The 57,671-nt window shown below is 65.6% G+C and carries 49 protein-coding genes and 4 pseudogenes (2 of these 53 cut by a window edge); 32 read left to right on the top strand and 21 right to left on the bottom strand.

Annotation, left to right across the window (positions count from 1 at the left end; genetic code table 11):
• The 6 genes in view from MMSP_RS18185 to tkt are tightly spaced (at most 49 nt apart) and all read right to left on the bottom strand, a layout consistent with a single transcriptional unit that may run on beyond the window.
• Positions 1 to 330: the 5' portion of a hypothetical protein gene (locus MMSP_RS18185; protein ID WP_011739930.1), read on the bottom strand. The gene continues 69 nt to the left of window position 1, outside the view; the window shows 330 of its 399 coding nt (coding positions 1-330); its start codon is at positions 328 to 330; the stop codon falls past the left edge of the window.
• A gap of 49 nt (positions 331 to 379) precedes the next feature.
• Complete coding sequence (gene pgl, locus MMSP_RS18180) at positions 380 to 1,123, bottom strand: 6-phosphogluconolactonase (protein WP_011739931.1); 744 nt, start codon at positions 1,121 to 1,123, stop codon at positions 380 to 382.
• Entirely contained in the window at positions 1,120 to 2,031 is a 912-nt protein-coding gene (opcA, locus tag MMSP_RS18175) for a glucose-6-phosphate dehydrogenase assembly protein OpcA (RefSeq protein WP_012394007.1), read from the bottom strand. Before opcA ends, pgl begins: the two co-directional genes overlap by 4 nt.
• A 49-nt stretch (positions 2,032 to 2,080) precedes the next feature.
• Complete coding sequence (zwf, locus tag MMSP_RS18170) at positions 2,081 to 3,634, bottom strand: glucose-6-phosphate dehydrogenase (protein WP_036426699.1); 1,554 nt, start codon at positions 3,632 to 3,634, stop codon at positions 2,081 to 2,083.
• Positions 3,631 to 4,752, bottom strand: a complete 1,122-nt coding sequence (gene tal, locus MMSP_RS18165) for a transaldolase (RefSeq protein ID WP_036426697.1) — start codon at positions 4,750 to 4,752, stop codon at positions 3,631 to 3,633. The genes zwf and tal overlap by 4 nt, the downstream gene beginning before the upstream one ends.
• Positions 4,753 to 4,767: 15 nt before the next feature.
• Positions 4,768 to 6,870, bottom strand: a complete 2,103-nt coding sequence (gene tkt, locus MMSP_RS18160) for a transketolase (RefSeq protein WP_020787811.1) — start codon at positions 6,868 to 6,870, stop codon at positions 4,768 to 4,770.
• 287 nt (positions 6,871 to 7,157) lie between these two features.
• Between tkt and MMSP_RS18155 the strand changes: the two genes are divergently transcribed.
• The gene (locus tag MMSP_RS18155; RefSeq protein WP_084472605.1) at positions 7,158 to 8,132 is read left to right on the top strand and encodes a heme o synthase; all 975 of its coding nucleotides are present in this window, start codon (positions 7,158 to 7,160) and stop codon (positions 8,130 to 8,132) included.
• A gap of 79 nt (positions 8,133 to 8,211) precedes the next feature.
• Here the strand turns inward: MMSP_RS18155 and MMSP_RS18150 are convergent, their stop codons facing one another.
• A complete protein-coding gene (locus tag MMSP_RS18150) occupies positions 8,212 to 8,439 on the bottom strand; it encodes a hypothetical protein (RefSeq protein ID WP_036426695.1) in 228 nt (75 codons plus the stop codon).
• A gap of 492 nt (positions 8,440 to 8,931) precedes the next feature.
• On the opposite strand from MMSP_RS18150, the gene otsB reads away from it, so the two are divergent.
• Together otsB and MMSP_RS18140 are read left to right on the top strand one after the other, a co-directional pair.
• A complete protein-coding gene (gene otsB, locus MMSP_RS18145) occupies positions 8,932 to 12,588 on the top strand; it encodes a trehalose-phosphatase (RefSeq protein ID WP_020787808.1) in 3,657 nt (1,218 codons plus the stop codon).
• A 127-nt stretch (positions 12,589 to 12,715) separates the two neighbouring features.
• Entirely contained in the window at positions 12,716 to 13,999 is a 1,284-nt protein-coding gene (locus MMSP_RS18140) for a CdaR family transcriptional regulator (RefSeq protein ID WP_020787807.1), read from the top strand.
• A gap of 53 nt (positions 14,000 to 14,052) precedes the next feature.
• Here MMSP_RS18140 and MMSP_RS18135 read toward each other — a convergent pair whose 3' ends face one another.
• On the bottom strand, positions 14,053 to 15,042 hold the full coding sequence (locus MMSP_RS18135; RefSeq protein WP_020787806.1) for a quinone oxidoreductase: 990 nt from the start codon (positions 15,040 to 15,042) through the stop codon (positions 14,053 to 14,055).
• 19 nt (positions 15,043 to 15,061) lie between these two features.
• On the opposite strand from MMSP_RS18135, the gene MMSP_RS18130 reads away from it, so the two are divergent.
• The gene (locus tag MMSP_RS18130) at positions 15,062 to 15,916 is read left to right on the top strand and encodes a hypothetical protein (RefSeq protein WP_015356094.1); all 855 of its coding nucleotides are present in this window, start codon (positions 15,062 to 15,064) and stop codon (positions 15,914 to 15,916) included.
• Here MMSP_RS18130 and MMSP_RS18125 read toward each other — a convergent pair.
• The 4 genes from MMSP_RS18125 to mptB all read right to left on the bottom strand — a co-directional run bounded on the left by MMSP_RS18125 (position 15,866) and on the right by mptB (position 20,424).
• Positions 15,866 to 16,795: a heme A synthase gene (locus MMSP_RS18125; protein ID WP_011739943.1), complete on the bottom strand. Its 930-nt coding sequence runs from the start codon at positions 16,793 to 16,795 to the stop codon at positions 15,866 to 15,868. The two genes, MMSP_RS18130 and MMSP_RS18125, sit on opposite strands and share 51 nt — an antisense overlap.
• 70 nt (positions 16,796 to 16,865) lie before the next feature.
• Complete coding sequence (locus MMSP_RS18120) at positions 16,866 to 17,654, bottom strand: ABC transporter permease (RefSeq protein WP_012394018.1); 789 nt, start codon at positions 17,652 to 17,654, stop codon at positions 16,866 to 16,868.
• Positions 17,651 to 18,610, bottom strand: coding sequence for an ABC transporter ATP-binding protein (locus MMSP_RS18115; protein WP_020787803.1), 960 nt, complete (start codon positions 18,608 to 18,610; stop codon positions 17,651 to 17,653). The genes MMSP_RS18120 and MMSP_RS18115 overlap by 4 nt, the downstream gene beginning before the upstream one ends.
• The gene (gene mptB / locus MMSP_RS18110; protein ID WP_036426693.1) at positions 18,607 to 20,424 is read right to left on the bottom strand and encodes a polyprenol phosphomannose-dependent alpha 1,6 mannosyltransferase MptB; all 1,818 of its coding nucleotides are present in this window, start codon (positions 20,422 to 20,424) and stop codon (positions 18,607 to 18,609) included. The genes MMSP_RS18115 and mptB overlap by 4 nt, the downstream gene beginning before the upstream one ends.
• Before the next feature lie 80 nt (positions 20,425 to 20,504).
• Between mptB and MMSP_RS18105 the strand changes: the two genes are divergently transcribed.
• The 8 genes from MMSP_RS18105 to MMSP_RS29605 all read left to right on the top strand — a co-directional run bounded on the left by MMSP_RS18105 (position 20,505) and on the right by MMSP_RS29605 (position 27,943).
• The gene (locus MMSP_RS18105; protein WP_086085739.1) at positions 20,505 to 21,290 is read left to right on the top strand and encodes a metalloregulator ArsR/SmtB family transcription factor; all 786 of its coding nucleotides are present in this window, start codon (positions 20,505 to 20,507) and stop codon (positions 21,288 to 21,290) included.
• Entirely contained in the window at positions 21,287 to 22,732 is a 1,446-nt protein-coding gene (gene sufB / locus MMSP_RS18100; RefSeq protein ID WP_012394022.1) for a Fe-S cluster assembly protein SufB, read from the top strand. The genes MMSP_RS18105 and sufB overlap by 4 nt, the downstream gene beginning before the upstream one ends.
• Entirely contained in the window at positions 22,729 to 23,928 is a 1,200-nt protein-coding gene (gene sufD / locus MMSP_RS18095; protein ID WP_020787800.1) for a Fe-S cluster assembly protein SufD, read from the top strand. Before sufB ends, sufD begins: the two co-directional genes overlap by 4 nt.
• Positions 23,925 to 24,707 (top strand): Fe-S cluster assembly ATPase SufC, encoded by a 783-nt coding sequence (gene sufC / locus MMSP_RS18090; protein ID WP_020787799.1) that lies wholly within the window; start codon positions 23,925 to 23,927, stop codon positions 24,705 to 24,707. Before sufD ends, sufC begins: the two co-directional genes overlap by 4 nt.
• 2 nt (positions 24,708 to 24,709) lie before the next feature.
• Entirely contained in the window at positions 24,710 to 25,963 is a 1,254-nt protein-coding gene (locus MMSP_RS18085) for a cysteine desulfurase (RefSeq protein WP_036426691.1), read from the top strand.
• The gene (gene sufU / locus MMSP_RS18080) at positions 25,960 to 26,457 is read left to right on the top strand and encodes a Fe-S cluster assembly sulfur transfer protein SufU (RefSeq protein ID WP_085979812.1); all 498 of its coding nucleotides are present in this window, start codon (positions 25,960 to 25,962) and stop codon (positions 26,455 to 26,457) included. Before MMSP_RS18085 ends, sufU begins: the two co-directional genes overlap by 4 nt.
• The gene (locus MMSP_RS18075) at positions 26,450 to 26,797 is read left to right on the top strand and encodes a metal-sulfur cluster assembly factor (RefSeq protein WP_011739953.1); all 348 of its coding nucleotides are present in this window, start codon (positions 26,450 to 26,452) and stop codon (positions 26,795 to 26,797) included. Before sufU ends, MMSP_RS18075 begins: the two co-directional genes overlap by 8 nt.
• A 183-nt stretch (positions 26,798 to 26,980) precedes the next feature.
• On the top strand, positions 26,981 to 27,943 hold the full coding sequence (locus MMSP_RS29605) for a PE domain-containing protein (RefSeq protein WP_304412617.1): 963 nt from the start codon (positions 26,981 to 26,983) through the stop codon (positions 27,941 to 27,943).
• Here the strand turns inward: MMSP_RS29605 and MMSP_RS18065 are convergent.
• Entirely contained in the window at positions 27,915 to 29,744 is a 1,830-nt protein-coding gene (locus MMSP_RS18065; protein ID WP_011739954.1) for an acyl-CoA dehydrogenase, read from the bottom strand. The two genes, MMSP_RS29605 and MMSP_RS18065, sit on opposite strands and share 29 nt — an antisense overlap.
• A gap of 105 nt (positions 29,745 to 29,849) precedes the next feature.
• Complete coding sequence (locus tag MMSP_RS18060; RefSeq protein ID WP_020787796.1) at positions 29,850 to 30,947, bottom strand: PE family protein; 1,098 nt, start codon at positions 30,945 to 30,947, stop codon at positions 29,850 to 29,852.
• A gap of 347 nt (positions 30,948 to 31,294) precedes the next feature.
• On the opposite strand from MMSP_RS18060, the gene MMSP_RS18055 reads away from it, so the two are divergent.
• From MMSP_RS18055 to MMSP_RS18030, 6 genes and pseudogenes are all read left to right on the top strand, one after another.
• Positions 31,295 to 33,274: a heavy metal translocating P-type ATPase gene (locus MMSP_RS18055; protein ID WP_020787795.1), complete on the top strand. Its 1,980-nt coding sequence runs from the start codon at positions 31,295 to 31,297 to the stop codon at positions 33,272 to 33,274.
• A 94-nt stretch (positions 33,275 to 33,368) separates the two neighbouring features.
• Positions 33,369 to 33,710: a co-chaperone YbbN gene (locus tag MMSP_RS18050; RefSeq protein WP_020787794.1), complete on the top strand. Its 342-nt coding sequence runs from the start codon at positions 33,369 to 33,371 to the stop codon at positions 33,708 to 33,710.
• A gap of 81 nt (positions 33,711 to 33,791) precedes the next feature.
• Entirely contained in the window at positions 33,792 to 34,121 is a 330-nt protein-coding gene (gene trxA, locus MMSP_RS18045) for a thioredoxin (RefSeq protein ID WP_036427390.1), read from the top strand.
• Between the two features lie 71 nt (positions 34,122 to 34,192).
• Positions 34,193 to 35,014 (top strand): annotated as a pseudogene (locus tag MMSP_RS18040) (enoyl-CoA hydratase); the annotation flags it as partial.
• A gap of 24 nt (positions 35,015 to 35,038) precedes the next feature.
• Positions 35,039 to 36,667, top strand: a complete 1,629-nt coding sequence (locus MMSP_RS18035) for an ABC-F family ATP-binding cassette domain-containing protein (protein WP_012394033.1) — start codon at positions 35,039 to 35,041, stop codon at positions 36,665 to 36,667.
• Between the two features lie 84 nt (positions 36,668 to 36,751).
• On the top strand, positions 36,752 to 36,943 hold the full coding sequence (locus tag MMSP_RS18030; RefSeq protein WP_020787792.1) for a helix-turn-helix domain-containing protein: 192 nt from the start codon (positions 36,752 to 36,754) through the stop codon (positions 36,941 to 36,943).
• A 1-nt stretch (position 36,944) separates the two neighbouring features.
• Here MMSP_RS18030 and MMSP_RS18025 read toward each other — a convergent pair whose 3' ends face one another.
• Both MMSP_RS18025 and MMSP_RS18020 read right to left on the bottom strand, forming a co-directional pair.
• Positions 36,945 to 37,508, bottom strand: a complete 564-nt coding sequence (locus MMSP_RS18025) for a TetR/AcrR family transcriptional regulator (RefSeq protein WP_011739625.1) — start codon at positions 37,506 to 37,508, stop codon at positions 36,945 to 36,947.
• Between the two features lie 9 nt (positions 37,509 to 37,517).
• On the bottom strand, positions 37,518 to 40,337 hold the full coding sequence (locus MMSP_RS18020) for an aconitate hydratase (RefSeq protein ID WP_152522459.1): 2,820 nt from the start codon (positions 40,335 to 40,337) through the stop codon (positions 37,518 to 37,520).
• 302 nt (positions 40,338 to 40,639) lie between these two features.
• Between MMSP_RS18020 and MMSP_RS18015 the strand changes: the two genes are divergently transcribed.
• The 9 genes from MMSP_RS18015 to MMSP_RS17975 all read left to right on the top strand — a co-directional run bounded on the left by MMSP_RS18015 (position 40,640) and on the right by MMSP_RS17975 (position 49,703).
• Complete coding sequence (locus MMSP_RS18015; RefSeq protein WP_020787790.1) at positions 40,640 to 41,191, top strand: DUF6676 family protein; 552 nt, start codon at positions 40,640 to 40,642, stop codon at positions 41,189 to 41,191.
• A gap of 231 nt (positions 41,192 to 41,422) precedes the next feature.
• Entirely contained in the window at positions 41,423 to 42,832 is a 1,410-nt protein-coding gene (ripA, locus tag MMSP_RS18010) for an NlpC/P60 family peptidoglycan endopeptidase RipA (protein WP_036426688.1), read from the top strand.
• A gap of 25 nt (positions 42,833 to 42,857) precedes the next feature.
• Positions 42,858 to 43,577, top strand: a complete 720-nt coding sequence (gene ripB / locus MMSP_RS18005) for an NlpC/P60 family peptidoglycan endopeptidase RipB (protein ID WP_020787788.1) — start codon at positions 42,858 to 42,860, stop codon at positions 43,575 to 43,577.
• A gap of 198 nt (positions 43,578 to 43,775) precedes the next feature.
• A complete protein-coding gene (locus MMSP_RS18000; protein WP_011739630.1) occupies positions 43,776 to 44,891 on the top strand; it encodes a MoxR family ATPase in 1,116 nt (371 codons plus the stop codon).
• Positions 44,892 to 44,950: 59 nt separating this feature from the next.
• Positions 44,951 to 45,862: a DUF58 domain-containing protein gene (locus MMSP_RS17995; RefSeq protein ID WP_051153799.1), complete on the top strand. Its 912-nt coding sequence runs from the start codon at positions 44,951 to 44,953 to the stop codon at positions 45,860 to 45,862.
• Positions 45,863 to 45,896: 34 nt separating this feature from the next.
• Positions 45,897 to 46,904 (top strand): VWA domain-containing protein, encoded by a 1,008-nt coding sequence (locus tag MMSP_RS17990; RefSeq protein WP_020787786.1) that lies wholly within the window; start codon positions 45,897 to 45,899, stop codon positions 46,902 to 46,904.
• A 114-nt stretch (positions 46,905 to 47,018) separates the two neighbouring features.
• Positions 47,019 to 47,786, top strand: coding sequence for a 3-oxoacyl-ACP reductase FabG1 (gene fabG1, locus MMSP_RS17985; RefSeq protein WP_011739633.1), 768 nt, complete (start codon positions 47,019 to 47,021; stop codon positions 47,784 to 47,786).
• Positions 47,787 to 47,864: 78 nt separating this feature from the next.
• Positions 47,865 to 48,674 carry an NADH-dependent enoyl-ACP reductase InhA gene (gene inhA, locus MMSP_RS17980; protein ID WP_015356077.1) on the top strand — a complete coding sequence of 270 codons (810 nt, stop codon included), beginning with the start codon at positions 47,865 to 47,867 and terminating at the stop codon, positions 48,672 to 48,674.
• 6 nt (positions 48,675 to 48,680) lie between these two features.
• Entirely contained in the window at positions 48,681 to 49,703 is a 1,023-nt protein-coding gene (locus tag MMSP_RS17975; protein WP_020724996.1) for a ferrochelatase, read from the top strand.
• A gap of 6 nt (positions 49,704 to 49,709) precedes the next feature.
• Here the strand turns inward: MMSP_RS17975 and MMSP_RS17970 are convergent, their stop codons facing one another.
• Positions 49,710 to 50,660, bottom strand: coding sequence for a hypothetical protein (locus MMSP_RS17970; protein WP_020787785.1), 951 nt, complete (start codon positions 50,658 to 50,660; stop codon positions 49,710 to 49,712).
• A 57-nt stretch (positions 50,661 to 50,717) separates the two neighbouring features.
• Here MMSP_RS17970 and MMSP_RS17965 point away from each other — a divergent pair, with 57 nt between their 5' ends.
• The 3 genes and pseudogenes from MMSP_RS17965 to MMSP_RS17955 all read left to right on the top strand — a co-directional run bounded on the left by MMSP_RS17965 (position 50,718) and on the right by MMSP_RS17955 (position 52,403).
• Positions 50,718 to 51,152, top strand: a complete 435-nt coding sequence (locus tag MMSP_RS17965; protein WP_036427387.1) for an NfeD family protein — start codon at positions 50,718 to 50,720, stop codon at positions 51,150 to 51,152.
• A 21-nt stretch (positions 51,153 to 51,173) separates the two neighbouring features.
• Positions 51,174 to 52,050: pseudogene (locus tag MMSP_RS17960) on the top strand (SPFH domain-containing protein).
• On the top strand, positions 52,047 to 52,403 hold the full coding sequence (locus tag MMSP_RS17955) for a DoxX family protein (protein WP_020787784.1): 357 nt from the start codon (positions 52,047 to 52,049) through the stop codon (positions 52,401 to 52,403). Before MMSP_RS17960 ends, MMSP_RS17955 begins: the two are co-directional and overlap by 4 nt.
• On the opposite strand, the gene MMSP_RS17950 is transcribed toward MMSP_RS17955, so the two are convergent.
• Complete coding sequence (locus MMSP_RS17950; protein WP_020787783.1) at positions 52,400 to 52,867, bottom strand: nitroreductase family deazaflavin-dependent oxidoreductase; 468 nt, start codon at positions 52,865 to 52,867, stop codon at positions 52,400 to 52,402. The two genes, MMSP_RS17955 and MMSP_RS17950, sit on opposite strands and share 4 nt — an antisense overlap.
• A gap of 32 nt (positions 52,868 to 52,899) precedes the next feature.
• Positions 52,900 to 53,503 (bottom strand): annotated as a pseudogene (locus MMSP_RS17945) (TetR/AcrR family transcriptional regulator).
• 861 nt (positions 53,504 to 54,364) lie between these two features.
• On the opposite strand from MMSP_RS17945, the gene MMSP_RS17935 reads away from it, so the two are divergent.
• Together MMSP_RS17935 and MMSP_RS17930 are read left to right on the top strand one after the other, a co-directional pair.
• Positions 54,365 to 55,108, top strand: coding sequence for a response regulator transcription factor (locus MMSP_RS17935; RefSeq protein ID WP_050674517.1), 744 nt, complete (start codon positions 54,365 to 54,367; stop codon positions 55,106 to 55,108).
• Positions 55,108 to 56,616 (top strand): HAMP domain-containing sensor histidine kinase, encoded by a 1,509-nt coding sequence (locus MMSP_RS17930; protein WP_174524125.1) that lies wholly within the window; start codon positions 55,108 to 55,110, stop codon positions 56,614 to 56,616. Before MMSP_RS17935 ends, MMSP_RS17930 begins: the two co-directional genes overlap by 1 nt.
• Before the next feature lie 4 nt (positions 56,617 to 56,620).
• On the opposite strand, the pseudogene MMSP_RS17925 reads toward MMSP_RS17930, so the two are convergent.
• Together MMSP_RS17925 and MMSP_RS17920 are read right to left on the bottom strand one after the other, a co-directional pair.
• Positions 56,621 to 57,596: pseudogene (locus MMSP_RS17925) on the bottom strand (S1 family peptidase).
• A gap of 64 nt (positions 57,597 to 57,660) precedes the next feature.
• On the bottom strand, positions 57,661 to 57,671 hold the end of the coding sequence (locus MMSP_RS17920; protein ID WP_012394052.1) for a TVP38/TMEM64 family protein. It continues 763 nt past the right edge of the window; only the last 11 of its 774 coding nucleotides appear in the window; its start codon lies beyond the right edge, outside the window; its stop codon occupies positions 57,661 to 57,663.

The following is a 57,671-nucleotide window of genomic DNA, read 5'->3' as shown; positions in this document are numbered from 1 at the left end:
GGACATCACCGTTTCCCCCAGGCTGACGATGTAGTCGATCCGATCGACGATGGCCTCCACCGGTTCCACCAGCACGATGAGGCGCTTGGCCAGCTCGTCCAGGCTGGACAGCGTGCCCTCCAGGTGATCCAGGCCGCCCTCCAGGCGTTCGACCGTGGCGTTGAGGGCCGACAACGAGCTGTTCAGCTCGTTCATGGTCTTACCCAATCCGTCGAGTACGTCTTCGACCTGTTCCACCGTCTTGTCGGCGTTCAACGCCGCCTGGGTCAGGGTCTTCATCCGCTGTCGAGCTGGCGTCGGGCGGCCGCCTCTATCTGCCATAACGGTCATTATCACCCCTTGACAAGGGATAACTCACCGTGCGGCGACAGCCCTGATGTCAGCCAGGCAGCCTGGCCGCGGCATCGCGGTCCAGCAGCCAGCGCGTGCTTTCGCGCCCGATGGCACCCGCCGCCGGCAACAACACCGGGTCCGCACCGCCGATGGCAGCGGCCACCGCCTCCGCTTTGGTCCCACCGGAAACCATCAACCAGACTTCGCGTGAACGCTGAATTGCCGGAAGCGTCAGGGTGATTCGTTGTGGCGGTGGTTTGGGGGAGTCGCCGACCGGGACCACCAGACGGGTGGTCTCACGCACGGCCTGAGTGCCCGGGAAAAGCGAATTGATATGGCCCTCTGGCCCCATGCCCAAAAGGTGCACATCGAAGTCCGGCGCCCGGTTTCCGGGGACTGCACTGGCCGCCAGTACCTGTTCGTAGGCCAGGGCCGCGGCGTCCAGGTCGGCGCCGAACTCGCCGTCGCTGGCGGCCATCGGGTGCACCTGGCTCGCCGGTATGTCAACGTGATCGAGCAATGCCTCGCGCGCCTGCTTGTCGTTGCGCTCGTCGTCATCCTCGGGAACGTAGCGGTCGTCGCCCCAGAACAGATGAACCTTGGACCAGTCGATCTGCGGGCCTTGACTGCCCAGATACCGCAGCAGCCCAATACCGTTGCCGCCGCCGGTCAGCACGATCAGGGCTTGTCCACGCTCGGCCACCGCGCTGCCGATGGTCTGGATCAGGCGTTGTCCAGCGGCTCCGATCAGCATGTCGCTGTCAGGGAAGATCTCGACGTCCAGGCTCACACGTATTGCACTTTCTTGATGCCCTCCAGGGCGGCGAAGTAGATCTCGTCGGCGTCGAGCCGGCGCAGATCTTCGGCCAGACACTCCCCGACGACCCTGCGCGCCAACGGAACCAGGGCATCGGGCTTGGCGGTGCGGCTCAGGGTTGCGGTGATCCCTTCTTGCGGCCGGCTGAGCACGATGTTTTCGCTGGGGCGCTCCAACTCCACTCGGAGCTCGCCCACCGCGCGGCGCACCGGACCGTCGATCCGGCTGGCCAGCCAGCCGGCCAGGATGTCGAGCGCCGGCTCGGTCCGCAATCCGGAAACCAGCGCGGACACGATCGGCTCGTGCGGCGGCTGATCGACGGCCGAGGTCAACAGCGCCCGCCAATAGGTGATCCGACTCCAGGCCAGATCGGTGTCGCCCGCGGTGTATCCGGGCAACCGGCTCTTGATCGCCGACAGTGGGTCGATCCCGTTGGTCGCATCGGTGATGCGCCGAATCGCCAACTTGCCCAGTGGATCTTGCGCAGGCACGGCCGGGGCGATGTCAGGCCACCAGGCAACCACCGGGATGTCGGGCAGCAGGAACGGGGTGACGACGCTTTCGGCATGGCCGGCCAGCGGCCCGGATAGCCGCAGCACCACGACCTCGCCGGACCCGGCGTCCCCACCCGCGCGCAATTGTGCGTCCAGACGCGGTTCGTCGGCGTATGGGTCGCCCCTCATCGTCACGATGATGCGACTGGGATGTTCATGGCTGGCATCGTTGGCCGCGTCGATGGACTCTTCGACCATGGTCTCGCTGTCCGGCACGATGATCAGCGTCAAGACCCGCCCCATCGTGACGGCACCGATCTTTTCGCGAAGCTCATCGAGCTTCTTGTTGACCGCGGTGGTGGTGGTGTCGGGCAGGTCGACGATCATCTGCGCCGCTCCTTCTCATCGCTTCGCTCTGCATCGTCGCTGGCGGGGATCACGGCCGTCGCCATTCCCGGCCGGTGCGTCGCAGCATCTCGAATGCCGATTCCGGGCCCCAGGTGCCGGCTTCGTAGGGGTCGGGCTTGCCGCTGGACGCCCAATTATCCAGCGCCGGATCCAGGATCTCCCAAGCCAATTCGACTTCCGCGTTGACCGGGAAAAGGGACGGTTCGCCGAGCAGCACATCAAGGATCAACCGTTCATAGGCCTCCGGCGAGTCCTCGGCGAACGCTGAGCCATACGAGAAGTCCATGTTGACGTCGCGGACTTCCATCGCGCTGCCCGGCACCTTCGAACCGAACCGCAGCGTCATTCCCTCATCCGGCTGAACGCGGATCACCAGCGCGTTGGTGCCCAACTCATCGGTCATGGTGGCATCGAACGGAAGGTGCGGAGCCCGCTTGAACACCAGTGCGATCTCGGTTACCCTGCGGCCCAGCCGTTTTCCGGTGCGAAGATAGAACGGAACGCCGGCCCAGCGGCGACTGTTCACCTCGAGCGTGATGGCCGCGAAGGTCTCGGTGGTCGAGGTCTTGGAAAACCCCTCCTCGTCGAGCAAACCGACCACTTTCTCGCCGCCCTGCCAACCGGCCGTGTACTGGCCGCGGCTGGTGGTCTCGTCGAGCGGCTCGGCAAGTTGAGTGGCGGAGAGCACCTTGATTTTCTCGGTCTGCAGGGCGGTCGGATTGAAGCTGACCGGTTCTTCCATTGCGGTCAGCGCCAACAACTGCATCAGGTGGTTCTGAATGACATCGCGGGCCGCGCCGATGCCGTCGTAATAACCGGCGCGTCCGCCCAGTCCGATGTCCTCGGCCATGGTGATTTGCACGTGGTCGACGTAGTGCGCGTTCCAGATCGGATCAAACAGCTGGTTGGCGAACCGCAGCGCCAAGATGTTCTGAACCGTCTCCTTGCCCAGGTAGTGGTCGATGCGGAAGACCGATTCCTCCGGGAACACCGCATTGACCGCCCTGTTCAGGTCGCGCGCGCTTTGCAGATCGTGGCCGAACGGCTTTTCGATGACGACCCGGCTCCACCTGTCGCCCTGCGGGCGCGCCAGCCCGGATTTGTGCAGTTGGCCGCAGACCACGGGAAAGGACTTGGGCGGAATCGCGAGGTAAAAGGCATGATTGCCGCCGGTGCCGCGCTCGGTGTCGAGCTTCTCCAATGTCTCGGCCAACCGGCCGAACGCTTCGTCGTCGTCGAAAGATCCTGAGAAGAAACGGAATCCCTCGGCCAGCCGGTCCCAGTTCGCCTGCCGGAACGGGGTTCGGCAGTGCTCCTTGACCGCTTGGTAGACCACCTGGCCGAAATCTTCGGTATCCCAGTCCCGGCGGGCGAAGCCGACCAGTGCAAACGTAGGTGGTAGCAGCCCGCGGTTGGCCAGATCGTAGATGGCCGGCATCACCTTCTTGCGGGCCAGGTCGCCGGTAACACCGAAAATCACCATGCCGCAAGAACCGGCGATGCGAGGCAGACGCTTATCCAGCTTGTCGCGCAATGGGTTCTGCCACTGCGCGACCCCGGACTCAGAGTGAGGCGAGCTCATTTGGCGAGCGCGTCGAGCTGCGCCTGCGTTGCATCAAGCAGCTCTTTCCACGACGCCTCGAACTTCTCCACGCCTTCGCTCTCCAGCACGTCAAACACGTCGGACAGATCGATGCCGATCGCCTCGAGCTTGTCGAATACCTGTTGGGCATCGCCGGAAGTGCCAGTGATCGAGTCTCCCTTGACCACACCGTGATCGGCGACAGCGTCGAGGGTCTTCTCCGGCATCGTGTTGACCGTGTGCGGTGCAACCAACTCGGTGACGTAGAGGGTGTCGGAGTAGTCGGGGTTCTTCACGCCCGTGGACGCCCACAGGGGGCGCTGCACCCGGGCACCACGTTCCTTGAGCGCTTGGTAGCGCGCATCGCCTTCGAACACCTCTTGATAGGCCGCGTAGGCGAGTCGGGCGTTGGCGACACCGGCCTGACCGCGCAACGCGAGAGCCTCCGCGGAGCCGATCTGTTCCAGTCGGTTATCGATTTCGGTATCCACGCGGGAGACGAAAAACGATGCCACCGAATGAATCTTGGATAGATCGTGTCCGGCTTGGGCGGCCTTCTCCATACCGGTCAAGTAGGCATCCATCACCCCGCGGTGGCGGTCGACGGAGAAGATGAGCGTGACGTTGACCGAGATACCTTCGGCCAGAACGGCGGCAATAGCCGGCAAGCCGGCCTTGGTCGCCGGGATCTTGATGAGCAAGTTGGGCCGGTCGACAATCTTCCACAGCTCGACAGCCTGCTGGATTGTCTTGTCGGTCTCGTGCGCCAGCCGCGGGTCGACCTCGATCGACACCCGCCCGTCGACCCCCCCGGAGGCCTCCCACCGGGGGGCCAGCACATCGCAGGCGTTGCGCACGTCGTCGGTGGTGACGGTGCGGATGGTGGCGTCGACATGGGCGCCGCGTTCGGCGAGGTCGGCAACCTGGGCGTCGTAGTCGTGGCCTTCCGACAACGCCTTCTGGAAGATGGACGGGTTGGTGGTCACGCCGACGACACTCTTGGTGTCGATCAGCTCTTGCAGGTTGCCTGAGCGCAACCGGTCGCGGGACAAGTCATCGAGCCACACTGATACGCCCGCGGCACTGAGTGCGGCGAGGTTTGGGTTCTGACTGGCCATCTGAACCACCCTTTCTCAATTTTCCAATGCTCGTTCCGCGGCAGCGGCAACAGCTTCGGCGGTAAAGCCGTACTCGCGGAACAATGTCTTGTAGTCGGCGGACTCTCCGTAGTGCTCGATCGAAACGATCTTGCCGGTGTCACCGACCAGCTTGTGCCAGCACTGTGCGATGCCGGCCTCGACGGCCACCCGGGCCGAAACCGACGGCGGCAACACGCTGTCGCGGTATTCCTCAGGCTGGGACTCAAACCACTCCACGCACGGCATCGATACCACTCGCGCGATGATGTCGTTATCCGCCAACAACTTCCGTGCTTCGACCGCAAGCTGCACCTCGGAACCGGTGGCGATCAAAACGACGTCGGGGTCTTCGGACGAGTCACCATCGGCGCCATCGCTGAGCACGTAGCCACCGCGGGCAACGCCCTCGGCGTTGGTGCCCGCTAGCACCGGCACACCCTGCCGGGTCAGGATCAGCCCGACCGGACCGCTGGTGGCGCCCCGGGCCAGGATCGTGCTCCAGGCGTACGCCGTCTCATTGGCGTCGGCCGGGCGCACCACCGCGAGCCGGGGGATCGCGCGCAACGCCGAAAGGTGCTCGATCGGCTGGTGGGTCGGGCCGTCTTCACCCAGTCCGATCGAATCGTGGGTCCAGACGTAAATGGGGTCGATGTCCATCAGTGCCGCCAGCCGCACTGCCGGGCGCATGTAATCGGAGAACTGCAGGAACGTGCCACCGTAGGCGCGGGTGGGTCCGTGCAGCGCGATCCCGGAGAGGATGGCGCCCACCGCGTGCTCGCGAACACCGAAGTGCAGCGTGCGGCCGTACCAGTGCGCGGTGTAGTCATCGGTAGAGATCGCTGGCGGGCCGAATGAGTCCGCGCCCTTGATGGTGGTGTTGTTGCTGCCGGCAAGGTCAGCCGAACCGCCCCACAACTCGGGGAGTTTGGGGCCGATCGCGGCCAGCACCTGTCCGGACGCTGCCCGCGTGGCCAGTGCTTTGGAACCGGGCTCCCAGCGCGGCATGTCGGCATCCCAGCCGTCGGGCAGCTGCTGGGCCGTCAGACGGTCCAGCAAGGCCTTGCGCTGCGGTTCCCGCTGCGCCCAGGCCTCAAAGTCGGCCTGCCAGCTTTCGTGCGCCTCCTTGCCGCGCGCCACCAACCCGCGGGTGTGCGTGATGACGTCTTCGCGCACTTCGAACGCCTTGTTGGGATCGAATCCGAGGACTGTCTTGACGGCCGCCACTTCCTCGTCACCAAGCGCCGCACCATGCACCTTGCCCGTGTTCATCATGTTCGGCGCCGGGTAGCCGATGATGGTGCGCAGCGAGATGAACGAGGGCCGATCGGTGACCGCCTTCGCGTTGGCGATCGCCTCCTCGATGCCGGTGACGTTCTCGCCGCCCTCCACCTCTTGCACGTGCCAGCCGTAGGCGCGGTAGCGAGCAGCGGTGTCTTCGCACAGCGCGATGTTGGTGTCGTCCTCGATCGAGATCTTGTTGTGGTCGTAGAAGACGATGAGGTTGCCCAGCTGTTGAACGGCCGCAAGAGACGACGCCTCGGAGGTGACTCCCTCTTCGATGTCACCGTCGGAGGCGATCACGTAAATGTGATGGTCGAAGGGGCTGGTTCCGGGTTTGGCGTCGGGGTCGAACAGGCCACGCTCATAGCGTGCCGCCATGGCCATGCCCACCGCTGAAGCCAGGCCCTGGCCCAGCGGACCCGTGGTGATCTCCACCCCGGCGGTGTGGCGGAACTCGGGATGCCCGGGAGTCTTGGACCCCCAGGTGCGCAGCGACTCGATGTCGGACAATTCAAGCCCGAAGCCGCCCAGGTAGAGCTGTATGTAGAGGGTCAGGCTGCTGTGTCCGCAGGACAGGACGAACCGGTCCCGGCCCAACCAAGTGGTGTCGCTGGGGTCGTGGCGCATCGCGCGCTGAAACAACGTGTAGGCCAGCGGGGCCAGGCTCATCGCCGTTCCCGGGTGTCCATTGCCGACCTTTTGCACGGCGTCGGCTGCCAGCACTCGGGCCGTGTCAACCGCAGCCGAATCGATCTCGGTCCAGTCGTCGGGATGGCGCGGTTGGGTGAGCGCAGAGATCTCTTCGAGAGTGGTCACAAATACAGTCCTCAGTTCTCAGGGTCATCAAACTGATCAACCCCACCCTAGTGTGGGATTGCAGGTGGTTGCAGGCCTCGATCTGGAGTACCCATCGGGCCTGTCAGGAAAAGCTCGGATAAGCACAGTGAAAATATCCTGCCGGCCACAGCGGCGTTACAGACAGTGCCGTTCTGGCGGGGAAATTACTGTGAATCGACCCTGCGGCAGTGCTGCTGTGGTGGTGCCGTCTACCATCGTGCGTAGTAGAAGCTGTGCGCGGCTGCGAATCCTCGAGGAGTTATTGCGTGAGCGTTCACGGGCGCGTCGCGCCGGGCCAGGTAGCTGGCACCGCCCGGCAGCGTAGCGAGCCGGGTACCGGCACGTGGAGGAGCCGCGTGCTCGGTACGGTGCTGGCCTATCTGGCGTTGACCAAGCCGCGGGTCATCGAACTGTTGTTGGTTACCGCGATCCCGGCGATGCTGCTGGCCGACCGCGGTGCCGTTCATCGGTTGATCATCGCGAACACGCTGATCGGCGGCATGATGGCTGCCGCCGGCGCCAACACGCTCAACTGTGTGGCCGACGCCGATATCGACAAGGTGATGAAGCGCACGGCGCGCCGCCCGCTCGCACGAGCCGCGGTGCCGACCAGAAGCGCGCTGATCTTCGGTTTGGCGCTGACCGTGATTTCGTTCTTCTGGCTGTGGTTGAGTGCCAATCTGTTGTCCGGGCTGTTGGCCCTGGCCACCGTGGCGTTCTACGTGTTCATCTACACGCTGTTGCTCAAGCGCCGCACGTCGCAAAACGTGGTGTGGGGCGGGGCCGCCGGGTGCATGCCGGTGATGATCGGTTGGTCCGCGGTCACGGGCACCCTCGCCTGGCCGGCGCTGGCGATGTTCGCGATCATCTTCTTCTGGACGCCGCCGCATACCTGGGCGTTGGCGATGCGGTACAAGGACGACTACAAAGAGGCCGGCGTGCCGATGCTGCCGGCCGTGGCGACCGAACGTCAGGTAACCAAGCAGATCCTGATCTATACCTGGCTGACCGTGTTGGCAACGTTGGCGCTGACGCCGGCGGCTGGGTGGCTTTACGCGGCGGTTGCCGCGGTGGCGGGGGCGTGGTTTTTGACCATGGCGCATCAGCTCTACGCCGGAGTGCGCGCCGGCGAGGCGGTCAAGCCGCTGCGGTTGTTCCTGCAATCCAACAACTACCTGGCGTTGGTGTTCTGCGCGCTGGCCGTCGACTCGGCGATCGGGCTGCCGACGCTGCTCGGCTAACCGTGCAGCGCACCGGTGGCACCGGCCCGGCGTGGTGAATCTCAACCGGTATTTCCCGCTGCCTTTCGGTGATCGATCGCTAGCTGCCCGAGCGGATTGCCGGGAAATGCTGGTCGACCAGCCCGTAGCTATAGGTGATCGTGTGCTCGAGACTCTCGAAACCCGGGGCGCCGCCGAGGTAGAAAATGTCACCCTGGCCTTGCAGCGACTCCAGATCGTCGTAGAAGCCGTTCGCGATCGCGGATTGCGACACATGGGGGAAAAACTTCGGCCATGCCTTCGTCAGAACGGTGGTCTTCAGCGTCACACCAACTTTTTTTGAGTTGGGTATGTAATTCACCCAGGGCCGCTTCTTGGCATCCCGGCTGTTCAGGTGACCCGCAGGGCTCCGGCGTTAACGCCGGAGCCCTGCTGGAACCGACGACACAGGCAATACTGAAACGGTAGGCACGGGCAACTCCAGACCAACGACGAACAGTAACCAACTCGATCGTTCTCCAGATAGCCCGTGCCTACACTCCGGCCCCAATAGCGCGGCACCAAAGATCATCAACCCAGCTCACAAGCCTGCTAATCAACAACGCCGGAGCCCTGCATCCCGGGGAGCCAACTAGCGGGTTGGAGGTAGCGCGCTTACTAGGCCGGGTAGCGCTGTGCGCCCAGCAGGATGGGGTCAGCGGCCGGGACTTTTGTCACCAATCCTTGGCCGAAGTGCTCCGATGGGTGCGAAGACGTTCATTTCGCTGCGGGTGCGCGCGACCATGGGGCGACAACACACTCGGGCTAGGGGATCGCCAAGATGAAGTCGTTCACGATCGATCCGCGTCGCCACGATGGAGTGATCTTCGTCCTCGACGGGGACGGACACGAACAGTCGATCTGGGAGCCGACCGTCGCACTGGCCCGAAAGCTCTGGCAGGTCGGAGTGGGAACCGCCGTCTATTCGCCCGCGGATGAGAGCGTGCGAGTGCTCGATGCGGCAGGGTTGTTCGAGCCAGAGCAAGTCAGTGCACCGCCACAAGCCTCGCGGGCGAAGCCCTACTGCGTCGGCCTCTCGGCTGCCGCCGCCAAGTTGGGGGCCGCTGTCCAACGGTTGGCAGTCGTGGCCGGCATGGATGGCGGGGTGGAGGCTGCCCGCGAGTGCGGCTTCGCCTTCGTCATCGGATTTGACCGGGACGGGCGGGCCGAGGAACTCCTGCGCCGCGGCGCGGACGTCGTCGCTGCCGATCTTGCCGAAGTCACCGTGCGTACCGGCGACGAACGCCTATCTCAGTGCCCCAACGCGCTGGATTCCTACGGTCAGGTGATCGGGATGGTCGCCGGTCGGCAATTGTTCGTCTGTATGGACTACGACGGCACGCTGTCCGAAATCGTGTCGGAGCCCGATGCCGCCACCCTGGTCGATGGCGCCGCCGAGGCGCTGGCGCACTTGTCGACCCAATGCCCGGTCGCGATTCTGTCCGGCCGCGATTTGACCGACATCCGCGACCGGGTAGGGGTACCGGGCATCTGGTACGCGGGCAGCCACGGCTTCGAGCTGATCGCGCCTGACGGTACTCACCACCAGCATGAGGCGGCCGCCGCCGCGGTTGACGTGCTGGCGAGTGCGGCCAAGGACCTTCGTCACGAGCTGGCCCAGATCCCGGGCGTGAGTGTCGAACACAAGCGTTTTGGCGTCGCGGTGCACTATCGCAATGTCGCCCGTGAGCACGTGGCCCAGGTGATCGCGACCACCCACCGATACCGCCGCGAATATGGCCTTCGGGTGACCAGTGGCCGCAAGGTCGTCGAGCTGCGACCCGACATCGACTGGGACAAGGGTGCCGCGCTGGCCTGGATTCGCTCGCTCATCTTCGAAGACTCGCGGGTGCTGCCGATGTACGTGGGTGATGACCTCACCGATGAGGACGCGTTCGATGCGCTGCGGTTCAGCGGCGTGGGGATCGTGGTCCGTCACGACGAGGACGGTGACCGACCCACCGCCGCCAACTTCACGCTGCGCAACCCAAACGAAGTCCGTGACTTCGTTCGACGCGGCGCCGGGTGGCTGGCGCATGCGCACGAGACGCAGTCGCGCGGTTGGACTTTCACATTCGAAGGCTACGATCCGCCCAACGAGAAGCTGCGCGAAGCGCTGTGCACCGTCGGCAACGGTTACTTCGCCACCCGCGGTGCCGCACCCGAATCGAAGGCGGGGCAGGTCCACTATCCGGGAACATATGCCGGCGGCGTGTTCAACCGGCTGGACGACCTGATCGGGGGTACCAGGACAGCTCACGAAAGCCTGGTGAACCTGCCCAACTGGCTGCCACTGACCTTCCGGATCGACGGCGGCGACTGGTTTGACGTCGACGCGGTGACGTTGTTGTCCTACCGTCAGACGCTTGACCTGCGCGGTGCGGTGCTGACCCGGGAGCTGACCTTCCGTGACGACGCCGGGCGCACCAGTTCGGTAACCCAGCACCGCTTCGTTTCGATGAACCAGGCGCATGTGGCGGCGCTGCAAACCACCATCGTCGGCCACGACTGGTCGGGGACGATCGAAATCCGGTCCACCATCGACGGCAACGTCCGCAATTCCGGGGTGGAGCGGTACCGAAATCTGGCCAGCAATCATCTGCAGGGTCTGCAAAAGGCTGTGCTGTCTGAGAATTCGGTGTCGATGGCCGTGGAGACCACGCAGTCGAAGATCCCGGTCGCGGTGGCGGCCAGGACCAGCCTGTGGCGCGCGGACGAGCCGGTCGCGGCAACGTACCGGTTGCTCGACGAGGAATTCGAAATCGGCCACGAGATCTTCACCGAGGCCAAACTGGGCCAGCCGTTGACCGTGGAGAAGATCGTCACCTTGGTGAGCGGGCTTGATGTGGCCACCTCACACCCGGCCATCGGAGCCGAGCGCCGACTCGGTCGCCAGGGACGGTTTGCCGAGATTTGTGACGCCCACCGGATTGCCTGGTCGCATCTATGGGAACGGTTGTCGATCGAATTCTCCAACCACACCGAAGAACTGCGCGTATTGCGCCTGCACCTGCTGCACCTGCTGCAGACGGTGTCCTACAACAGTGCGGATCTCGATGTCGGAGTCCCAGCCCGCGGGCTGCACGGTGAGGCCTACCGGGGACACATTTTCTGGGACGAGCTGTTCATCTTCCCGGTGCTGAACCTGCGCCTTCCCGCGGTGACCCGATCGCTGCTGCTGTATCGCTACCGGCGCCTGCTCGAGGCCCAGCGCGCGGCCAAACTGGCCGGCTACCGCGGTGCGATGTATCCGTGGCAGTCCGGCAGCGACGGGCGAGAGGAAAGCCCCGAGCAGCACCTGAACCCGCGGTCGGGCCGATGGATACCCGATGCCAGCCACCGTGCGCACCATATCGGCATCGCCGTCGCATACAACGTCTGGCAGTTCTACCAAGTCACCGGCGATCTCGCGTTCATGATCGATTACGGGACCGAGATGATGGCCGAGATAGCCCGATTCTGGGTGAGTAGGGCGACCTATGATGCCGAGCGCGATCGGTACCACATCAAGGGCGTCATCGGACCCGATGAATTCCATTCCGGTTACCCCGACCGGCCCTACGACGGCGTGGACGACAACGCGTACACCAATGTGATGGCGGCCTGGGTGATCCTGCGGGCGATCGACGCGCTGCTGCTGATGCCGCTGCCGAACCGGTTGGATTTGTACGAAAAGCTGGCACTGACCGAAGAGGAGCTGGCGCAGTGGGACCACGTGAGCCGGCGCATGTTCGTCCCGTTCCACGACGGCGTGATCAGCCAGTTTGACGGATATGAGCAGTTGGCGGAACTGGATTGGGACGCCTACCGGCAGCGATACGGCAACATCCAGCGGCTCGACCGCATCCTTGAAGCCGAGGACGACGATGTCAATCGCTATCGGGCGTCCAAGCAGGCCGACGCGCTGATGCTGCTCTATCTGTTGTCCGCGGACGAACTGGGGGAGTTGCTGGACCGGCTCGGCTACCACATGGAACGGGACCAGATCCCGGAGATGGTGGACTATTACATGGCGCGTACTTCCCATGGGTCGACGCTGAGCGCCGCGGTTCACGGATGGGTGCTGGCCCGCGCCAATCGGGATCGCGCCCTAGAGTTCTTTCAGCAGGTGCTCGAGTCCGACGTTGCCGACATCCAGGGCGGCACCACCGCGGAGGGCGTCCACCTGGCCGCGATGGCCGGCAGCGTGGACTTCGTGCAACGCTGCTTCACCGGACTGGAGATCCGTGCCGATCGCATTGTGTTGTCCCCGCACTGGCCGGAATACCTTGGTGCACTTGGATTTCCGATTCACTACCGTGGTAACCACCTACATCTGAGGGTAAGTGGGAAGGGTGCGGAGATCAGCGTCGAGCCGCGTGATGTGCCGCCGGTCGAAGTGGAATGCCATGGACGGGTGGAGCGGCTGTTGCCGGGAAGCACCGTTCGATTCAGCTAGCGGGCCGTCAACCCCGGCAGCGCCGTAACTCGTTGTTCCACTGGCGCCGTCGCGCCGGTGTCCCGCGAGCTGCTCTATGCAGTACAAAGAGCCGATGAATTTGGCCCAAGTGACTTAATATCGTCCTGTGAAGTCACGCGAGTTATCGCCGCGGGTGCGTGACCTGATCCGTGAAGCGGCGCGGGTTGCGCTCAACCCCAGTCAACAATGGCTCGAAGAATTCGACCGTGCGACGCTGGCCGCAGCGCCGCCAATCGCCGAGAACCCGGATTTGGCGACCGTCATCAGCCGGGCGAGTCGCGCCAACCTACGCCACTTCGCGGCGTCCAACCTGCGAAATCCGGGCGACCCGGTACCGGCGAACCTGGGTGCCGAGCCGCTGCGGATGGCCAGGGATTTGGTACGCCTCGGCCTTGACACGCTGGCTCTCGATGTCTACCGCGTCGGGCAAAACGTGGCTTGGCAGCGGTGGACCGACATTGTGTTCGGCCTCACCACCGACCCCCAGGAGCTGCGCGAACTGCTCGATGTGCCGTTTCGGTCGGCGGCGGCGTTCATCGACACCACGCTTGCGGGCATCGCCGCGCAAATGGAGCTCGAGCACCACGAGCTGTCGCGCAATATCTGCGCCGAGCGCCGCCGCATTGTCGTGCTGCTTCTCAATGGCGCACCCATCAGCCGCGATTCCGCCGAATCCCGGTTGGGTTACCCCCTGGATCGGTCGCATACCGCCGCCATCATTTGGAGTGACCGCCCCAACGGTGACCACCGCGACCTGGACCGAGCCGTGGACGCGTTCTGCAATGCCGTCGGGTGCGCAAGCTCGCTGGCCATCATGTCTGCCGCCACGACACGCTGGGTCTGGGTGCGTGACGTAGATGTCTTCGACTGCAGTCAGATTCGTCAGGTGATGCGCGAATTGCCGCACGTGCGCATCGCCATCGGAACCACCGAACCGGGAGTTGACGGGTTCCGTCGTAGCCGCCGCGATGCGCTTACCGCCGCACGCATGTTGATCCGGCTGCGCTCACCCCAGCAAGTTGCCTTCTTCGGCGACGTCGAGATGATTGCCCTGCTCACCGAGAACCCGGACGGTGCGGATGAATTCATCAAGAACACGCTCGGCGACTTCGAGGAAGCCTCCCCGGCTCTGCAACACACCCTGCTGACCTTTATCAGCCAACAGTGCAATGCATCTCGTGCCGCGCGGCTGCTGTACACCCATCGCAACACGTTGATGCACCGACTCGAAACCGCGCAGCGCCTGCTTCCCAAGCCTCTCGAGGACACCACGGTTCGCGTTGCCGTCGCTCTCGAGGTTTTGCAGTGGCGCAGCAAACAACCCGGCAATCCCGCCGCGAGTGGGGCAGGCAAACCAGACGACCGCACCCCGCCGGAACAGCGGCCCTGAGTCTGGGGGCGTCCGGCGCTTCGGCAGTTGCTGCCCGAGTTGCCCCGAAATGGCTAGGGCAACAACACGACCGACCCAATAGTCTTGCGGGCTTCCAGATCTTGATGGGCCTTCATCGCATCGGCCAGCCGATACCGCCCGCCAACCTCGATGGTGATTACCCCGCTGCTGATCGCGTCGAAAAGTTCGCTGGCCCGCCAGCTGAATTCCTCGGCGGTGCGGATGAAGTGGAACAGCGACGGACGGGTGAGATACACCGAGCCGGCCGCATTGAGCCGTTGCGGTTCGACTGGAGGAACGGGACCACTGGCGGCGCCGAACAATGCGAGCGTCCCGCGTACGGCCAGGCTGGCCAGGCTGGCGTCGAACGTCGTTGCCCCGACTCCGTCGTAGACGGCGGCCACACCGGCACCATCAGTCAGGGCGCGCACCTGTCCGCCGAACTGCCAAGCGTCGGTAGGGTAGTCCAGCACTTCGGCCGCGCCGGCATCCCTGGGGAGCTTGGCCTTTTCCGGAGTTGAGACGGTGCTGATCACCCGTGCCCCCAGGTGAGTAGCCCATTGCGTCAGAATCAGCCCGACGCCGCCGGCGCCGGCATGCACCAAGATGGCGTCGCCGTCGGCAACCGGGTACACCGACTTCAGGAGATAGTGCGCGGTGAGGCCCTTCAGCAGTGCCGATGCGGCCACTTCGGCGCTGACACCGTCGGGCACCTTGGCGGTCAGAGCCGCCGGTGCAGTGCAGAATTCGGCGTAGCCGCCGTTCGCGGAGGCGCCGACCACGCGGTCGCCCACAGCAATCCCGCCGGCATCGGCCGCCGTGGCGCCCGGGCCGAGGGCTACCACGGTTCCGCATACCTCCGAGCCGATGACGAACGGGAGCTCCCGTGGATAACTTCCCGACCGGAAGTAGGTGTCGATGAAGTTGACACCGATCGCCTCGGCCTTGATCACCAGCTCGCCATGACCGGGCTCGGGTTGCGGCCGCTCGACGTAGCTGAGGACTTCGGGACCGCCTGTTTGGCTGACTTCAATTGCGTGCACGCCGCTATCATGCCCGACCATGAAGTTGGCCCGGCCGGACGTCTTCCATCCGCGCGTCGTCTTGGCGGGTTGGCCGCACCAACCAGCCGGTGATGGCGACGACGCCGGGCTGGTTGCGGCCCTGCGCCGCCGCGGTCTGCACGCGCATTGGTTGTCGTGGGACGATCCCGACATCAGTGGCGCGGACCTGGTGATCCTGCGGGCCACCCGCGACTACGCCCGTCGGCTCGACGAGTTTGTGGCCTGGACCGGCGGCGTCCGCAATCTGCTCAACCCGCCCGCGGTGGTGGCCTGGAATGCACACCGGCGCTACTTGGACGACCTGGCGAACAGGGGCGTGCCGATGCTACCCAGCCAGATGTGCCGGCCGGGGGAGCGGTTGCGGTCGCTGCCAGCACCTCAGGTGTTCATCGGCCCCGGCGTAGGCACCGGCACGCGGCGTTTCAGTGATCACGCCAAGGCCGCGGAATATGTCGATGAACTCCACGCGGCAGGACAATCGGCGCTGGTGCACGTCGGTGATCCGGTTCCCGAGGCGGTGCTGATTTTTGTGGGTGGGCGGCCCTCGCACGCGTTCACCACCCAGGAAAACGCGCTACGTCAGGGCGAGCCGGACTTCGAGATCTGGGATATCGGTGCTGCGGCGTTGCGGGCCGCGGCCGCCGCGGCCGGCGTGCAGGCGGGGGAGCTGCTCTGCGCCCGGGCCCACCTGGTCGGTACTCGGCTACTGGAACTGCAATTGATCGACCCGTCGTTGGGCTGGCGGCGCTTGGACACAGCCACCCGAGACCGGGCCCAGCGTGAGTTCGCGCTGAGCGTCCAGTCAGCCCTGGGAGGCCTCGGCCTGGGTCCGTTCTCGCATCGACGCCCATAGCGCCGCGGTCGCTGCGGTACAGGCCGCGGCCCCCGCCACGTGGACGGCAACCAGAGCGGCGGGCACTCCCGTGTAGTACTGCACGGTGCCCACACCGGCTTGGGCGAAAACCAACACCACCAGGACGGTCAGCCGCCGCAGGATCGCGTGGGTGGCGCCGACGGCCAGGAGCCCGAACCCCAGCCCGACCAGCAACGCGAGGTAGGAAACCAGCAGCGATGAGTGCAGGTGCACCAGATCGGTGATCTCGATTTTCAGTCGCGGCACCGTCCGGCTGGGGCTCTTGTCGCCCGCATGCGGGCCGGCCGCCGTCACCAACGTGCCCGTTACCAGGACCGCGGCCAGATTCACCGCGCTGAGCACGGCGAGGGCGCGCAGCGGCCTGACCACAAGTTCGTGCGCAACGCCTTCGTCGGGCTGGCCGACTTTGGCATAGAGCAACACCGACAACCAGACCATCGTCATCGATGCCAGCAGATGGATGGCTACCGTCCACCACAGCAGCCCGGTGCGCACCGTGATGCCACCGATCACGGCCTGCACCACCGTGGAGGCCGGCATCAGCCACGCATAGACCAGCACCTCGGTGCGCCGCCGTGCCCGGGTGACGGCCAACACGGCCAGCGCCGCGGTGATGACCACCGCGAAGGTGATCATCCGATTCCCGAACTCGACGGCCTGATGGATTCGGGGCACCTCGGCGACCGCCACCGGGGTGAAGCTGCCGGGAAAACACTGTGGCCAGGTCGGACAACCCAGGCCCGAGGCCGTGACGCGGACGATTGCGCCGGTGACGGCGATGCCGCCCTGGGTCAGGATGACGGCCGCGGCGATGATCCGCTGAACGCGCAGGCTCGGGTCGGGGAGCAGGTCAACCAACCGCAGCAAGACTCGTCCGAGGGCCACCGCCCGATCGTAGCGACAACTACGTCACGTAGTAGAACGGGTATCAGGTGAAGCGGAACCAGCGCCGCGCCGCCAGCGCCGCCAGCGTTCCCCACACGGCCAGCACAACCACGCCGAACCAGTCCACCGACAGGACCATCGCCCGCGACAGCGCCTCGGTGAGCGCACCCGACGGAGTGAGCCGCGCCGCCCACTTGACCGCGGTGGGAATCACATCGGTTTCGACCGTCAGCGCGCCGAAGCCGGCGAACACGAACCACATCAGGTTGGCGACCGCCAGCACGATCTCGGCCCGTAACGTGCCGCCGAGCAGCAGGCCGAGAGCCGCGAAACCGGCGGTACCCAGGGCAATCACCGCGCCACCCAGCGCCAGCGCGGCCAGCGCCGGGCGCCAGCCCAGGGCGAAGCCGATGGCGCCCAGCACGATTGCCTGCAGGAACACCACGGCGACGACGGCCAGCGACTTGCCGGCGATGATCCCCCAGACGGGCAGCGGGGTTGCTCCGAGCCGTTTGAGTGCCCCGTATCGGCGGTCGAATGCCACCGCGATGGCCTGCCCGGTGAATGCGGTGGAGATCACGGCCAGCGCCATGATCACCGGCACAAAGGTGGCGGCTCGGTGCTGGCCGAAAGAGCCGAGGGGCAGCAGTGTCAGACCAATCAGCAGGGTGATCGGGATGAACATGGTCAGTAGCAGCTGCTCACCGTTGCGCAGCAGCAGTTTCAGCTCCAGACCGAACTGAGCGGCCAGCATCCGGGGCACGGCACTCGGCCGCGGGTCCGGGGTGAAGGTGCCTACGGGAAAGGTGCCTTCGCCGTTGGTCTGCGTCACGATCGCAACTTCCTACCGGTGAGATCGAGGAACACGTCCTCGAGGCTGCGTTGCTCGACCCGCATGTCGGTGGCCAGGACGTCGATGCGCGCGCACCACGCCGTGACCGCCGCCAGCACCTGCGGATCGACGTTGCCTTCGACCAGGTATTCGCCCGGAGTCACCTCGGTGACCCGGTAATCCTCCGGCAGCGCCGACACCAACAACGACAGGTCAAGCCGCGGTGGCGCGGTGAATCTCAATTGGTCTTTAGCGCCGCTGCGCATCAATTCGCTCGGGGTTCCCTCAGCCACCATGACGCCATGATCGATGATGACCAGCCGGTCGGCGAGCTCCTCGGCCTCCTTGAGTTGGTGGGTGGTCAGCACCACCGTCACCCCGTCGCGGCGCAGGGCGTCGATCAATTCCCACACCAACAGGCGGGCATGAGCGTCCATCCCGGCGGTGGGCTCGTCCAGAAACACCAGCTCGGGACGCCCCACCAGGGCGCAGGCCAGGGCGAGGCGCTGCTGTTGTCCCCCGGACAGGCGCCGGTAGGTGGTCCGTGCCGCATCGGTCAGTCCGAGGGTGTCCAACAACCAGCGTGGATCTAGCGGGTCGGCGGCGTAGGAAGCGACCAGGTCGAGCATCTCGCCGGCGCGTGCCGCCGGATAGCCGCCCCCGCCCTGCAGCATCACACCGATGCGGGGCCGCAGGCGTGCGTTATCGGCGATCGGGTCCAGCCCCAGCACCTCGATGCTGCCGGCGTCCGGGCGCACGAAGCCCTCACACATCTCGACGGTTGTGGTCTTCCCGGCTCCGTTAGGCCCCAGCAGGGCCATCACCTCTGCGGCGCGCACCTCCAAATCGAGGTTGGAGACCGCCGTCACAGAGCCGTACTGTTTGCCGACCCCGCGCAGCCTCACCACGATTTCGGTGCCCCGGCCTGCTGCGGGGTATTTGGGGTCCGAGCTCACGTCGAGTCAGCGTAGGCGTCGGTTGTCGACGTCGGTCGCCGGGTCGCCGGAGGCTTGGCGGCCGGGTCCGCGGTCTCCGGCTGATTCGATTCGCCCTGTTGGTTTGGTTCGGCCTGCTGACTCGCTTCCGCCGGTTGGGTCACCTCGGCCGGAGGGGGCGACTCGACCGGCAGCGCCCTCCAAGGCAACCGGTGGTAGGTGAGGGCCATCAGCACCAACACGATGATCGCGCTGGCCAGGGTGGCATCAACGATTTGGAATAGCGCGAACCGATCGCCATTGGCGGTAGGGCCGAAGATGCCGACGATGAGGGTGATGATGATGGTTGCCACCCGGAATCCGGTGCGGGTGGCCCAGGCGGCCATCGGAATGATCGCCCAGAGCAGATACCAGGGCTGCACAACCGGAAACAACAGCACCGTGAGGCCCAGCGCGACGCCAAGCCCTCCGATCGGGTGCAGGCGGCCGCGGAACACGGCGAGCAGCAGCCAGCTGACCATCACCATGATGATCAAGACGCCCATGGCGCGGGTCAGCGACAGCACCGCGGTGGTGTGATCACCCAGGCGCAGCAGGATCCCGACCTGCCCGGTGCCCAGCGCCAGCAGCGTTGGCGGCGACATCCAGCTGCGCACCACGTTGGCGGTTCCCAGGGTGGACATCCAGCCGAACCCCAGCCCGCTGGCCCAGCCGACCACGGCCATCACCGACAGCGCCAGCGCGGACATCGCGCTGCCGCACACCAGCAGCGCCTTGATCGTGCCGCCATAGCGGTACGCCAATGCCATCGTGATAAAGCCCAGCGCCAGCAGCGACGGCAACTTCACCTGCGACGACAGCGCGATCAGGATCGCCCCGCCCGCCAGCATGCCCAGCGGTTCCCAGGCGGCGGCACGAGCCTTGATTGCCCGGCTGCGCTCCGCGCTACTGGCGCGCCTGGGCGCCGGACGGGGCCGCCCGGAAAGCGGTATGAGCCGCGGCGCGTCAAGACCTCGCAGCGCGAACTCGGCGCCGGTCAGCATCAGTCCGAGCATCAGTGCCTCGTTGTGGATGCCGGCAACCAGGTGCATGAACAGCAGCGGATTGGCCGCGCCCAGCCATAGCGCGCTGACCTCGGCCACCCCGCAGCGTTGGGCCAGGCGTGGGGTTGCCCACACGATCAACGCCACGCCGATCAACACCACCAGTCGGTGGAAGAGCACCGCGGCGACGATGTTCTCGCCGGTCAAATCCGAGATTCCGCGGCCGATCCACAAGAACAGGGGGCCGTAGGGTGCCGGCGTTTCCCGCCACAAGCTGGGGACCGACAGCGTGAAGACGTGGCCCAGTCCCAGACCCGATGCCGGTCCCACCCGGTAGGGGTCCAGCCCGTCCCTCGAGATCTGGCTTTGGGCCAGGTAGGAGTAGACGTCCTTGCTGTACATCGGTGGTGCGATCAGCAGCGGCAGCATCCACAACACCAGCGTGCGGTCCAGTTCCCCGCGCGACATCCGCCGCTTGCCCAGCGCGAACCGGCCGAGCATCAGCCAAGCCAGCGCCATCATGACCGCACCGGTGGTCGTCATGGTCAATGACACCGTCTGTATTCGCGACGGAAGGTTGAGTAACCGCACTCCGAACGTGGGGTCCTGGACTACTGGCCTGGCGCCGGCACCCAGCGCGCCGATGCTCATCAGGACGGTTCCGGTGGCCCCGAACAGGCGAGTTCGTGCCAGTGCGGTGAGTTCGGCGGCGTTCAGCGGCGAGCCCACCGCCTGCTCGTCGCCGTGCAAGCTGGCGATCGATGAGCTCAGCGTGTGGTGGCGGGCTGCCATCAGAGCAGCGTAGCGGCACACCACGCGGTGCCGTCGCGTCGCTCGGGTGTGACCAGCGCAACCCCCTAGCCAGGGCATCCTTGCTAGACCGATGCCCGGAATTGCGTCACACTGGTGTTGTGAAAATCCAACCGGAGTTCAGTGCTGCCCACAGTGCAGCTCTGGTGGCCGGGTCGGATGGCCACACCCGCAGGGCCATCGTGCGGTTGCTCCTGGAATCCGGATCCATCACCGCCGGCGAGATCGGGGACCGGCTCGGGCTCTCGGCTGCCGGTGTACGTCGCCATCTCGATGCCTTGATCGACGCGGGCGACGCCGAATCCGCGCCTGCCGCCCCGTGGCAGCAGGCGGGACGTGGACGGCCCGCCAAGCGCTACCGGCTGACGCCGGGAGGCCGGGCCAAGCTCGAGCACTCCTACGATGACCTGGCGGCGGCGGCGATGCGCCAACTCCGTGAAATCGGTGGTGATGACGCGGTGCGCACGTTCGCCCGGCGCCGGATCGATGCCATCCTGGCCGGTGTGCCGGCCGCTGCCAGCCCTGACGACGCCGCGGTCGAAGCGGCGGCCGAGCGTGTCGCCAGTGCACTGACCAAGACGGGCTACGTCGCCACAACCACCCGGGTGGGTGGGCCGATCCACGGTGTGCAAATCTGCCAGCACCACTGCCCGGTGTCCCATGTGGCCGAGGAATTCCCGGAGTTGTGTGAAGCCGAGCAGCAGGCCATCGCGGAGGTGCTCGGCACTCACGTACAGCGGTTGGCGACCATCGTCAACGGAGACTGTGCCTGCACCACCCACGTGCCCCTAACCCCGGCGCCCAGCCCGCGCCAACACCTGACGAGCACCGGAGGAGCGTCCGCATGACACTCACACCAGAAGCCAAGACCGCGGCCGAACCGCTGACCCAGGATGAGGCCATCGCCTCACTGGGCAACTATGGCTACGGCTGGTCGGACTCCGACGCGGCCGGCGCGGCCGCGCAGCGCGGGTTGTCCGAGGCCGTGGTCCGCGATATCTCCGCCAAGAAGAACGAGCCCGAATGGATGCTGCAAACTCGGCTCAAGGCGCTGCGCATCTTCGAGCGCAAGCCCATGCCGAATTGGGGCTCCAACCTCGCGGGCATCGACTTCGACAACATCAAGTACTTCGTGCGCTCCACCGAGAAGCAGGCTGCCAGCTGGGACGATCTGCCCGAAGACATCCGCAACACCTACGATCGCCTGGGCATTCCGGAAGCCGAGAAGCAGCGCCTGGTCGCCGGTGTGGCGGCCCAGTATGAGTCAGAGGTGGTCTACCACCAGATCCGCGAGGATCTGGAGGCCCAGGGCGTCATCTTCTTGGACACCGACACCGGTCTGCGCGAACACCCGGAGATCTTCAAGCAGTACTTCGGCACCGTGATCCCGGCCGGGGACAACAAGTTCTCCGCGCTGAATACCGCGGTGTGGTCGGGCGGAAGTTTCATCTACGTCCCGCCGGGCGTGCACGTCGACATCCCGCTGCAGGCCTACTTCCGGATCAACACCGAGAACATGGGTCAGTTCGAGCGGACGCTGATCATCGCCGACGAGGGTTCCTACGTGCACTACGTCGAGGGCTGCACCGCGCCGATCTACAAGTCGGACTCGCTGCACTCGGCCGTCGTCGAGATCATCGTGAAACCGCATGCGCGGGTGCGCTACACCACCATTCAGAACTGGTCGAACAACGTCTACAACCTGGTCACCAAGCGGGCCCGCGCCGAGGCCGGCGCCACCATGGAGTGGATCGACGGCAACATCGGATCCAAGGTCACCATGAAGTACCCGGCGGTGTGGATGACCGGCGAACACGCCAAGGGCGAAGTGCTGTCGGTGGCGTTCGCGGGCGAGGACCAGCACCAGGACACCGGCGCCAAGATGCTGCACCTGGCGCCCAACACGTCGAGCAACATCGTGTCCAAGTCGGTCGCGCGCGGTGGCGGCCGAACCTCCTACCGGGGCCTGGTTCAGGTCAACAAGGGTGCACACGGGTCGCGGTCCAGTGTGAAATGTGATGCGCTGCTGGTCGATACGATCAGCCGCAGTGACACCTACCCCTACGTTGACATCCGCGAGGACGACGTCACGATGGGCCACGAGGCCACCGTGTCCAAGGTCAGTGAAAACCAGCTGTTCTACCTGATGAGCCGTGGGTTGACCGAAGACGAGGCGATGGCGATGGTGGTGCGCGGCTTTGTCGAGCCGATCGCCAAGGAACTGCCGATGGAGTACGCGCTCGAGCTCAACCGGCTAATCGAGCTGCAGATGGAGGGTGCGGTCGGATGACCGTTGACAATCTGACGACGGCCGCCGCACTGAACAAAGGTGAGCTCTTCGCATCTTTCGACGTCGACGCCTTCGAGGTTCCGCACGGCCGCGACGAGCTTTGGCGGTTCACTCCGCTGAAGCGGTTGCGCGGTCTGCACGACGGCTCCGCAGCTGCCTCGGGCAGTGCCCAGCTCACCGTCGGTGAACAGGCCGGTCTGCGGGTAGAGACGGTACGCCGCGGCGACGAGCGGTTGGGCCAGGGCGGTGTTCCCGCCGATCGTGTTGCCGCCCAGGCTTTCTCATCGTTCAACTCGGCAACGTTGGTCACCGTCGGGCGGGACACCCAGCTGGGCGAGCCGGTAAACATCACCATCACCGGCCCCGGTGAAGGCGCGGTTGCCTACGGGCACCTGCAGATCAGGGTCGAGGAGCTGGGTGAAGCCGTCGTGGTGGTCGACCACCGCGGCAGTGGAACCTACGCCGACAACGTCGAGTTCGTGGTCGGCGACTGTGCCCGGCTCACCGTGGTGTGGATCGCGGACTGGGCTGATGACACCGTTCACCTGAGCGCACATCACGCCAAGCTGGGCAAGGACGCGGTATTGCGCCACGTGACCGTGACATTGGGCGGCGAAGTGGTGCGGATGTCGGCCAACGTGCGCTTCACCGCACCCGGGGGCGATGCCGACCTGCTGGGCCTGTACTTCGCTGACGACGGCCAGCACCTGGAGTCGCGGCTGCTGGTCGATCACGCTCAGCCGGACTGCAAGTCCAACGTGCTGTACAAGGGTGCACTGCAAGGCGATCCGGGGTCGGCCCTGCCGGACGCGCACACCGTGTGGGTGGGTGACGTGCTGATCCGTGCCGCCGCCACCGGCACCGACACCTTCGAAGTGAACCGCAACCTGGTGCTCACCGACGGGGCTCGTGCGGACTCGGTGCCCAATCTGGAGATCGAGACCGGCGAGATTGCCGGCGCCGGCCACGCCAGTGCGACCGGGCGTTTCGACGATGAGCAACTGTTCTACCTGCGCTCTCGGGGCATCCCCGAAGAGCAGGCCCGCCGGTTGGTGATCCGTGGTTTCTTCGGCGAGATCATCTCCAAAATCGCGGTTCCAGAGGTGCGGGAACGCTTGATCGGCGCCATTGAACACGAACTGGAAATCACCGAATCACAGGCAACAGAGAAGACGGAAAATACAGCAGCCTCATGACCACATTGATTATCAAGGACCTGCACGTCAGCGTCGAGAATCCCAACGCCGCCGAGGGCGAGCGCGAGATTCCCATCCTCAAGGGCGTCGATCTCACCGTGAAATCCGGTGAGACACACGCTTTGATGGGCCCCAACGGCTCCGGCAAGTCCACGTTGTCCTACGCCATCGCCGGTCACCCCAAGTACCAGGTGACATCGGGTTCCATCACGCTAGACGGCGCCGACGTGCTGGAGATGAGTGTCGACGAGCGCGCCCGAGCCGGACTGTTTCTGGCCATGCAGTACCCCGTCGAGGTGCCCGGTGTCTCGGTGTCGAACTTCCTGCGTTCGGCCGCGACGGCCATCCGCGGCGAGGCGCCGAAGCTGCGGCACTGGGTCAAAGAGGTCAAGGCCGCGATGGCCGCCCTCGAGATCGCCCCCGTGTTCGCCGAGCGCAGCGTCAACGAGGGCTTTTCCGGCGGCGAGAAGAAGCGCCATGAGATTCTGCAGCTGGAACTACTCAAGCCCAAGATCGCCATTCTCGACGAGACCGACTCCGGCCTCGACGTCGACGCGTTGCGCGTGGTCAGCGAGGGGGTAAACCGCTACGCGGAGGCAGAACACGGCGGCATCTTGTTGATCACCCACTACACCCGCATTCTGCGTTACATCCGTCCAGAGTTTGTCCACGTGTTCGTCGGCGGCCGCATCGCCGAGTCCGGTGGGCCCGAGCTGGCCGACGAACTCGAGCAGAACGGGTACGTCCGCTTTACCCAAGCGGCGGCCGCAGGGGCCTGAAAATGACTGTCTCGGTGGCGCGTCTGGACCTCGCGGCGATCCGGGCCGACTTCCCGATCCTGCAGCGCGTCATGCGTAGCGGAAATCAGTTGGCCTACCTGGATTCCGGTGCCACATCGCAGCGCCCGCTGCAGGTGCTCGATGCCGAGCGGGAATTTCTCATCACGTGCAACGGCGCGGTGCATCGCGGTGCCCATCAGCTGATGGAAGAGGCCACCGACGCCTACGAGCAGGGCCGAGCCGACATCGCGGCCTTCGTCGGTGCCGAGCCCGACGAACTGGTGTTCACCAAGAACGCCACCGAGTCACTCAATCTGGTGTCATACGTGCTGGGGGACAGCCGGTTCGACCGAGCCATCGGCCCGGGCGACGTCATCGTCACCACTGAACTCGAACACCACGCCAACCTGATTCCGTGGCAGGAACTCGCCCGGCGCACCGGGGCAACGTTGCGTTGGTACTCGGTGACCGACGAGGGGCGTATCGACCTCGATTCACTGCAGCTCGATGAGCGCGTCAAAGTTGTTACTTTCACCCATCATTCGAACGTGACCGGTGCGTTGGCGCCGGTGGCCGAATTGGTGTCTCGCGCCAAAGCGGTGGGGGCGCTGACGGTTTTGGATGCCTGCCAGTCGGTGCCGCATCAGCCGGTCGACTTTCACAAACTTGATGTGGATTTCGCCGCCTTCTCGGGACACAAAATGCTGGGTCCCAACGGAATCGGTGTGCTCTATGGCCGTCGTGAGCTGTTGGCGGCGATGCCGCCGTTCCTCACCGGCGGTTCGATGATCGAAACGGTGACCATGGAGGCCAGCACGTACGTGCCCGCGCCCCAGCGCTTCGAGGCGGGCACCCCGATGACCTCCCAAGTGGTCGGATTGGCGGCAGCGTCGCGCTATCTGGACGCCATCGGTATGGATGTCATCGAAGCCCACGAGCGTGACCTGGTTGCCGCGGCCATCGAGGGGCTCTCGGCCATCGAGGGCGTCCGTATCATCGGACCCACGTCGATGGAGAACCGCGGGTCGCCGGTGTCGTTCGTCGTTGATGGGGTGCACGCCCACGATGTCGGTCAGGTGCTCGATGACGAAGGCGTCGCGGTCCGGGTCGGGCATCACTGCGCATTGCCGCTGCACCGCAAGTTCGGCGTAGCCGCAACCGCGCGCGCGTCGTTCGCGGTGTACAATACCCGCGACGAGGTGAACCGGCTGTTGGCCGGTGTGCAGCGGTCGCTGAATTTCTTTGGGAGAGGCTGAAGTTGCGACTGGAGCAGATGTATCAAGACGTGATCCTCGATCACTACAAGCACCCGCAGCATCGTGGATTGCGGGAGCCGTTCGCCACCCAGGTCAGCCACGTCAACCCGGTCTGCGGCGACGAAGTCACCCTGCGGGTCACACTGTCCAATGACGGGGCGACGATTGCAGACGTTTCCTATGACGGGCAAGGTTGTTCCATCAGCCAAGCCGCTACCTCGGTGCTGACCCAGCAGGTGATCGGGCAAACGGTGCCAGAGGCGCTCGAGACCGTCGACGCCTTCAGCCAAATGGTGTCCTCGCGCGGAACCGTGCAGGGCGACGAGGATGTCCTGGGCGACGGAGTTGCGTTTGCCGGCGTCGCGAAGTATCCGGCTCGGGTGAAGTGTGCCTTGCTTGGCTGGATGGCCTTCAAAGACGCACTGGCCCAGGCTATTACCGCAAATGCGCTAGCCGAAGGCGGCGAACACGTGGAGGAGGTCAGCGATGAGTGAAACCACCGCTCCCAATGAAGAGATGCTCGCCGACATCGAGGAGGCGATGCGCGACGTCGTCGACCCCGAACTGGGCATCAATGTCGTCGATCTGGGGCTGGTCTACGGACTGAACCTGGCCGAAGGAGAGGACGGTACCGTCGCGCTGATCGACATGACGTTGACCTCGCCGGCCTGTCCGCTGACCGATGTCATCGAGGATCAGTCGCGCAGCGCGTTGGTCGGCAGCGGCCTGGTCAACGAGATGCAGATCAACTGGGTGTGGAACCCGCCGTGGGGGCCGGACAAGATCACCGAGGACGGGCGGGAGCAGCTGCGCGCCCTTGGTTTTACCGTCTGACTCGACGCTCCGTCGGCCCGCGCCGGCCGACAATCTGTCGCCATACAGTTGGTCATTAACCTGTATTGTTTCTGGCCTATGCTCGGCCGTGGCCAACATCTAGACTGTGACTTCGACCACACTGTTCCAAGTCGACTTACCGGCTAGGTGTGGCATCCGTCGCTGGCGAGTGAGGGGGCTTATGTGTCTCTTCTGGTGGTGGCGCCCGAGCTGGTGACTTCGGCGGCGGCCGACTTGCAGGGCATCGGTTCTTCGGTCAACGCGGCAAACGCGGCGGCGGCGATTTCGACCACCGAACTTACCGCCGCGGCCGCCGATGCGGTCTCTGCGGCCGCGGCAACACTGCTGGGAGGCTTCGGTCAGCAGTACCAAGCGCTGGCAGGTCAGTTGGCAACCGCCTATGACCAGTTGGCCAGCAAGCTGGCGGCCGACGCGGCTGCATATCTCGGTGCCGAGTCCGCCAACGCAAATCAGCTGTTCTCGAACGCGGTCAACGCATCGACCGCCCTGGTCAACGGGCCATTTCTGGAGTTGACTGGACGTCCGCTGATCGGCAACGGGGCCAACGGCTATACCAACGCCCAAGGCATAGGGACACCCGGCGGAGCCGGTGGGTGGTTGTATGGCAACGGCGGAAGCGGTGGCAACAGCACGCATGCCGGCGTGGCTGGGGGCGCGGGCGGAAACGCAGGTCTGATCGGCAACGGCGGAATGGGCGGGGCCGGCCTGCGCGGCGGGGATGGTGGCACCGGTGGCCTGGGGGGCTGGCTGTGGGGCCAAGCCGGGGCCGCGGGCACCGGCACCCCGCTACCCGCGAACGAAATCCTGATGCGGGTGGACCAATACGGCAACCCAGTGGTGACCATCTCGGTCGGCGGGGGCCCCGGCATCGCCGTGACGGTCGATACCGGAGCCAGTGGCCTGTTGGTCCGGCCTCAAGACGTCAATCTGCAGTCTCTGGGCACCCCCACCGGTTCGGGCGCCGTCACCTACGGCAATAGCAGCTACGCGTTCAACACCGTGCAATATCAGACATATCAGACAACGGTCAGGGCTCCGGCGTTCCCTGCCCAACCGGGGGTGGGCAGACAATTTTTGACTTCTGACGTCAGGGGCCTCAGAAGGCTTCTTCGGAAATGCGCATGATCTCGTCGTCGATGGATTCGATGACGGCCCGCACTCCGGTCAGCTTCGGCAGCATGTTCTTGGCGAAAAAGGTCGCCACGGCGATCTTGCCTTTGTAGAAGGCCTCGTCGTCCTTGCTGGGGGAGTCGGCCAGCGCAGCGTGTGCGACGCCGGCCTGCACCAGCAGCCGCCAACCGATGATCAAGTCTCCGACCGCGAGCAGGTAGCGCACCGACCCGAGCCCCACCTTGTAGATGTCGGTCGGATGCTGGGCGGCCGACATCAGGTAGGTGGTCAGTGTGCCCGTCATCGCGGTGACGTCGTCGAGCGCGGTCTGTAGCAGCTCGGCTTGCGGTTTCAGCGACGGATCGACGTTGTCGATGGTCTGTGTGATCTGAGCCGTCACGAACTGCAGCGCCTGACCGTGGTCACGGACGATCTTGCGGAAGAAGAAGTCCAGTGACTGGATGGCGGTGGTGCCTTCGTAGAGGGAATCGATCTTGGCGTCGCGGATGTACTGCTCGATCGGATAGTCGGACAGGAAGCCGGAACCGCCCAGGGTCTGCAGCGACTCGGTGAGGATTTCGTAGGCCCGTTCCGACCCGACACCCTTGACCACCGGCAGCAGCAGATCGTCGACGCGGTGCGCCATGTCGTGGTCCGCGCCCGAAACCCGTTGCGCAACAGCGTCGTCCTGGTGCGCTGCGGCATACAGATACAGCGCCCGCAGCCCCTCGGCGTAGGCCTTCTGGGTCATCAGGCTACGGCGCACATCGGGGTGATGCATGATCGTGACCCGTGGCGCGGTCTTATCGGTCATCTGGGTCAGATCCGCGCCCTGCACCCGCTCCTTGGCATAGGCGAGTGCGTTGAGGTAGCCGGTGGACAGCGTCCCGGAGGACTTCACCCCGATCGTCATTCGCGCGTGCTCGATCACGGTGAACATCTGAGCGATCCCGTTGTGCACCCCGCCGACCAGGTAACCCACCGCGGGTACGTCGGTGGCGCCGAACGTCACCTCGCAGGTCGGGGAGGACTTCAGGCCCATCTTGTGCTCCAGGCCGGTCACGTAGACGCCGTTGCGCGGCCCGAGTTCCCCAGTGTCGGGGTCGAACAAGTAGTTCGGGACGTAGAACAGACTCAGCCCTTTGGTGCCTGGACCGGCGCCTTCGGGACGGGCCAACACCAGATGGAAGATGTTCTCGCTCGTGTCGCCTACGTCGCCACCGGAAATGAACCGCTTGACGCCTTCGATGTGCCAGGTGCCATCGGGTTGTTCGATGGCCTTGGCGCGGCCGGCGCCGACGTCAGAGCCCGCATCGGGCTCGGTGAGCACCATGGTGGCCTGCCACCCGCGCTCGATTCCCATTGCCGCCCATCGCCGTTGCTCCTCGTTGCCCTCGGCGTAGAGCGATTGCGCCATCGTCGGGCCCAGGATGAAGAAGCCCGCAGACGGGTTGGCGCAGAAGATCATTTCGTTGACGGCCCAGGTCAGTGGCGGAGGGGCGGGCATTCCGCCGATCTCCTCGGCCAAGCCCAGGCGCCACCACTCGGCGTCTTTGATGGCCTGGACGGTCTTGACTAGCTCATCGGGCACGCTGATGGAGTGGGTGGCCGGGTCAAATACCGGTGGGTTGCGGTCCGCGGCGGCAAAGGTTTCGGCGACCGGGCCCTCGGCCAAGCGCGCCGCTTCGGACAGGATCGTACGAACGGTGTCGGCATCGAGTTCGCTGTACTTTCCGGTGCCGAGGACGGCGCCGACATCGAGAACCTCGAATAGGTTGAACTCGAGATCACGGACGTTGGCGATGTAGTGCCCCAATGCAGTTCCCTTCGACTCGGCTGATCGGCGCTTTCCGGGGCTTAGTCTCTCCGAGCGGGCAAAACGTACGCAACCGTAACCAGCCGCGGGCGGACTGACCTGCCACTAGCCGTTGGTGCCGTCCTGGCCGAACAGCAGCCCACGGGTTCCGCCGAGACCGTCGGTGCCGGTGCCACCGCCGGTGCCACCGTCGCCGCCATTGCCGATCAGCAGCGCGTTGCCACCGTTGCCGCCGTTGCCGCTGACTCCGCCGCCATCGCCACCGGCCCCGCCGTTGCCGATGAGCCCGGCCTGGCCGCCCACCCCGCCGTTGGCGTTCGAGCCGCCGGTGCCGCCAATACCGCCGTTGCCGACGAAGAAGCCGGCGTTGCCGCCATTGCCGGAGTTGCCCATGGAACTCGAGTCCCCGCCCGTGCCCCCGTTGCCCAGCAGCCAGGCCCTGCCACCGTTACCACCGCCGAAGACGCCGCTGCCGCCATCACCGGCGTTGCCGAACAGCAGCCCGCCATTGCCGCCGAGGCCACCGATCCCAGCCAGACCGCTGGTACCGCCGGCGCCGCCCATACCGATCAGCAGGGCAGAGCCGCCGGCTCCGGCGGTACTACCGGTGCCGCCCATACCGCCGGCCCCGCCGTTGCCGAGCAGCAGCCCTCCCGTGCCGCCGTTGCCGCCGAGCGCGCCCCCTCCGCCGGTTCCTCCGGCGCCACCACTGCCGAACAGGCCCGCGGATCCACCGGATCCACCGGCCACCCCGGCGGTAGCTGACGAGAAGCCCTTGCCCCCATCGCCGATGAGCAGTCCGCCGGCCCAGCCGTTCGGGTTGGCCGCTGTCCCATCGGTGCCGTTACCGATCAGGGGGCGGTTCAACAGCAACTGGGTGGGTGCGTTGATCACATCGAGCAGCGGCTGCAGCGGATTGACGCTGGCAGCCTCCGCGGCGGTGTACGCCGCCGCGCCGCCGAACAGTGTTTGCACGAATCGCTCATGAAACGCCGCAGCTTGCAGGCTCACGGCCTGGAAGCTCTGGCCGTGCGAACCGAACAAAGACGCGACCGCGGCTGAGACCTCATCGGCCGCCGCGGCCGTCACGGCGGTGGCCTGAGTCGCCGCCGCCGAGTTCGCCGTCTCGATCAGTGATCCGATGCGAGCCAGGCTCCCGGCTGCCTCCGACACCCACTGCATATCTGCAATCACGAATGACATCGCGCACCTCCAGTATGAAGCGTCAGCGGCCGAAGAATTTTACCGCAGTTCTGCCGGATCTGTTTGCCCATTGCGCATCCTTTCCCGGCTGAAATTGCATGAACAAGGATGCAATTCAGGCGGCATCTGAGGCCAAGAAGATGGGTGCGGGAGGTTGCCCTGAGTCCCCGGTTTAGGGCTCACGAAGGATGCCGGACATAAGCCGGCTTCGTTTACATTGCGGCTTGCCTTGTCGCAGTGACCAATTCAATCGCATACCGCAATGCAATCGAGATTTTCCCGGGTTCTTGGCGTCCCTAGACTCGGTTCATCCTGACGAACTCCCACCCCTCTGTGAGGCCGCCGGAATGACTTTGACCGCGTTTGAAGTGAGTGCTGCCGAGGCTTCGTCAGATCGGTCGGATCGCATTCCAAGCACCAGCGTTCGACCGTTGACTTGGCGTGCCGCGCTGTGGTCGGTCATGTCGGTGCGTTGGGCGGGAATCGCGCTGGCGCTGTTCTTGACCGGGCTGGTGGCCCAGCTCAACGGCGCTGCGGAGCCGGTGTGGTGGACGCCGTATCTGGCCTGCTATCTGGCCGGTGGATGGGGTTCGGCCTGGGCCGGCGCCCAGGCGCTGCGGAATCGGGCCCTGGACGTGGATCTGCTGATGATCGTGGCCGCAATCGGAGCCGTGGCAATCGGGCAGATCTTCGATGGGGCGCTGTTGATCGTGATCTTTGCGACCTCCGGCGCACTCGATGATGTCGCGACCAAGCACACCGCTGACTCGGTCAAAGGGTTATTAGACCTGGCGCCGGAGCAGGCGACGGTCTTCGATGTCGATGGCAACGAGCAGGTGGTGGCGGCCAGTGAGCTGGTGGTCGGCGATCGGGTCGTGGTGCGCCCGGGCGAGCGCATACCGGCCGACGGTGCGGTGCTGTCGGGATGCTCCGAAGTCGACCAATGCTCTATCACCGGCGAGTCCATGCCGGCTGCCAAGGGCCGTGGTGATGAGGTGTTCGCCGGCACCGTCAACGGCTCAGGGGTCTTGCAGTTGCTGGTCACCCGCGACCCGTCGCAAACGGTAGTGGCCCGCATCGTCGAGCTGGTTTCCGAAGCGTCGGTGACCAAGGCCAAAACTCAACTGTTCATTGAAAAGATCGAACAGCGCTACTCCATCGATGTAGTCATCGCCACGCTTGCGTTGATCGCCATTCCGCTGATGTTGGGTACCCCGGTGCAGGTGGTTTTGTTGCGCGCGATGACATTTATGATCGTTGCCTCCCCGTGCGCAGTTGTACTGGCGACCATGCCGCCGTTGCTTTCGGCGATTGCTAATGCCGGCCGGCACGGAGTACTGGTCAAATCCGCGATTGTCGTGGAGCACCTTGCCGACACCGGCGTGGTCGCTTTGGACAAGACCGGAACATTGACATTCGGGCTACCGCAATTGGCCATCGTCGAGCCGCTTAGTGCCGATGTCGGTATCAAGAAATTGCTTCAATTAGCTGCTGCCGCAGAACAATCCAGCGAGCACCCGTTGGGCCGGGCGATCGTGGAGGAGGTGCGTCGGCGTGGTATCACCATCCCGGGGGCCGAGGACTTCCGCGCCCTGCCCGGTCGCGGAGTCCGGGCCAGCGTCGGCCGTGAGTTTGTCGAGGTGTGCAGCCCGCACAGCTATCGGGGCGCCCCGCTGCCCGAACTAGCCCCGATCCTGGAGGCCGGTGCCACCGCGGCCATCGTCTTGCGTAACGGCGTCGCTATCGGGGTGCTCGGACTCACCGACCAGGTTCGTGCGGATGCGGCACCGTCGGTTGCGGCCCTGACCGCCTTGACCTCAGCCCCGCCGGTGCTACTCACCGGCGACAACCCGTGCGCGGCCCAACGAGTCGCACAGCACGCCGGGATCACCGACGTACGCGCCGCACTGCTGCCCGAGCAGAAGGTGGAAGCCGTTCAGGCGCTGCAGGCCAGCGGTCATCGGGTGCTCGTTGTCGGCGACGGTGTCAACGACGCGCCCGCCATGGCTGCGGCGCACACATCGGTCGCCATGGGTGCCGGCGCGGATCTGACGTTGCAGACGGCCGACGGCGTCACGGTGCGCGACGAACTGCACACCATTCCGACCCTGATCGGACTGGCTTGTCAGGCCCGTCGTGTGGTCACCGCCAATCTGTTCATCGCGGGAACCTTCATCAGTGTGCTGGTGTTGTGGGATCTGTTCGGGCAGTTGCCGCTACCGCTGGGGGTAGCGGGTCACGAAGGGTCCACCGTGCTGGTGGCGCTGAACGGCATGCGGCTGCTGACCAACCGGTCCTGGCGAGCCGCGGCATCGCCGGTGCGCTAGGCGCTGGTGAGCCAAGCGGTCAAAGCGGACAACTCTGCGGTTGCCCTCGACGTAGGCTCGATGCCGGACCGACGCGCGATGGGTGAGGAAACCAGTGGCCACCGAAGATCTGACGGCAGCGAACTTCAAGCAAACCGTCCACGGAAACGACAGTGTGTTGGTCTACGTGTGGGCGCCGTTGTGCGCACCGTGTGACGTTTTCGCTCCCACCTACGAGGGGTCCTCGGACAAGCACCCCGACATCGTGCACGGCAAGGTCAACTTTGAGACCGAGCAGGAGCTGGTCTCCGCCGCGGCGGTCAAACACCTGCCCACATTGATGGCGTTCAAGAAGGGCAAGCTGGTGTTCAAACAAGCCGGCATCGCCAACCCCGCGGTCATGGACGATCTGGTGCGGCACCTACGGGAGTACCGGATCGAGCCGGCGGTAGCCTAGAAGGGCCTGCTCTAGCCCCCGCTTGCGTTCGCCGCAGGCTCGACCGGAACAAACCCGCCCCGCCGCGGCGTTATGGCTGACATGGCTACCCAAGACTTAACAGCTGCAAAGTTCAGCGAAACCGTCAACGACAACGACATGGTGCTGGTCGACTTCTGGGCCTCCTGGTGCGGCCCGTGTCGCGCGTTCGCGCCTACGTTCCAGGCGTCCTCGGAGGCTCACCCCGACGTCGTGTACGCCAAGGTTGACACCGAGGCCGAGCAGGAGCTGGCTGCGGCCGCCCAGATCCGGTCCATTCCTACGCTGATGGCCTTCAAGAAGGGCAAGCTGCTGTTCAACCAACCCGGCGCGCTGCCCGCGGAGGCTCTCGAGGACCTGGTGCAACAGCTCAAGTCCTACGAAGTCGTCTGACGGCTGGCAGCGTGCCAGCAGCCCCGGTGCGCTGATGGTGGCATTACGCGCGGTGCTGTGGCCCTACGCGATACCGTTCACGGGTGTCTTTGGTCCTGTTAGAGCACCCGCGTCCAGACATTGCGCTAGTCACCCTCAACCGGCCCGAGCGGATGAACTCCATGGCCTTCGACGTCATGGTGCCGCTCAAGGAGGTGCTCGAGGAGGTCAGCTACGACAACTCGGTGCGGGTGGTGGTGCTGACCGGGGCTGGCCGGGGCTTCTCGTCTGGCGCTGATCACAAGTCAGCGGGCGCCGTTCCGAACGTTGGGGGATTGACCCGGCCGACATACGCGCTGCGTTCGATGGAGCTGCTCGACGAAGTGATCCTGATGCTGCGGCGTTTGCATCAGCCGGTGATCGCCGCGGTCAACGGGCCGGCCATCGGTGGGGGACTATGCCTGGCGTTGGCCGCCGATGTCCGGGTGGCCGCGGCCAGCGCGTACTTCCGGGCCGCCGGCATCAACAATGGGCTGACCGCCAGCGAGCTGGGCCTGAGTTACCTGTTGCCCAGGGCCATCGGGTCCTCGCGCGCCTTCGAGATCATGTTGACCGGCCGCGATGTCACCGCGGAGGAAGCCGAGCGGATTGGTCTGGTGTCCTGCCGGGTGCCCGATGGTCAGCTACTGGACACCTGTTACGCGATCGCGGCACGAATGGCGGCCTTCTCCAGGCCGGGAATTGAGTTGACCAAACGCACACTGTGGAGTGGACTAGACGCCGCTAGCCTGGAGGGGCACATGCAGGCCGAGGGGCTGGGCCAGCTCTTCGTCCGCCTGCTGACCGCAAACTTCGAAGAAGCGGTGGCCGCACGCGCCGAGAAGCGGCCGGCGGTTTTCACCGATGACAAGTAACACCACAACGCAGGGAGAGAGATCGTGATCACGGCCACGGACCTGGAGGTCCGCGCTGGCGCGCGTATCCTGCTCTCGCCTGACGGCCCGGACTTGCGGGTGCAACCTGGCGATCGGATCGGTCTGGTCGGCCGCAACGGAGCGGGCAAGACGACAACCTTGCGCATCCTGGCGGGGGAGAGCGAACCGTACGCCGGTTCGGTCACCCGAGCCGGTGAAATCGGATACCTGCCACAGGATCCGAAAGAGGGCGACCTCGAAGTGCTGGCTCGCGATCGGGTGCTGTCGGCCCGCGGCCTGGACGTGTTGCTCACCGACCTGGAGAAACAGCAGGCGCTGATGGCCGAGGTGGCCGATGACGCTGCCCGCGACCGCGCCATCCGCCGCTACGGCCAGCTCGAGGAGCGGTTCGTGGCGCTGGGCGGTTACGGCGCCGAAAGCGAAGCCAGCCGCATCTGCGCCAGTCTCGGCCTGCCCGAACGGGTGCTCACCCAGCAGCTACGTACCTTGTCCGGGGGCCAGCGCCGCCGGGTGGAGCTGGCCCGCATCCTGTTCGCGGCATCGGACACCGGCGCGGGTTCGTCCACCGTTTTGCTGCTCGATGAGCCGACCAACCATCTCGACGCGGATTCGGTTGGCTGGCTCCGCGATTTCCTGCGAGCGCATACCGGTGGGCTGATCATCATCAGCCACAATGTGGAGCTGCTCGCCGATGTCGTCAACCGGGTGTGGTTCCTGGACGCCGTTCGGGGCGAGGTCGACGTCTACAACATGGGCTGGCACAAGTACCTCGATGCCCGGGCTACCGACGAGCAACGTCGCCGCCGGGAACGCGCTAACGCCGAACGTAAGGCCACCGCGCTGCGGACCCAGGCTGCCAAGATGGGCGCTAAGGCGACCAAAGCTGTTGCCGCCCAGAACATGTTGCGCCGGGCGGACCGGATGATGGCCGCGCTCGATGAGGAACGTGTGGCCGACAAGGTGGCCCGAATCAAGTTCCCCACTCCGGCCGCCTGCGGCCGGGTGCCGCTGGTAGTCAAGGGGCTGAGCAAGACCTACGGGTCGCTGGAAGTGTTCACCGGCGTCGACTTGGCGATCGACCGGGGGTCGCGGGTGGTCGTGCTCGGTCTCAACGGTGCCGGTAAGACCACGCTGCTGCGTTTGTTGGCCGGTGTGGAGCACCCCGATACCGGCGGGCTGGAACCTGGACACGGTTTGCGGATCGGCTATTTCGCGCAGGAGCATGACACGCTCGACAACGACGCGACCGTTTGGGAGAACATTCGCCACGCCGCACCCGAATCCGGCGAGCAGGAGTTGCGCGGGCTATTGGGTGCGTTCATGTTTACCGGTCCGCAGCTCGACCAACCGGCCGGCACGCTCTCCGGTGGGGAAAAGACCCGGTTGGCGCTGGCCGGCCTGGTGGCCTCCACCGCGAACGTCCTGCTGCTCGACGAACCGACCAACAATCTCGATCCCGCCTCGCGCGAGCAGGTCCTCGATGCGCTGCGCAGCTATCAGGGCGCGGTGGTGCTGGTGACACACGACCCTGGTGCGGCCGAGGCGCTCGACCCCCAGCGCGTGGTGCTGCTGCCCGACGCGACCGAGGACTACTGGTCCGACGAGTACCGGGACCTCATCGAGCTGGCCTGAATAGCGCCAGGCGATTTCGTCCAAAGTGGCCCTTTGGCGGCAGCGGGTTTCTACGCTAGGTGCCGGGGAGCGATGGAGGTGCCCATGCGAAAGTCAAAGAAGACGCGCGATCAGCTGCTGGATGAGTTGCGCCACGCCTACGAAGCCGGTGCCAGCATTCGCAATCTGGCTGCCAACACCGGCCGCTCGTACGGATCCGTTCACAGCATGCTGCGGGAATCCGGTACCACGATGCGTAGCCGCGGCGGGCCCAATCGCCGTTCCCGGCCGCGCTAAATCAGCTGCGGCGCAACGAGTTCTCCACCAAGTCGAGAACGTCGGTGAGCCGTTGCGGATCCTCCCCGGATGCCAGTCGTGCAACCAGCCCGTCAAGAACCAGGTCCAGGTAGCACTGCAACACTTCGTTGGGAACGTCGTCGCGCACCCTGTTGGCCTGCTTCTGGCGACGTAGCCGATCGGTGGTCGCGGCCGCCAGCTCGGCGGAGCGCTCCGCCCACCCGCGGCTGAACTCCGGGTCGTTGCGCAGCTTGCGGGCGATCTCTAGCCGGGTGGCCAGCCAGTCGAACTGCTCTGGCGCGGCCAGCATGTCACGCATCACCTGGATGAGGCCTTCGCGGGATGCGACATCGGCCATCCGCTCGGCATCCTCATGTGCCAGCGCGAAAAACAGTGCGTCCTTGTCCCGGAAGTGGTGGAAGATCGCACCGCGCGACATGCCGATCGCCTGTTCCAGACGCCGGACCGTGGCCTTGTCGTAGCCGTACTCGGCAAAGCAACGGCGAGCGCCGTCGAGGATCTGGCGGCGGCGGGCCGCCAGATGGTCCTCGCTGACCTTGGGCACGGTTCGGGGCTAGCCCGACTTCAGCATGTTGCGCAGCACGTACTGCAGGATGCCGCCGTTGCGGTAGTAGTCGGCCTCACCCGGAGTGTCAATGCGCACCACCGCGTCGAACTCGATCGGGTCGGCACCGTCCTTGGTGGCCTTCACATGCACCGTCTTGGGAGTCTTGCCGGAGTTGAGCTCTTCAATACCGGTGACGTCGAAGGTCTCGGTGCCATCCAGGCCGAGTGACGATGCCGACTGCCCCGTGGGGAACTGCAGCGGAATGACGCCCATGCCGATCAAGTTGGAGCGGTGGATACGCTCGAACGACTCGGCGATCACCACCCGCACGCCCAGCAGCAGCGTTCCCTTGGCCGCCCAGTCGCGAGACGAACCGGAACCATATTCCTTGCCGCCCAGCACCACCAGCGGAATGTTCTGTGCCGCATAGTTTTGCGCCGCGTCGTAGATGAAGGCCTGCGGCGCGCCATCCTGGGTGAAGTCGCGGGTGTAGCCGCCGGAGACATCGTCGAGCAACTGGTTGCGCAACCGGATGTTGGCGAACGTGCCGCGAATCATCACCTCGTGGTTTCCGCGTCGCGACCCGAAGGAGTTGTAGTCCTTGCGTGCCACGCCGTGCTCGTCGAGGTACTGGGCGGCCGGGGTGCCCGGCTTGATTGCGCCGGCGGGGGAAATGTGGTCTGTGGTCACCGAGTCGCCAAGCAGCGCGAGCACCCGCGCGCCGGTGATGTCACTGACCGGAGCGGGGGCAGCGGCCATCCCCTCGAAGTACGGTGGCTTGCGCACGTAGGTCGAGCTCTGGTCCCAGTCAAAGGTGTTGCCGCTGGGGGTGGGCAGGTTGCGCCAGCGCTCGTCACCCTTGAACACGTCGGCGTAGTTCTTGGTGAACATCTCCTGGTTGATCGCCGAGGCGATGGTGTCGGCGACGTCTTGCTGCGACGGCCAGATGTCACGCAAGAAGACGTCTTTGCCTTCCTTGTCGGTGCCCAGCGGCTGGTTCTCGAAGTCGAAGTCCATGGTGCCGGCCAGCGCATAGGCGACGACCAACGGCGGCGAGGCCAGGTAGTTCATCTTGACGTCGGGGTTGATCCGGCCCTCGAAGTTCCGGTTGCCCGACAGCACCGCGGCCACCGAGAGGTCGTTGTCGTTGACGGCCTTCGAGATCTCTTCGGGCAGCGGCCCGGAGTTGCCGATGCACGTGGTGCAGCCGTAGCCGACCAGGAAGAAGCCCAACTTCTCCAGGTACGGCCACAACCCGGCCTTGTCGTAGTAGTCGTTGACCACCTGAGACCCGGGCGCCATGGTGGTCTTCACCCATGGCTTGGAGGTCAGCCCCTTGTCGACGGCGTTGCGGGCCAGCAGCGCGGCGCCCAGCATCACCTCGGGATTGGAGGTGTTGGTGCAGGAGGTGATCGCGGCGATCACCACCGCGCCGTGGTCGAGCACGAACTCGCCGAGTTCATCGGAGCGCACCCGCACGGGCTTGCTCACCCGGCCATCGGCGTGCGCGGCCGCGGAGTGGACGGCGGCGACATCGTCATTGGCGAAGGTCAGTTGCCCGGGGTTGCTGGCCGGGAAGGTTTCCTCCACTACCTCGTCCAGTTTCGAGTGCTGGTCGTGTGCGGAGGAGTCGTCGCTGACGTAGTGGGTGATCTGTTCGCGGAAGGTGCCTTTGGCCTCGGACAAGACGATTCGGTCCTGCGGGCGCTTGGGCCCGGCGATGGACGGCACCACGTCGGACAGGTTGAGTTCGAGGTACTCGGAGAACACCGGCTCGTGCTTGGGGTCGTGCCACATGCCCTGTTCCTTGGCATAGGCCGCAACCAGCGCCACCTGCTCAGCGGAGCGACCGGTCAACTCGAGGTACTTGATGGTCTCCTCGTCGATCGGGAAAATTGCTGCGGTGGAACCGAATTCGGGGCTCATGTTGCCCAGCGTGGCGCGGTTGGCCAATGGCACCTCGGCCACGCCCTCGCCGTAGAACTCGACGAACTTGCCGACGACGCCGTGCTTGCGCAGCATTTCGGTGACGGTGAGCACCACGTCGGTGGCCGTGACGCCGGGTTGGATCTCGCCGGTCAGCTTGAACCCGACCACCCGCGGGATCAGCATCGACACCGGCTGGCCGAGCATCGCCGCCTCGGCTTCGATGCCGCCCACGCCCCAGCCCAGCACGCCGAGGCCGTTGACCATGGTGGTGTGCGAGTCGGTGCCCACGCAGGTGTCGGGATATGCCACGCCGTCACGGTCCATCACCACGCTGGCCAAGTATTCGATGTTGACCTGGTGCACGATGCCGGTGCCGGGAGGCACCACTTTGAAGTCGTCGAAAGCGCCTTGCCCCCAGCGCAAGAACTGGTAGCGCTCACCGTTGCGCTGGTATTCGATCTCGACGTTGCGCTCGAAGGCGTCGGCCCGACCGAACAGGTCGGCGATCACCGAGTGGTCGATCACCAGGTCGGCGGGGGCCAGCGGGTTGACCTTGTCGGGCTGGCCGCCGAGATCTCCGATGGCTTCACGCATGGTTGCCAGGTCGACGATGCACGGCACCCCGGTGAAGTCCTGCATCACAACGCGGGCGGGGGTGTACTGGATTTCGATGCTGGGTTCCGCTTGCGGGTCCCAGTTCGCAATGGCCTCGATGTGATCCTTGGTGATGTTGCTGCCGTCCTCGTTGCGCAGCAGGTTCTCGGCGAGCACTTTGAGGCTGTAGGGAAGCTTCTTGGTGTTTGGGACGGCGTCGAGACGATAGATCTGGTAACTCTTGTCGCCGACCTCGAGGGTGTTGCGGGCTCCGAACGAGTTCACAGAATCTTTGCTGGTCACATCAACTCCCAAGGATTAAATTCTCCCGCCAACGGGCCGTGTCGACGGGGCTTCAAATGCGCAAAGCAACATTAACAGTACGCTTGTCCTGCATTGCGTTGGCACTCGCACTGTCAGTCTTGTCGCGCGGGGCGCGTGGTGGAACCCCATTTTTCGACTCGACCGCGGGAGGTGGCCCCACGACCTGCCTACTGTCAGGCTAGGGTGGCCGCGCTAGCCGGAATTCACCCGGGTGGGACGGCATCATCCGGCCGTCCGGCGCGCGAGCCGAACCCGTGGGCCAACGCGGCAGAAAGGACGTCATGAGCGGACCAGAAACTATCCCGTTCCTGCCGGCCTACATCCCGCAGGACGTCGACATGGCGGCGGTCAAGGCCGAGGTCGCCGCGATCGGCGTCAGCGCTCCACCCGAGGCACTGCCCGGACTGGTAGAGGTGGTCAGCCAAGCGCAGCACGATGGAATCAATCTCAAGATCGTGCTGATCGACCACAACCCTCCCAACGACACCCCCCTGCGGGACATCGCGACCGTCGTCGGCGCCGACTACCCGGATGTGACGGTGCTAGCGCTGAGCCCGAGCTATGTCGGCAGCTACAGCAAGGAGTTCCCACGCGTCACCCTGGAGGCGGGGGAGGACCATTCCAAGACGGGCAACGCCGTCCAGTCCGCACAGAACTTTTTGAACGAGCTCGATACACCCGAGTTTCCCTGGACCGGGTTGACAATCTTTTTGTTGATTGGGGTGCTCGCGGCAGCGGTCGGAACCCGGTTCACGCAGCTGCGCGCCAGGCGATCAGCAACCTCTCCCGAGGTTGCCCAGGCGGTGGCCGAGCTGGCTGACCCAGGGGTTTAGCCAGCTAGAAGGGCATTTCTGGCATTTGCGCGGATCTACTCCGTCTGCCGGTGGCAAACGCGCTAGATAACCGTTCGGTCACATTAAACGCACGTAGCGGGCGCACTTTGTGACATACGTTTCCTTTGCGTCAAGTGTGACGTACGGTGCGAATGGTGATTGTGATGTTTTTGGCGCTTTCCGTACCAACAGGCGCCGTCCGTCCGGTTTAAGCCATAGGAGACCTGACCAATGAGACGGACCCGCCGTAGCTCAGCTTCGAGATCGGCAGCAAGACTTGTCCGACCGGCCATTCCTTCGGTGGTCAGTGTTGCCCTGCTGGTAACGGTTCCAGCGGTGGCCAATGCTGATTCCCGAACCGACTCCATCGCCGCGCTGATCGCCGACGTTGCACGGGCGAACCAGCGGCTGGACGACCTGAGTGCCGCCGTTGAGCTCGAGCAGGAGGGCGTCAACAAGGTGATGGTCGCCGTGGAGACGGCCCGGGATGAGGCCGCCTCCGCCGAGCACGAACTCGAGGCCAGCCAGCAAGCGGTCAAAGATGCCAATGCGGCCATCGCCGCGGCCCAACACCGGTTCGATACGTTCGCGGCCGCCACCTATATGAATGGCCCGTCGGACAGCTACCTGACCGCGACCAGTCCCGACGAGATCATCGCGGCGGCGACCGCCGCCAAGACCCTGGCCGCGAGTGCGCAGACCGTCATGGCGAATCTGGAGCGGGCGCGGACCCGGCAGGTCAACAAGGAATCGGCCTCGCGGCTGGCCAAGCAGAAGGCCGACAAGGCCGCCGAAGACGCCAAGACCAGCCAGGACGCGGCCGTGACGGCGCTCACCGATACCCAACGCAAGTTCGACCAACAGCGCGAGGAAGTCAATCGCCTGGCCGCCGAACGCGATGAAGCGGAAGCCAAGCTGCAGGCCGCCAGGCTGGTTGCCTGGTCCTCGGCTGGTGCAGAAGGTCCGCCGCCGGGGGCGATGTGGGATCCCGGGGCGAGACCGGGCAACGGGCGCCGGTGGGACGGCTGGGACCCCACGCTGCCTCAGATACCCAGTGCCAACATCCCCGGCGACCCGATCGCCGTGGTTAACCAGGTGTTGGGCATCTCGGCAACATCTGCGCAGGTCACGGCCAACATGGGGCGAAACTTCCTGCAGCAGTTGGGCATCCTCAAGCCCACCGACACCGGAATCACCAACGCCGCAACGGGCGCTACCCGGATTCCGCGGGTCTATGGGCGACAGGCCTCCGAATACGTGATCCGTCGCGGAATGGCGCGGATCGGAGTGCCCTACTCCTGGGGCGGCGGTAATGCTGCGGGACCCAGTAAAGGAATCGACTCCGGGGCGGGTATCACCGGCTTCGACTGTTCGGGCCTGGTGCTCTACTCGTTCGCCGGGGTGGGAATCAAGCTGCCGCACTACTCGGGTTCGCAGTACAACCTGGGCCGCAAGATCCCAACCTCGCAGATGCGCCGCGGCGACGTCATCTTCTACGGACCCGGCGGCAGCCAGCACGTCACCCTTTATCTGGGCAACGGTCAGATGCTCGAAGCCCCCGACATCGGGTTGAAAGTACGGGTTGCGCCGGTGCGCACCAGCGGCATGACGCCCTTCGTGGTCCGCTACATCGATTACTAGCACGATGAGTAGTTATCGAGGTCCCATGCGATACAAGCGATTTCGCCTACTCGGTCTGGCCTGGATAACCCTGGCGGTGGCAGCCCTGATGGTCGTGGTGTCAGCGCCGGCTGACGCCGATCCGGGCGGATGGGATCCCACCTTGCCGGCAACCGCCAGCGCGGGTGCACCCGGGGACGCGCTTGCCATGGCAAATGCTTCGCTGCAGGCCACCGCCCAGGCCACCCAGACCACTTTGGACTTGGGCCGGCAGTTTCTCGGCGGGTTCGGGATCAATCTGGGCGGTAGTCCCGCGCCCAGTGCGGCCAATACCGGAGCAAACCGGATCCCGCGGGTTTACGGCCGGCAGGCGCTCGAGTACGTGATCCGTCGGGGCGGATCGCAGATGGGGGTCCCGTATTCCTGGGGCGGCGGCAGCCTGCAGGGCCCCAGCAAGGGCGTCGACTCCGGTGCCAACACCGTCGGTTTCGACTGCTCGGGGTTGATGCGTTACGCCTTCGCCGGGGTGGGCGTGCTGATCCCACGCTATTCCGGTGACCAGTACAACGCCGGCCGGCATATTTCTCCTGATCAGGCGCGGCGCGGCGACCTGATCTTCTACGGCCCGGGGGGCAGCCAGCACGTGACCATGTATCTGGGCAACGGCCAAATGCTGGAGGCATCCGGAAGCGCGGGCAAAGTCACGGTGAGCCCGGTGCGCAAGGCCGGCATGACCCCCTTCGTGACTAGGATCATCGAGTACTGAGTCAGGTGTGCCGCCCGGTTAGCGGGCCCGGGCGCCTGAGGCGGAGCGGGGCGTGGTGCGCCGGTTACGGTTGCCGGTCGGCAACCGCGGCGTCGACGGAATCCAGGAGGCCTGGAATAGTTGAACGCGGGCACGTCGCTGCCCCGCGAATTTAGTCGTGTCAGCAGTCGTGTCTGATCGAGCGGTGGAGGGTTGTTGATGACATCAGCAGGTGGCGGTTACTCGGGTCCGGGTGGGCATTCGGCCCCACCGGCCCATGAGGCGCCTTCGGGTGGCCCGGACGGGCTGGCCGCCGAGGTACACACCCTCGAGCGGGCAATTTTCGAGGTCAAGCGGATCATCGTCGGCCAGGACCAGCTGGTGGAGCGGATGCTGGTCGGCCTGCTGGCCAAAGGGCATGTGCTGCTCGAGGGTGTTCCCGGGGTAGCCAAGACGCTGGCGGTGGAGACCTTCGCCCGAGTGGTCGGCGGGTCGTTCGCGCGTATCCAGTTCACGCCCGACCTGGTGCCGACCGACATCGTCGGTACCCGTATCTACCGGCAGGGCAAGGAGGAGTTCGACACCGAACTGGGCCCCGTGGTGGCCAACTTCCTGCTTGCCGACGAGATCAACCGGGCGCCGGCAAAGGTCCAGTCGGCTCTGCTGGAGGTCATGGCCGAGCGGCACGTGTCGATCGGCGGGAAGACCTTCCCGATGCCCAACCCTTTCCTGGTGATGGCGACCCAGAACCCGATCGAGCAGGAGGGTGTCTACCCGCTGCCCGAGGCGCAGCGCGACCGCTTCCTGTTCAAGATCAACGTCGGTTACCCGACACCCGAGGAAGAGCGGGAGATCATTTACCGGATGGGCGTCACCCCGCCGCAGCCCAAGCAAATCCTGGGCACCGGTGACCTATTGCGGCTCCAGGACATCGCCGCCAACAACTTCGTACACCACGCTTTGGTCGACTACGTCGTCCGCGTGGTGATGGCAACGCGCCAGCCCGAGCAGCTGGGCATGAACGATGTCAAGACCTGGATCGCGTTCGGTGCTTCACCGCGCGCGTCGCTGGGCATCATCGCCGCGTCCCGGGCGCTGGCGCTGGTCCGGGGCCGTGATTACGTGATCCCGCAAGACATTATCGAGGTGGTTCCCGACGTGCTGCGGCACCGCCTGGTGCTGACCTACGACGCACTGGCCGACGAGATTTCGCCTGAGATCGTGATCAACCGGGTCCTGCAGACGGTTGCCCTGCCGCAGGTGAATGCGGTACCGCAGCAAGGTCATTCGGTGCCGCCGGTGATGCAGGCCGCCGCGGCGGCTGGCGGTCGGTGAGCGATTCGGTCCCGGTGGCTCAAGAGGCGGTTGGGCCACGTGTCGTCAACCCGCCGTCGATGCAGCGCGGGGACATCAATGACCCCAAGCTGGCGGCGGCGCTGAAAACGCTCGAGCTGGCCGTCCGCCACAAGCTGGACGGCGTGCTGCATGGCGACTACCTGGGCCTGCTCCCGGGGCCGGGGAGCGAGCCGGGCGAATCCCGCATCTACCAGCCCGGCGACGACGTACGGCGGATGGACTGGTCGGTTACCGCCCGTACCACCACACCGCACGTACGGCAGATGATTGCCGACCGGGAGTTGGAGACCTGGTTGGTGGTCGACATGTCGGCCAGCCTGGACTTCGGTACCGCCGTGTGCGAGAAGCGTGACCTTGCGGTAGCGGCGGCCGCGGCCATCTCGTTCCTCAACAGCGGTGGCGGCAACCGGCTTGGCGCCCTGATTTCCAACGGCGCCACGCTCACTCGGGTGCCGGCGCGATCCGGGCGCCAGCATCTGCAGACGATGTTGCGCACCATCGCGACCACACCCAAGACGCCGGTCGGGGTGCGCGGCGACTTGGCCGTCGCCATCGATGCGCTGCGCCGTCCGGAGCGCCGTCGCGGGATGGCGGTGATCATCAGCGACTTCCTGGGGCCGATCAATTGGATGCGCCCGCTGCGGGCGATTTCAGCTCGGCACGAGGTGCTGGCCATCGAAGTGCTCGATCCACGCGATGTCGAACTGCCCGACATCGGCGACGTGGTGCTGCAAGACGCCGAAACCGGGGTGACCCGTGAGTTCACCATCGATGCCCAGCTGCAGAACGACTTCGCCCGGGCGGCCGCGGCGCACCGGGCCGACGTGGTCCGCACCATCCGCGGTTGCGGGGCACCGGTCATGTCGCTTCGCACCGACCGCGATTGGATCGCCGACATCGTCCGTTTCGTCACCTCCCGCCGGCGTGGGGCAATCGCGGGGCGCCGGTGACACCAACGCTCATGCACGTTGAGACAGGTCTGTTATGACATTGCCGTTGCTGGGGCCGATGACGCTGTCCGGCTTTGCACACTCTTGGTTCTTCCTATTCCTCTTGGTCGTCGCCGGGTTGATCGCGGTCTACGTCGTGCTGCAACTGGCGCGCCAGAAGCGGATGCTGCGGTTCGCCAACATGGAGCTGCTGGAGAGCGTGGCCCCCCAGCGGCCCTCGCGCTACCGTCACATTCCGGCGATGCTGCTGGCCCTATCGTTGGTGCTGTTCACCGCCGCCATGGCCGGGCCGACGCACGACGTCCGGATTCCACGCAACCGCGCGGTGGTCATGCTGGTGATCGACGTATCGCAGTCGATGCGGGCCACCGACGTCGAGCCCAACCGCATGGTCGCGGCCCAAGAGGCCGCCAAACAGTTCGCCGACGAGCTGACCCCCGGGATCAACCTTGGGCTGATCGCATACGCCGGCACCGCGACGGTCCTGGTCTCGCCGACGACCAATCGGGAGGCGACCAAGGCCGCGCTCGACAAGCTGCAGTTCGCCGACCGCACCGCCACCGGGGAAGCGATCTTCACGGCCCTGCAGGCCATCGCCACCGTCGGAGCGGTGATCGGTGGTGGTGACACACCACCGCCGGCTCGCATCGTGCTGTTCTCCGACGGCAAGGAGACGATGCCGACCAATCCGGACAACCCCAAGGGCGCCTATACCGCCGCACGCACGGCCAAGGACCAGGGTGTTCCGATCTCGACGATCTCCTTCGGCACCCCCTACGGCTTTGTCGAGATCAACGATCAGCGCCAGCCGGTGCCCGTCGACGACGAGACGATGAAGAAAGTTGCCCAGCTCTCCGGCGGAAACTCCTACAACGCCGCGACCCTGGCCGAGTTGAACTCGGTCTACGCCTCGCTGCAGCAGCAGATCGGGTACGAGACGATCAGAGGCGACGCCAGCATGGGTTGGCTGCGTCTGGGCGCGCTCGTCTTGGTGGCAGCGGCGCTGGCCGCGCTGCTCATCAACCGCCGGTTGCCGACCTAGCTCTGGCGCGCGAACGTAGCGCAGGGCACAATCCGGGGCAGAAAATGCGCCGGGGCGTCTCGTTGGCGACCAGCCGGTTACAGGCTTGCGGTGGTGAGGCGCTAGGTTGGCGGGGTGACTGATACGGCCACCGAGCAAAACACCGAAAGTGCCGCCGACGGCGGCAAACCCGCATTCGTATCCCGCTCAGTCCTGGTGACGGGCGGAAACCGGGGGATAGGTCTGGCGATCGCGCAGCGACTGGCCACCGATGGTCACAGGGTGGCCGTCACGCACCGCGGATCCGGGGCTCCCGAGGGGCTGTTCGGCGTCGAGTGTGACGTCACCGACAACGACGCCGTCGACCGTGCGTTCAAAGAGGTCGAGGAGCACCAGGGCCCGGTCGAGGTGCTGGTGTCCAACGCCGGCCTGTCCGCGGACGCCTTTCTCATTCGGATGACCGAGGAGAGGTTCGAAAAGGTTATCGATGCCAACCTCACCGGGGCATTCCGGGTGGCTCAGCGCGCATCTCGCAGCATGCAGCGCAAGAAGTTCGGCCGGCTGATCTTCATCGGTTCGGTCTCCGGTAGCTGGGGGATTGGCAACCAGGCCAATTACGCCGCCTCCAAGGCAGGCGTGATCGGGATGGCGCGCTCGATCGCCCGCGAGCTGTCGAAGGTCAATGTGACCGCCAATGTGGTGGCGCCGGGCTACATCGACACCGATATGACCCGCGCGCTGGATGAGCGGATTCAGGAGGGGGCGCTGCAGTTCATCCCGGCCAAGCGGGTCGGCACCGCCGCCGAGGTCGCCGGGGTGGTCAGCTTTCTGGCCTCCGAGGATGCGAGCTACATCTCCGGTGCGGTCATCCCCGTCGATGGCGGCATGGGTATGGGCCACTGAGTCCACCCATGAGGCGAAGGCTTCGGCCACGACCTGAAGGAATCACGACCTAACCGAACCACAACACGAAGGACGGACATGGCAGGACTGCTGGAAGGCAAACGGATCCTGGTCTCCGGGATCATCACCGACTCCTCGATCGCGTTTCACATCGCCCGGGTGGCCCAGGAACAGGGTGCCCAACTGGTGTTGACCGGTTTCGACCGGATGCGGCTGATCCAGCGCATCGTGGACCGGTTGCCGCAGAAGGCTCCGCTGATCGAACTCGACGTGCAAAACGAAGATCATCTGGCCAGCCTGGCGGGTCGGGTCACCGAGGTGATCGGGGAGGGCAACAACCTCGACGGCGTGGTGCACTCGATCGGCTTCATGCCGCAAAGCGGAATGGGCATCAACCCGTTCTTTGATGCGCCCTACGAGGACGTCTCCAAGGGCATCCACATCTCCGCGTATTCCTATGCTTCGCTGGCCAAGGCGCTGCTGCCGATCATGAATCCCGGCGGTTCCATCGTCGGTATGGACTTCGATCCCACTCGGGCGATGCCGGCCTATAACTGGATGACGGTTGCCAAGAGTGCGCTGGAGTCGGTCAACCGCTTTGTCGCGCGCGAGGCTGGCAAGTATGGCGTTCGTTCGAATCTGGTTGCAGCAGGACCGATCCGGACCCTGGCAATGAGCGCGATCGTCGGCGGTGCGCTCGGCGAGGAAGCCGGCGCACAGATTCAGCTGCTCGAAGATGGCTGGGATCAACGAGCTCCGGTCGGATGGAACATGAAGGACCCCACGCCGGTCGCCAAGACGGTGTGTGCGGTGCTGTCCGAATGGCTCCCGGCGACCACGGGCGACATCATCTTCGCCGATGGTGGCGCACACACTCAATTGCTGTAGCGGGCAATGGAATTTGATGCCGTCCTGCTGCTGTCCTTCGGCGGGCCGGAAGGTCCGGAGCAGGTGCGGCCGTTCCTGGAGAACGTGACCCGCGGCCGCGGAGTGCCGCCCGAGCGGCTCGACGCGGTGGCGGAGCACTATATGCATTTCGGCGGGGTGTCGCCGATCAACGGCATCAACCGGGCGCTAGTCACCGAGCTGCGCGCCGAAGTTGGCCTGCCAGTGTATTTCGGCAACCGCAACTGGGAGCCCTACGTCGAGGACACCGTTATGGCGATGCGTGACAACGGTGTTAAACGAGCGGCGGTTTTCGCCACCTCGGCCTGGAGCGGGTATTCCGGCTGCACTCAGTACGTCGAGGACATTGCCCGAGCGCGTCGGGCCGCCGGGCCGGATGCACCCGAACTGGTGAAGCTCAGAAGCTATTTCGATCATCCGTTGTTTGTCGAGATGTTCGCCGATGCCATTGCGGCTGCTGCGGCAACGGTGCCGAAAGGCGCCCGCTTGGTGTTTACCGCGCACTCGATTCCGGTGGCCGCGGATCGGCGCTGTGGGCCCGGGCTCTACAGTCGCCAAGTTGCCTATGCCGCAAGCCTGGTCGCCGCGGCGGCGGGATATGACGACTACGATCTGGCCTGGCAGTCGAGATCAGGACCGCCCCAGGTTCCGTGGCTCGAGCCCGATGTCGCTGACCATCTCGAGATGCTGCGCGCCGGCGGGGTCAAAGCCGTGATCGTCTGTCCCATTGGATTTGTCGCCGATCACATCGAAGTGGTGTGGGATCTCGACGCTGAGTTGCGGGCTCAGGCGCAGGATGCCGGGATCGCACTTGCCCGGGCCGCCACGCCGAATGCCGATCGCCGATTCGCGCGGCTGGCCCGGGGCTTGATCGAGGAACTTCGCAGCGGTGGTGAGCCGGCGCGAGTCGGCGGCCCGGATCCCGTGTCCGGATGTCTGGCCGGCGTCAACGGCGAGCCGTGCCGCCCACCACATTGCGCCGCGCGGGAAACAGCACCTCAGGGGGCCTGATTGCGGTCAGTCAGACCAGGCTGAGTGCAGGATCGCGCTGATCGCGGCCATCCGTGCCGAACGCACCACGGCGTTGAGCGGCCGCAGCGCGTCGGTGGCGATCTGAACCTCCGACGACGATTGCGTTCCCACCGGCTCCAGCCCGGCCACCATCCGGTGTGCCATGTGTTCCGGGGCGGAGTCGGGCAGTCGGCTGAGCCCGGAACTGACTGCGATGATCGCGTCGACATGGGCGGCGTTCTCCAGCACCCGCAGCGCTCTCGACGGTGCGTGGTCGGGGATGCGGTGTTGCCGTGATGATTCCAGCATCTGCTCAACCAAACCGCGTGGATTGGCCACGTCGCTGGCTGCCGATCCCAATCCGATGGCACTCAATGCGTCGGCAGCTGAACGCACAGCCGAACGCAGTGCATATTCGGCGTCGGCGAGTTCGTAGTGATCGAAGGCCGGGGCTCCCGGTAGCGAGTACACCGTCCAGGCCAGTGCAGACAATTCGGGTGTCCCCGTCTCGTCATCTGCGGCTTCATCCGCATCGCTGTAAGAGAACTCAGGGACCAGTCCGATAGCGGTGCCGGGATCATCGGGATTGCTGACGATCAGCGCTTCGCCGGAGGCCAGCGCGCCACGCGCGAATTGCGTTCCAGCCGAAAGTCCCCGTACATCACCCGGTACCGGCAGCACCACGTTGATGGTCCCGAACAACCCGTCGGGCGTCGGCGGCGCCGCCGCCGTCGACCTGCCCACCGCGGCACGCAGTGTCTGCAGCAGCGACACCGTACCCACATTGTGCACGTCCGGCCACGGCAATCCGGTATGGCCCGCCGCGACGGCATCATACGCGGTAGCCGATTGTGTTGGCGCCCAGAGTGATAACGCGTCCAAAAGATCGTCGGGCGCGGCCTTGCCCGCGAGCCAGGCATTGGCCCACATCGACAGCGAAACACTCGGACACCACATGGTCTCGCAGTGTAGTTGTTCGCCGCGGCTAAGGCGGATCACGCGTATCCTGTGGCCATGCCTGTCGCGCTGATCTGGCTGATTGCAGCGTTGGTGCTCGCCGGAGCCGAGGCGTTGACAGGCGACATGTTTTTGCTGATGCTCAGTGGTGGCGCTTTGGCTGCTTCGGGAATCAGCTGGCTGACGGACTGGCCGCTGTGGGCCGATGGGGCGGTTTTCCTCATCGTTTCGGTTTTGCTGCTTGCCCTGGTTCGGCCCGCGCTGCGGCGTAAGCTGGCTCCCGCCAAAGCCCTGCAGCTGGGGATCAAGGCGCTCGAGGGCAAGAACGCGCTGGTGCTGGATCGGGTTGCTCGCGACAACGGGCAGGTGAAAATTGAGGGCGAGGTGTGGACGGCGCGCCCGCTGAACGACGGCGATGTGTTTGAGCCGGGTGATTCGGTGACGGTAGTGCACATCGAGGGTGCTACCGCGGTGGTCTTCAGGGACGTATAGCGATTCGAGAGAGGTATGCCAATGGACGATGCGGTTGTTGGCCTGGTGTTTTTAGCTGTTCTGGTGATATTCGCCATCATCGTGGTCGCCAAGTCGGTTGCGCTGATCCCTCAGGCTGAGGCCGCCGTGATCGAACGGCTGGGTCGATACAGCCGCACGGTCAGTGGTCAGCTGACGTTGCTGGTGCCATTCATTGATCGCGTCCGCGCCCGCGTGGATCTGCGCGAGCGGGTGGTGTCCTTTCCGCCGCAGCCGGTGATCACCGAGGACAACCTGACGCTCAACATCGACACCGTGGTGTATTTCCAGGTGACGGTTCCGCAGGCCGCGGTGTATGAGATCAGCAACTACATCGTGGGCGTCGAACAGCTCGCCACGACGACTCTGCGTAACGTCGTCGGCGGGATGACGCTCGAGCAGACGCTGACCTCTCGTGACCAGATCAATGGCCAGTTGCGCGGGGTGCTCGACGAGGCGACCGGCCGTTGGGGCCTGCGGGTGGCGCGCGTCGAACTGCGCAGCATCGACCCACCGCCGTCCATTCAAGCGTCGATGGAAAAGCAGATGAAGGCCGACCGGGAGAAGCGCGCGATGATCCTGACCGCCGAAGGCACCCGGGAGGCGGCCATCAAACAAGCCGAAGGGCAGAAGCAGTCCCAGATCCTGGCGGCCGAGGGCGCCAAGCAGGCCGCGATCCTGGCAGCTGAGGCAGACCGGCAATCACGGATGCTGCGTGCTCAGGGTGAACGCGCCGCGGCCTACAACGCCGGAGCCCTGGTTCTCCACCGAAACCGACCCGGCGATCGCGCAAGCGGTCGCCAAGGCCGAGGCCATAGCGCGCAAGCCCGTGGAGGGCCCAGTGGGCTCGCCGCCCGAACTGGGGCCATACAACCGATGAGCGTCGTGACGTCACCGAAGGCCTATGCGGTGCTGGGCGCGTTCCAGGCCGGAGATGCCGTGGCGTGCGCGATTCCGTTGCCCCCGATCGCCAAGATCCTCGATGACCTGGGCGTTCCCGAAGCGGTGCGCCCGGTTTTTCCGCTAGTCAAGGCCGCCGCGGCGGTCGGTCTGTTCTCGGTCACCCGATTTCCCGCCTTGGCCAGGCTGACCACAGCGATGTTGACTCTATATTTCGTGCTGGCTGTGGCGGCCCACGTTCGGGTGCGGGACAAGATCGTCAACATCATCCCCGCGGCCTCGTTTCTGGCCACCTTCGCGGTAATGGCGGTCAAAGGGCCCGACCAGGCTTAGTCGAGGCGCAGTTCCACCATCGGCAGTGCCGTGTCGGTGTCGGTGATCGGGCCGCCGAGCGTTTCCTCGATCACCTGCTTGAGGTTCTCCCACGCCGCCGGGTGGTGGCTGCGGTAGGAGGCCAGCGCCTGGTCGGCTTCGGCTTGTTCGAGAACGCGTGCGGTGGCGGGTGCGGCGCGGTGGCTGCCGACGTAGACCCGAACCCGGGGGTTGGCCACGATATTGCGGTACCACTGGGAGTTCTTCCCGAACCCGGAAGCGATGACGTAGGTGTCCGGCGCCGGGTGATCGACGACCTCCAGCACGGCATTGCGCGGCGTGCCGGATTTGCGGCCGATGTGTTCGAGCATCAGCATCCGCGACCCGAAAACGGCGCCTGCCCGCGCCCGATAAATCCAGATGGGCGCGCGCATGAGCGTGCGGGAGCGCATCAGCCGTGCGCCGGTCTTGGCTACTAGTGACATCCTTGCCTCCATTTCCTCTTCTTCTTGCTGCGTCAATCGCTGACCAGGCCGTCGCGATAGACGGCGAACACCTCGCCGGCCCAGCGCCGCATTCCGGCGTCGGTGAGCGGATCGACACCGAGGACTTCGATGAGCCGTGGCCGCAGTGTCAGCAACGCTAGATCGTTGACCAGCAAGAACGCCGCCCGCACCGCCGGATCGGCACCAGGACTGGCAGTTCCCGCGGCAACCATCGCGTTCAGCGTGTCTTGGCTGAGCCGGAACAGCCGCGCGAACAACCCTGGTCCGGCCGTACCGCCGCTAATCAACATTCGGCTCAGGTATGCCGGGACCGCTGAGTCGGGCGGTAGGTGCGTGGCGAGGCCGTCGAGCAGGCCTCCCACGGCGGCCTGGCCGAGCCCGACGGCCTCGGTTTTTCGGGTGGCTTCGGTCAGCAGCACTTCAAATATGGCGATGACGGGGTTGTCGACGGCCTCGATCAGCCCGTCTTTGGAGCCGTAGTGGCGGATGAGCAAAGCGGGCGAGACCCCCGCGGCGGTCGCGATGTCTCGCATGGTGACCGCGCTCGGCGAATAGTCGCAGTGCCTCGTCGCGGATCCTTGCCCGCGCGGTTCGATCATCGGTCGCTAAATGCACGTTTACAATTGTAAACAATTGTTTATCAGTTGGTGCGCCGGGAGTACTACGACGAACCCCGCCCCGGTCGCAGATGTCGTGCATCGCGACCGGGGCGGGGACACCGGTTTGCGGCCAATGATCACCCGCTAGGACGTCGTTGTCCCGCCACCCTCAGGCATGCGCACCTGGTGTTGCGGGTGCTGGTGTCGGCGCAGGCGATTGCGGGCCGCCCGGCAACTGCCCGGGCGCGGGTGGTTTTGGTGCCCCGGGGAGTTGCCCGGGCCCCGGTGCCCCCGGCGGCGGACCGCCCCGGAAGGCGTGGCCCGCCGGCGGCACCGGCATCGGGGGCGGTCCCCCGGGCATCGGACCCCGCAGCGCGCCCGGTCCGGGCGGAGGCGCTTGGTGCCATCTCATGGACGGGCCCCCGCCGCCTGGCCCCGGAGGCGGGGGAGGTCCGAAGGCAAACGCCCAAAGAAACAGCGCCGCGCCCGCGGTTCCCATCGCACCAACGAGTAGGCCCAGCAGGCCCGAGCCGTCGAGAAGCGGCGCTGCTGATGTCCGGGCGGGGCGGGCGGCACCGGCGCGGCCGGGGCGGGCGGTGCGGGTGGCGGGGCGGCGCCCTGGCCTGGCGCCTGGGCGCCGATGTTTGGGGTCGTGTTGCTGTCTTGTGCACTCATGGCGATCTCCACTCCGTCGTTGTCGGTGATCGCGACGCTAATTTCCGAACTTGAAGTGGAACTGAAGAATGCCGAGCGCGCCGCACCGCCGAGACCGGACCGGGTGGTTGCGGCGGTCGGATCGGCACCCAGATTGTCGGTTATCGCAAGAAACGTGCGGCGCTTCAGATTGATCTCAGGACCACGCGTTAACAATGGGGCCATGACCGATCGTTCACGAACCGACCACACCGGCAATCGCCAGGTTGCGAGCCGCACGGACCAATTCAGTGTCGGCGCGCCGAGAGTGCTGGTGGTCGAGGATTCCGAGACCATCCGCGAAATGGTCAACGAGGCCCTGGCCGACGTCGGCTACCACACCGACACCCGCTCCGATGGAGAAGGACTGGAAGAAGTTCTGCAGGGCCTACGGCCCGACCTGGTGGTACTCGACGTGATGCTGCCGGGTCGGGACGGATTTGCCCTCATCGACGTCATCCGCGAGTGGGGCGATATCGGCATCGTCTTGATCACCGCCCGCGACGGTCTGCCCGACCGGCTGCGCGGTCTCGACGGAGGTGCCGACGACTATGTGGTCAAACCGTTCGAGCTCGCCGAACTCGTGTCGCGGGTGGGCGCGGTTCTGCGCCGCCGGGGTCGGCTGCCCCGGGTGGTTCAGGTCGGCGATCTGATGCTGGACAGCGAGGCTGGGGTCGCTGCACGCGACGGCCACCAGCTGGACCTGACCGCCACCGAACTCCGACTGCTCGACTTCCTGGTACAACAACGCGGCCGCATCGTGAGCGCCACGCAGATCCTCAATGCCGTGTGGGGCTACGACGCCTACGACGCCAACCTGGTGCAGGTGCATGTCAGCAGCTTGCGCCGCAAGCTCGAAGCGCATGGCCCACGAATTGTGCAGACCGTCCGAGGCATCGGCTACCGGTTGCAGCCGCCGAGGTCATGATGGCCGAGGAGCTCGAATCCCCGGGCGATCCCGAAACCCCCACACCGTCGCTGCAGCGACGGGTGATTCTGCTGGTGGTGACCTTGCTGGCGGTGCTATTGGTGGTGCTGGGTGTGACCATCGACGTCAGCCTGGGCTTGCAGGTTCGGCGGAATCTGCACGATCTGCTGCTGGCGGTCACCTCGCGCGCCGACGCGCTGGCCTCGGTGGGCACCTCTCCGGAACTGATCGCCGCCGAGATCAACGGCGGCAGCGTGCGCGCGCTGCTGGTGACAGCCGACGGTGCTACCTACGGGGACCCCAACATCAGCCCGGACACCACCGCGGGCCCCGCCGTCCCGGCGCTGCCCGGCCCTCCGCCCCTGATTCCGCCCGGGGGGCACCAGGGTCCTCATGGCCCCCCGCCGCCGCCTCCCCCTCCACCTGGGGGACCGCCGCCGGATGCGACCGCCACGGCGGCGGTACACACCTTGCCGGATGGTTCGCGACTGATCCTGGTCGCCGACACCACGCAGACCACTCAAGTGACCCGCCAGCTGCGCCAGCTGATGATCGGTGCCGGGCTGGTGACCCTGGTAGTGGCGGCACTGCTACTGGTACTGGTCAGCCGGGCGGCATTGGCGCCGCTGGATCGGCTCGCGGCGTTGGCCAAGGACATCACCACCGGAGATCGCGGTTGCCGGCTGCGCCCCAGCCGCGGCGATACCGAACTCGGCCGGGCCGCGAGCGCTTTCGACGGAATGCTGGATGCGCTGGAAGACTCAGAGCTGCGTGCCCAGCAGGCCGCTACGGCCGCGCAGCGCGCCGAGAACGCGACGCGGCAGTTTCTCGTGGATGCCGCCCACGAACTGCGCACTCCGATCGCGGGGATGCAGGTCGCCGCCGAACAACTCGCCAGCAGCGCCGGGCAGCAGCAGGAAGATCCCGCAGCGCGCGGCCAGTACCGCCGCGCCAGCCTGCTGCTCTCTGATGCGCGTCGCGCGGGACGGCTCGTCGCCGACATGCTGGATCTGAGCCGTATCGACGCGGGGCTGCCGCTGGATCGCCACGACACCGACCTGGCCGAGATCGTCGACGCCGAAAGCCAGCGAACCACGATGCTGGCGCCGCAGATCACCGTGACCCGGTCCGGGCTTGGCGCGCTTACCGTTGCGGCCGACCCGACTCGGGTGGCGCAGATCCTGTCCAACTTGCTCGACAACGCGCGCAGATACACCCCGGCCGGGGGAGCCATCGCCATCGATCTGCGGGCCGGCCAAGGAGTGGCCACGGTTACCGTCATCGACACCGGCCCCGGCATCCCCGACGACGCGCGCAACCGCATCTTCGAGCGCTTGGTGCGACTCGATGCCGCGCGCACCCGCGACCATGGTGGTGCGGGCCTGGGTTTGCCGATCGCGCGGGCGCTGGCCCGGGCACACGGGGGCGAGCTGGTTTGTCTACCGCACCAGGGTGGTGCACGATTCCGGCTCACTTTGCCGCTGGCGGTGGCCGGTGGCGTTGAGTGAACGCTCAGGGGGAACCCGGTTCGGTAATGGCGGTCAGGCTCCACCGGTCCAGCCAGGGGCGCACCAGCTCGGCGATTGAGAATGTGGCCGGTGTCGAGCATCCGGGATGTGGGTCGTTGGCATGGCCGGCCCGAATGAGAATGCCGACCGCCACCGCGGTGCCATCGTCGTCCAGGCGGTAGACCGGGCCCCCGGAATCGCCGCATTCGCTGGCCGCCAGAAATGCCACCTTGCTCGCACTGATATCGGTGACTTGCCCACATTCCGCTCGGCCCGTCTTCATCCCGAACTTGCAGAGCAGTTGCCCCACCTTCAGATCGGTGGCTATGCCGGTGACCGGAACAGCCGCCTTGATCGCCGGGGACTGCGGGATCTTTCCGGAATCCAGCGTGATCAGTCCGATGTCGTGGGCTTCCCCGTTGAGGCCCTCGCTGACCGACTGGCTGAAGGTACCGATGTTCACGTATCCGCCGCCCGCGGAGTAGTTGATGCTGACCTTGCTCGCTTCGCCTTCTTTGTTGCAGTGGCCGGCGGTGAGTATCCCTGGTCCGGCCGGCGTTGGTGCGCACCAAGAACCCAGCGGTGCAGCCCATTCCTCCTGACCCGTCGGCGTAGGTGACGGCGATGCCGGTGCCCGGGGCAATGGCACTGGCGCCTGGCAGGGCAACCAGGGGTCGCGCCGGCATCGTGCTCTTGCTTGGCAGCCAGATAGCCGCGACGAATCCGGCCGCGCAGATCAGCGCGGCAATCGTCAGTCGCCCACCGTCGGACTGCCGCCGCTGCGGTGGCGCGGCGTAGGGCACATTCGTGCCGGCGAACATCTGCTCTTGTGTCTCGGGGTGCTGCCTGCGGCGCTGGCTCAGCACCGGCCAGGCTGCCACCGACAGGCACAGCAGCGCTCCGGCCAACAACAACGCGGTGCGAGCCAGGGACGACGGCGAGCCCAGATTCGCGAGCGCGTGCGCACTGACGCCGACCATTGGGTAGATCTTTCAGGCAAAACGGTTTGAGATTCAATACCGGTCTACGACCGGCAGCTGACGGTCAGACGCCCA

It is taken from the genome of Mycobacterium sp. 012931 (assembly GCF_000419295.1).
Classification (GTDB): Bacteria; Actinomycetota; Actinomycetes; order Mycobacteriales; family Mycobacteriaceae; genus Mycobacterium; species Mycobacterium marinum.
Note: the sequence above shows the minus strand (reverse complement) of the source record. Positions and strands in the feature narration are given on the sequence as shown.

Coding starts and splice junctions, on each gene's coding strand:
- inhA (WP_015356077.1), top strand. CDS start 47,865: ATGGCAGGACTGCTGGAAGGCAAACGGATCCTGGTCTCCGGGATCATC.
- ripB (WP_020787788.1), top strand. CDS start 42,858: ATGCGATACAAGCGATTTCGCCTACTCGGTCTGGCCTGGATAACCCTG.
- MMSP_RS17975 (WP_020724996.1), top strand. CDS start 48,681: ATGGAATTTGATGCCGTCCTGCTGCTGTCCTTCGGCGGGCCGGAAGGT.
- mptB (WP_036426693.1), bottom strand. CDS start 20,424: ATGGCAGCCCGCCACCACACGCTGAGCTCATCGATCGCCAGCTTGCAC.
- MMSP_RS17995 (WP_051153799.1), top strand. CDS start 44,951: ATGCAGCGCGGGGACATCAATGACCCCAAGCTGGCGGCGGCGCTGAAA.
- sufD (WP_020787800.1), top strand. CDS start 22,729: ATGACCGTTGACAATCTGACGACGGCCGCCGCACTGAACAAAGGTGAG.
- otsB (WP_020787808.1), top strand. CDS start 8,932: ATGAAGTCGTTCACGATCGATCCGCGTCGCCACGATGGAGTGATCTTC.
- MMSP_RS17965 (WP_036427387.1), top strand. CDS start 50,718: ATGCCTGTCGCGCTGATCTGGCTGATTGCAGCGTTGGTGCTCGCCGGA.
- sufB (WP_012394022.1), top strand. CDS start 21,287: ATGACACTCACACCAGAAGCCAAGACCGCGGCCGAACCGCTGACCCAG.
- MMSP_RS17990 (WP_020787786.1), top strand. CDS start 45,897: ATGACATTGCCGTTGCTGGGGCCGATGACGCTGTCCGGCTTTGCACAC.
- MMSP_RS18130 (WP_015356094.1), top strand. CDS start 15,062: ATGAAGTTGGCCCGGCCGGACGTCTTCCATCCGCGCGTCGTCTTGGCG.
- MMSP_RS17955 (WP_020787784.1), top strand. CDS start 52,047: ATGAGCGTCGTGACGTCACCGAAGGCCTATGCGGTGCTGGGCGCGTTC.
- MMSP_RS17935 (WP_050674517.1), top strand. CDS start 54,365: ATGACCGATCGTTCACGAACCGACCACACCGGCAATCGCCAGGTTGCG.
- MMSP_RS18075 (WP_011739953.1), top strand. CDS start 26,450: ATGAGTGAAACCACCGCTCCCAATGAAGAGATGCTCGCCGACATCGAG.
- MMSP_RS18000 (WP_011739630.1), top strand. CDS start 43,776: ATGACATCAGCAGGTGGCGGTTACTCGGGTCCGGGTGGGCATTCGGCC.
- MMSP_RS17930 (WP_174524125.1), top strand. CDS start 55,108: ATGGCCGAGGAGCTCGAATCCCCGGGCGATCCCGAAACCCCCACACCG.
- MMSP_RS17970 (WP_020787785.1), bottom strand. CDS start 50,660: ATGTGGTGTCCGAGTGTTTCGCTGTCGATGTGGGCCAATGCCTGGCTC.
- zwf (WP_036426699.1), bottom strand. CDS start 3,634: ATGAGCTCGCCTCACTCTGAGTCCGGGGTCGCGCAGTGGCAGAACCCA.
- opcA (WP_012394007.1), bottom strand. CDS start 2,031: ATGATCGTCGACCTGCCCGACACCACCACCACCGCGGTCAACAAGAAG.
- MMSP_RS18085 (WP_036426691.1), top strand. CDS start 24,710: ATGACTGTCTCGGTGGCGCGTCTGGACCTCGCGGCGATCCGGGCCGAC.
- MMSP_RS18015 (WP_020787790.1), top strand. CDS start 40,640: ATGAGCGGACCAGAAACTATCCCGTTCCTGCCGGCCTACATCCCGCAG.
- MMSP_RS18060 (WP_020787796.1), bottom strand. CDS start 30,947: ATGTCATTCGTGATTGCAGATATGCAGTGGGTGTCGGAGGCAGCCGGG.
- ripA (WP_036426688.1), top strand. CDS start 41,423: ATGAGACGGACCCGCCGTAGCTCAGCTTCGAGATCGGCAGCAAGACTT.
- MMSP_RS18030 (WP_020787792.1), top strand. CDS start 36,752: ATGCGAAAGTCAAAGAAGACGCGCGATCAGCTGCTGGATGAGTTGCGC.
- MMSP_RS18055 (WP_020787795.1), top strand. CDS start 31,295: ATGACTTTGACCGCGTTTGAAGTGAGTGCTGCCGAGGCTTCGTCAGAT.
- sufC (WP_020787799.1), top strand. CDS start 23,925: ATGACCACATTGATTATCAAGGACCTGCACGTCAGCGTCGAGAATCCC.
- MMSP_RS17950 (WP_020787783.1), bottom strand. CDS start 52,867: ATGTCACTAGTAGCCAAGACCGGCGCACGGCTGATGCGCTCCCGCACG.
- trxA (WP_036427390.1), top strand. CDS start 33,792: ATGGCTACCCAAGACTTAACAGCTGCAAAGTTCAGCGAAACCGTCAAC.
- tal (WP_036426697.1), bottom strand. CDS start 4,752: ATGGCCAGTCAGAACCCAAACCTCGCCGCACTCAGTGCCGCGGGCGTA.